47 protein-coding genes, 1 tRNA gene and 1 pseudogene (1 of these 49 running past the window's edge) are annotated in these 57,671 nt (G+C 68.6%); 18 read left to right on the plus strand and 31 right to left on the minus strand.

The window, feature by feature from the left end:
• Window positions 1-128: 128 nt before the first annotated feature.
• Window positions 129-761, minus strand: a complete 633-nt coding sequence (pdxH, locus tag AAEX60_RS01400; protein WP_342100584.1) for a pyridoxamine 5'-phosphate oxidase — start codon at window positions 759-761, stop codon at window positions 129-131.
• 213 nt (window positions 762-974) lie between these two features.
• Here pdxH and AAEX60_RS01405 point away from each other — a divergent pair, with 213 nt between their 5' ends.
• The 4 genes from AAEX60_RS01405 (at window position 975) to AAEX60_RS01420 (ending at window position 6,513) form a co-directional block, all read left to right on the plus strand.
• Complete coding sequence (locus tag AAEX60_RS01405; protein WP_342100585.1) at window positions 975-1,658, plus strand: GNAT family N-acetyltransferase; 684 nt, start codon at window positions 975-977, stop codon at window positions 1,656-1,658.
• Between the two features lie 107 nt (window positions 1,659-1,765).
• A complete protein-coding gene (locus AAEX60_RS01410) occupies window positions 1,766-4,492 on the plus strand; it encodes an MGH1-like glycoside hydrolase domain-containing protein (protein WP_342100586.1) in 2,727 nt (908 codons plus the stop codon).
• A 73-nt stretch (window positions 4,493-4,565) separates the two neighbouring features.
• Window positions 4,566-5,378: a hypothetical protein gene (locus AAEX60_RS01415; RefSeq protein WP_342100587.1), complete on the plus strand. Its 813-nt coding sequence runs from the start codon at window positions 4,566-4,568 to the stop codon at window positions 5,376-5,378.
• 85 nt (window positions 5,379-5,463) lie between these two features.
• Window positions 5,464-6,513, plus strand: coding sequence for an NAD(P)-dependent alcohol dehydrogenase (locus AAEX60_RS01420; RefSeq protein ID WP_342100588.1), 1,050 nt, complete (start codon window positions 5,464-5,466; stop codon window positions 6,511-6,513).
• Window positions 6,514-6,545: 32 nt separating this feature from the next.
• Here AAEX60_RS01420 and AAEX60_RS01425 read toward each other — a convergent pair whose 3' ends face one another.
• From AAEX60_RS01425 to AAEX60_RS01435, 3 genes are all read right to left on the minus strand, one after another.
• Window positions 6,546-6,938, minus strand: coding sequence for a VanZ family protein (locus tag AAEX60_RS01425; RefSeq protein WP_342100590.1), 393 nt, complete (start codon window positions 6,936-6,938; stop codon window positions 6,546-6,548).
• Window positions 6,939-6,987: 49 nt separating this feature from the next.
• Window positions 6,988-7,476, minus strand: coding sequence for a MarR family winged helix-turn-helix transcriptional regulator (locus AAEX60_RS01430; RefSeq protein ID WP_342100592.1), 489 nt, complete (start codon window positions 7,474-7,476; stop codon window positions 6,988-6,990).
• A gap of 140 nt (window positions 7,477-7,616) precedes the next feature.
• On the minus strand, window positions 7,617-8,513 hold the full coding sequence (locus tag AAEX60_RS01435) for a D-hexose-6-phosphate mutarotase (RefSeq protein WP_342100594.1): 897 nt from the start codon (window positions 8,511-8,513) through the stop codon (window positions 7,617-7,619).
• 286 nt (window positions 8,514-8,799) lie between these two features.
• Between AAEX60_RS01435 and AAEX60_RS01440 the strand changes: the two genes are divergently transcribed.
• On the plus strand, window positions 8,800-11,154 hold the full coding sequence (locus AAEX60_RS01440; RefSeq protein WP_342100596.1) for an excinuclease ABC subunit UvrA: 2,355 nt from the start codon (window positions 8,800-8,802) through the stop codon (window positions 11,152-11,154).
• On the opposite strand, the gene AAEX60_RS01445 is transcribed toward AAEX60_RS01440, so the two are convergent.
• Window positions 11,139-12,368 (minus strand): cytochrome P450, encoded by a 1,230-nt coding sequence (locus AAEX60_RS01445; protein ID WP_342100598.1) that lies wholly within the window; start codon window positions 12,366-12,368, stop codon window positions 11,139-11,141. The genes AAEX60_RS01440 and AAEX60_RS01445 overlap by 16 nt on opposite strands.
• Before the next feature lie 63 nt (window positions 12,369-12,431).
• On the opposite strand from AAEX60_RS01445, the gene AAEX60_RS01450 reads away from it, so the two are divergent.
• Window positions 12,432-13,304: a DNA-3-methyladenine glycosylase family protein gene (locus AAEX60_RS01450; protein ID WP_342100600.1), complete on the plus strand. Its 873-nt coding sequence runs from the start codon at window positions 12,432-12,434 to the stop codon at window positions 13,302-13,304.
• Window positions 13,305-13,349: 45 nt separating this feature from the next.
• Here AAEX60_RS01450 and AAEX60_RS01455 read toward each other — a convergent pair whose 3' ends face one another.
• Entirely contained in the window at window positions 13,350-13,841 is a 492-nt protein-coding gene (locus tag AAEX60_RS01455) for a DUF456 domain-containing protein (RefSeq protein ID WP_342100603.1), read from the minus strand.
• Window positions 13,842-14,052: 211 nt separating this feature from the next.
• Between AAEX60_RS01455 and AAEX60_RS01460 the strand changes: the two genes are divergently transcribed.
• Entirely contained in the window at window positions 14,053-14,853 is an 801-nt protein-coding gene (locus AAEX60_RS01460; protein ID WP_342100604.1) for a PIG-L deacetylase family protein, read from the plus strand.
• Between the two features lie 3 nt (window positions 14,854-14,856).
• On the opposite strand, the gene AAEX60_RS01465 is transcribed toward AAEX60_RS01460, so the two are convergent.
• Window positions 14,857-15,840, minus strand: a complete 984-nt coding sequence (locus tag AAEX60_RS01465; protein ID WP_342100605.1) for a ribose-phosphate diphosphokinase — start codon at window positions 15,838-15,840, stop codon at window positions 14,857-14,859.
• A 109-nt stretch (window positions 15,841-15,949) separates the two neighbouring features.
• On the opposite strand from AAEX60_RS01465, the gene AAEX60_RS01470 reads away from it, so the two are divergent.
• Window positions 15,950-16,345: a hypothetical protein gene (locus tag AAEX60_RS01470; RefSeq protein WP_342100607.1), complete on the plus strand. Its 396-nt coding sequence runs from the start codon at window positions 15,950-15,952 to the stop codon at window positions 16,343-16,345.
• 91 nt (window positions 16,346-16,436) lie between these two features.
• On the opposite strand, the gene AAEX60_RS01475 is transcribed toward AAEX60_RS01470, so the two are convergent.
• The 9 genes from AAEX60_RS01475 to AAEX60_RS01515 form a co-directional block, all read right to left on the minus strand.
• The gene (locus tag AAEX60_RS01475) at window positions 16,437-18,521 is read right to left on the minus strand and encodes a glycosyltransferase (protein WP_342100608.1); all 2,085 of its coding nucleotides are present in this window, start codon (window positions 18,519-18,521) and stop codon (window positions 16,437-16,439) included.
• 56 nt (window positions 18,522-18,577) lie between these two features.
• Entirely contained in the window at window positions 18,578-19,441 is an 864-nt protein-coding gene (locus tag AAEX60_RS01480; RefSeq protein WP_342100611.1) for a metallophosphoesterase, read from the minus strand.
• A 261-nt stretch (window positions 19,442-19,702) separates the two neighbouring features.
• Window positions 19,703-19,773: transfer RNA gene (locus AAEX60_RS01485), tRNA-Gly, on the minus strand.
• Window positions 19,774-19,887: 114 nt separating this feature from the next.
• Window positions 19,888-21,270, minus strand: coding sequence for a S8 family serine peptidase (locus AAEX60_RS01490; protein WP_342100613.1), 1,383 nt, complete (start codon window positions 21,268-21,270; stop codon window positions 19,888-19,890).
• Between the two features lie 200 nt (window positions 21,271-21,470).
• On the minus strand, window positions 21,471-23,882 hold the full coding sequence (locus AAEX60_RS01495) for a nitric-oxide reductase large subunit (RefSeq protein WP_342100615.1): 2,412 nt from the start codon (window positions 23,880-23,882) through the stop codon (window positions 21,471-21,473).
• A 167-nt stretch (window positions 23,883-24,049) separates the two neighbouring features.
• Window positions 24,050-24,310, minus strand: a complete 261-nt coding sequence (locus AAEX60_RS01500) for an HPr family phosphocarrier protein (protein WP_342091683.1) — start codon at window positions 24,308-24,310, stop codon at window positions 24,050-24,052.
• A 43-nt stretch (window positions 24,311-24,353) separates the two neighbouring features.
• Entirely contained in the window at window positions 24,354-26,462 is a 2,109-nt protein-coding gene (locus AAEX60_RS01505) for a PTS fructose transporter subunit IIABC (RefSeq protein ID WP_342100618.1), read from the minus strand.
• A 51-nt stretch (window positions 26,463-26,513) separates the two neighbouring features.
• Window positions 26,514-27,488: a 1-phosphofructokinase family hexose kinase gene (locus AAEX60_RS01510; RefSeq protein ID WP_342100619.1), complete on the minus strand. Its 975-nt coding sequence runs from the start codon at window positions 27,486-27,488 to the stop codon at window positions 26,514-26,516.
• Complete coding sequence (locus AAEX60_RS01515) at window positions 27,485-28,252, minus strand: DeoR/GlpR family DNA-binding transcription regulator (protein ID WP_342100620.1); 768 nt, start codon at window positions 28,250-28,252, stop codon at window positions 27,485-27,487. Before AAEX60_RS01515 ends, AAEX60_RS01510 begins: the two co-directional genes overlap by 4 nt.
• A 298-nt stretch (window positions 28,253-28,550) precedes the next feature.
• Between AAEX60_RS01515 and ptsP the strand changes: the two genes are divergently transcribed.
• Window positions 28,551-30,209, plus strand: a complete 1,659-nt coding sequence (gene ptsP / locus AAEX60_RS01520; protein WP_342100621.1) for a phosphoenolpyruvate--protein phosphotransferase — start codon at window positions 28,551-28,553, stop codon at window positions 30,207-30,209.
• Window positions 30,210-30,686: 477 nt separating this feature from the next.
• Here ptsP and AAEX60_RS01525 read toward each other — a convergent pair whose 3' ends face one another.
• The 4 genes from AAEX60_RS01525 to AAEX60_RS01540 form a co-directional block, all read right to left on the minus strand.
• Window positions 30,687-31,346: a GNAT family N-acetyltransferase gene (locus tag AAEX60_RS01525; RefSeq protein WP_342100622.1), complete on the minus strand. Its 660-nt coding sequence runs from the start codon at window positions 31,344-31,346 to the stop codon at window positions 30,687-30,689.
• 305 nt (window positions 31,347-31,651) lie between these two features.
• Window positions 31,652-32,239, minus strand: coding sequence for a universal stress protein (locus AAEX60_RS01530; RefSeq protein ID WP_342100623.1), 588 nt, complete (start codon window positions 32,237-32,239; stop codon window positions 31,652-31,654).
• Complete coding sequence (locus tag AAEX60_RS01535; protein ID WP_342100624.1) at window positions 32,239-33,618, minus strand: MFS transporter; 1,380 nt, start codon at window positions 33,616-33,618, stop codon at window positions 32,239-32,241. The genes AAEX60_RS01530 and AAEX60_RS01535 overlap by 1 nt, the downstream gene beginning before the upstream one ends.
• Window positions 33,615-33,740, minus strand: coding sequence for a hypothetical protein (locus AAEX60_RS01540; RefSeq protein WP_342100625.1), 126 nt, complete (start codon window positions 33,738-33,740; stop codon window positions 33,615-33,617). The genes AAEX60_RS01535 and AAEX60_RS01540 overlap by 4 nt, the downstream gene beginning before the upstream one ends.
• Between AAEX60_RS01540 and AAEX60_RS01545 the strand changes: the two genes are divergently transcribed.
• The 4 genes from AAEX60_RS01545 to AAEX60_RS01560 all read left to right on the plus strand — a co-directional run bounded on the left by AAEX60_RS01545 (window position 33,732) and on the right by AAEX60_RS01560 (window position 39,074).
• Window positions 33,732-36,095: an ArnT family glycosyltransferase gene (locus tag AAEX60_RS01545; protein WP_342100626.1), complete on the plus strand. Its 2,364-nt coding sequence runs from the start codon at window positions 33,732-33,734 to the stop codon at window positions 36,093-36,095. The two genes, AAEX60_RS01540 and AAEX60_RS01545, sit on opposite strands and share 9 nt — an antisense overlap.
• 138 nt (window positions 36,096-36,233) lie before the next feature.
• On the plus strand, window positions 36,234-36,434 hold the full coding sequence (locus tag AAEX60_RS01550; RefSeq protein ID WP_342100628.1) for a hypothetical protein: 201 nt from the start codon (window positions 36,234-36,236) through the stop codon (window positions 36,432-36,434).
• Window positions 36,435-36,845: 411 nt separating this feature from the next.
• A complete protein-coding gene (locus tag AAEX60_RS01555) occupies window positions 36,846-38,291 on the plus strand; it encodes a hypothetical protein (RefSeq protein ID WP_342100630.1) in 1,446 nt (481 codons plus the stop codon).
• 24 nt (window positions 38,292-38,315) lie between these two features.
• The gene (locus AAEX60_RS01560) at window positions 38,316-39,074 is read left to right on the plus strand and encodes a sulfite exporter TauE/SafE family protein (RefSeq protein ID WP_342100670.1); all 759 of its coding nucleotides are present in this window, start codon (window positions 38,316-38,318) and stop codon (window positions 39,072-39,074) included.
• A gap of 32 nt (window positions 39,075-39,106) precedes the next feature.
• Here AAEX60_RS01560 and AAEX60_RS01565 read toward each other — a convergent pair whose 3' ends face one another.
• Both AAEX60_RS01565 and AAEX60_RS01570 read right to left on the minus strand, forming a co-directional pair.
• Window positions 39,107-39,262: a hypothetical protein gene (locus AAEX60_RS01565; protein ID WP_342100631.1), complete on the minus strand. Its 156-nt coding sequence runs from the start codon at window positions 39,260-39,262 to the stop codon at window positions 39,107-39,109.
• Between the two features lie 367 nt (window positions 39,263-39,629).
• Window positions 39,630-39,797, minus strand: coding sequence for a hypothetical protein (locus AAEX60_RS01570; protein WP_342100633.1), 168 nt, complete (start codon window positions 39,795-39,797; stop codon window positions 39,630-39,632).
• Between the two features lie 535 nt (window positions 39,798-40,332).
• On the opposite strand from AAEX60_RS01570, the gene AAEX60_RS01575 reads away from it, so the two are divergent.
• Complete coding sequence (locus AAEX60_RS01575; RefSeq protein WP_342100635.1) at window positions 40,333-42,096, plus strand: DEAD/DEAH box helicase; 1,764 nt, start codon at window positions 40,333-40,335, stop codon at window positions 42,094-42,096.
• A 27-nt stretch (window positions 42,097-42,123) separates the two neighbouring features.
• Here AAEX60_RS01575 and AAEX60_RS01580 read toward each other — a convergent pair whose 3' ends face one another.
• A complete protein-coding gene (locus tag AAEX60_RS01580) occupies window positions 42,124-42,321 on the minus strand; it encodes a hypothetical protein (RefSeq protein ID WP_342100636.1) in 198 nt (65 codons plus the stop codon).
• Between the two features lie 947 nt (window positions 42,322-43,268).
• On the opposite strand from AAEX60_RS01580, the gene AAEX60_RS01585 reads away from it, so the two are divergent.
• Window positions 43,269-43,715, plus strand: coding sequence for an endonuclease domain-containing protein (locus AAEX60_RS01585; RefSeq protein WP_342100637.1), 447 nt, complete (start codon window positions 43,269-43,271; stop codon window positions 43,713-43,715).
• 176 nt (window positions 43,716-43,891) lie between these two features.
• Here the strand turns inward: AAEX60_RS01585 and AAEX60_RS01590 are convergent, their stop codons facing one another.
• From AAEX60_RS01590 to AAEX60_RS01625, 8 genes are all read right to left on the minus strand, one after another.
• On the minus strand, window positions 43,892-44,038 hold the full coding sequence (locus AAEX60_RS01590; protein WP_342100638.1) for a hypothetical protein: 147 nt from the start codon (window positions 44,036-44,038) through the stop codon (window positions 43,892-43,894).
• 306 nt (window positions 44,039-44,344) lie between these two features.
• The gene (locus tag AAEX60_RS01595; protein ID WP_342100639.1) at window positions 44,345-45,478 is read right to left on the minus strand and encodes a sodium ion-translocating decarboxylase subunit beta; all 1,134 of its coding nucleotides are present in this window, start codon (window positions 45,476-45,478) and stop codon (window positions 44,345-44,347) included.
• Entirely contained in the window at window positions 45,475-45,990 is a 516-nt protein-coding gene (locus tag AAEX60_RS01600; RefSeq protein ID WP_342100640.1) for a biotin/lipoyl-containing protein, read from the minus strand. Before AAEX60_RS01600 ends, AAEX60_RS01595 begins: the two co-directional genes overlap by 4 nt.
• A gap of 4 nt (window positions 45,991-45,994) precedes the next feature.
• Window positions 45,995-46,474: an OadG family protein gene (locus AAEX60_RS01605; RefSeq protein WP_342100642.1), complete on the minus strand. Its 480-nt coding sequence runs from the start codon at window positions 46,472-46,474 to the stop codon at window positions 45,995-45,997.
• Window positions 46,475-46,484: 10 nt separating this feature from the next.
• Window positions 46,485-48,077: an acyl-CoA carboxylase subunit beta gene (locus AAEX60_RS01610; protein ID WP_342100644.1), complete on the minus strand. Its 1,593-nt coding sequence runs from the start codon at window positions 48,075-48,077 to the stop codon at window positions 46,485-46,487.
• Window positions 48,078-48,182: 105 nt separating this feature from the next.
• A complete protein-coding gene (locus AAEX60_RS01615) occupies window positions 48,183-48,989 on the minus strand; it encodes a helix-turn-helix domain-containing protein (protein ID WP_342100645.1) in 807 nt (268 codons plus the stop codon).
• Between the two features lie 11 nt (window positions 48,990-49,000).
• Entirely contained in the window at window positions 49,001-52,402 is a 3,402-nt protein-coding gene (locus tag AAEX60_RS01620) for a hypothetical protein (RefSeq protein WP_342100647.1), read from the minus strand.
• 760 nt (window positions 52,403-53,162) lie between these two features.
• Entirely contained in the window at window positions 53,163-53,600 is a 438-nt protein-coding gene (locus AAEX60_RS01625) for a hypothetical protein (protein WP_342100650.1), read from the minus strand.
• 499 nt (window positions 53,601-54,099) lie between these two features.
• On the opposite strand from AAEX60_RS01625, the pseudogene glpA reads away from it, so the two are divergent.
• The 3 genes and pseudogenes from glpA to AAEX60_RS01640 all read left to right on the plus strand — a co-directional run.
• Window positions 54,100-55,650, plus strand: a pseudogene (glpA, locus tag AAEX60_RS01630) (anaerobic glycerol-3-phosphate dehydrogenase subunit GlpA); the annotation flags it as partial.
• 163 nt (window positions 55,651-55,813) lie between these two features.
• Window positions 55,814-57,073, plus strand: coding sequence for a glycerol-3-phosphate dehydrogenase subunit GlpB (gene glpB / locus AAEX60_RS01635; protein WP_342100652.1), 1,260 nt, complete (start codon window positions 55,814-55,816; stop codon window positions 57,071-57,073).
• Window positions 57,073-57,671, plus strand: partial view of an anaerobic glycerol-3-phosphate dehydrogenase subunit C gene (locus AAEX60_RS01640; RefSeq protein ID WP_342100653.1) — the 5' end (the start) only. The gene runs 709 nt beyond the window's last position; only the first 599 of its 1,308 coding nucleotides appear in the window; the start codon lies at window positions 57,073-57,075; its stop codon lies off the right edge, out of view. Before glpB ends, AAEX60_RS01640 begins: the two co-directional genes overlap by 1 nt.

The raw sequence follows: 57,671 nt of genomic DNA on the forward strand, positions 1-57,671 counted from the left end.
GCCTGGAACACCAAGCCTAAAACCACCCAGGTTTGGGAAAACCCCCCCCCCCCCCCCCCCCAAGACGTATCTGCTGCGAAGTGGATGTGCGGGGTGCGGCGGGAAATCGGGGCCCCGGGTGGCCCGGATCAGGGGGCCAACCGCTCCTTGTGCCACGTCCCGTCGGCCAGGGTGTAGCGCAGCCGGTCATGCAGCCGGGAGGTGCGGCCCTGCCAGAATTCCCAGACGTCCGGGGTGAGCCGGTAGCCGCCCCAGTGCTCTGGCCGTGGCGGATGGATTCCGTGCTTGGCGGAGACCTTGGCGGCATTGGTCACCAGCACCCCGCGGTTGCTGATCACCTGGCTCTGCGGTGAGGCCCAGGCGCCGATCCGGGAATCCACCGGGCGCTGGTGGAAGTACTCGTCGGACTCCTGGGCGCTGACCTTGACCACCGCGCCCTCGATCCGCACCACCCGGTCCAGCTGCGGCCAGTGGAACTGCAGCGCGGCCAGGGGATTGGCGGCCAGCTCCTGCCCCTTGCGGGAGGCGTAGTTGGTGAAGAAGACCAGGCCGTCCTCGTCGAAGCTCTTCAGCAGCACGATCCGGGTGGAGGGCCGCCCGTCGGGCCCGACGGTGGCAAGGGTCATCGCATTCGGGTCCAGATTGTCGGTTCCACGCGCGTCCTCGAACCACTGCTCGAACTGCCTGACCGGGTTGGGGGCGCTGGCAGCCTCGTCCAGCTCCGCGCCGCGGTAGTCCCGTCGCATCCCACGAATGTCCATGCCTGTGACTCTAGTGACCCCGCCACTGGGACGGTTGGCCAGTTCTGGGAATCGACCTCCGGAACCAACCCGGGGGAGCCGCATGTGCGCCGGGCCGGGTGGGGGCGCGAATTCTGGAGGTCATTTCCCAGAAGTGGACGGTTGGCCCGATCGAGTTGGCTCCGACGACGGCCGGTTCGGCCTGGTTGGAACCGGGCTGGATAGCGTGGAGCCATGCCCGCCGATGACCTGCAAGCCCGCGCCCGCCGCTGGTACCACGACCTGTTGCTGCCCACCTTTCCCCGCGACGAGCTGACCACGGAGGAGGACTTCCTGGCCGCGATCCGCGACGGGCGTCTGCTGGCCCACTCGGCGGGAGACGCGGACCATCCGGACGGCATCGTGCTGGCCGAACACGACGCCGAGTCACGGGTCCTGCTGCTCACCTGGCTCGCGGTGCGGCCCGGCTGCCGGGGCGGCGGGATCGGCCGCCGGCTGCTCACCGAGGCCATGGCCAGCTGGCAGGCGGAACTGTCCCCGGAACTGATCCTGGGTGAGGTGGAACACCCCGAGTCCATCCCGGCCTCGGCGGATCACGGCGACCCGGCCAGCCGGGTCCGCTTCTACCACTCGCTCGGAGCCCGGGCGCTGGACCTGCCGCATGTGCAGCCACCGCTGCGTCCCGGCGGGGCGACGCTGGAGAACCTGATGCTGGTGGCCTTTCTGGACCGGGGCAATCCTCCCGGTGCGACGGTGCCGGTGGAGCCGGTGCAGCAATTCCTGGCTGGCTATCTCCCGTCGCACCAGCCGCCCTACCACCGGATCCAGGCCGCGCTCCGGGCCGCCCAGCCGGCCGGAGCGGTCCGTACCATCGGCCTGGCCGAGGATGCCGGGCGGTTGCCCAACCGGCCAGCCTGACTGGGAGCCGTCCCCGCTGCGCCTGGCAGCCCGAGGTGACTTCCACCGAGCGCGAAAACCCACCCGACGGTCTTGGTCTGCGGCCCCGGGGCTGTTTGGCTGGTGTCATGCTCGAAGCCGTCGCAAAGACCGTTGAAGGCCGCAGACTTGCCCAATCGGGCAGCCCGGATTCCGCCTGGCGCCGGTGGGGTCCGTACCTGGCCTCCCGCCAGTGGGGCACGGTGCGGGAGGACTACTCCCATGACGGGGCCGCCTGGGCGGATTTCCCCTTCGACCAGGCCCACACGCGGGCCTTCCGCTGGGGCGAGGACGGGCTGGGCGGGGTCTGTGACCGCTACGGCTTCCTCAACCTGGCCGTCGCCCTGTGGAATGGCCGTGACGACCGCCTCAAGGAGCGGTTGTTCGGGCTGACCGGCCCGGAGGGCAATCACGGCGAGGACGTCAAGGAGTACTACTGGGCGTTGGATGCCACCCCGACGCACTCCTGGGCACAGTGGCTCTACCGCTACCCGCAGGCCGCCTTCCCCTACCAGCAGCTGCGCGACGCGAACCGCGAGCGCGGCTATGAGCAGGATGAGTACGAGCTGGCCGACACCGGGGTGCTGGAGCAGAACCGTTTCTTCGACGTCACCGTGACGCACGCGAAGGTGGACTCGGGGGACCTGTGCGTGGTCTATGAAGCCACCAACCACGGCCCGGATCCGGCCCCGCTGCACCTGGTGCCGCAGCTGTGGTTCCGCAACACCTGGGCGTGGGGTCGGGACCGTCGCCGCGCCTCCATGCAGCAGCGGCTGGTGCGCGACGACGCGGGCCACGTCCGGGTCACGGCCGAGCATGCCTGGCTGAACCGCTGCACCTTGGCTGCGGAGGGTGCGCCGCGGGTGCTGTGGTGCGACAACGAGACCGACGAGGTGGCGGCCTTCGGCGCCGAGGAGAACCGCTGCCCCCATCCGAAGAGCGCGGTCGACCGAGCGATCGTCCATGGCGACGAGTCATTGCTCAGCCCCGACCCGAATGGCACCAAGGTGGCCTTCGACTACCACTTCGAGCAGGTTCAGCCGGGCCAGACCGTCCGGGTCCGGCTGCGACTGTGCTCCGGTGAGGGGCCCGAACAGCCCTTCGACGAGTCCTTCCAGCGGGCCCTGGAGGAGCGTCGCGCCGAGGCCGACGAGTTCTATGCCGCGGTGATCCCACCGGAAACCAGCGAGGTGGACCGGTTGGTGGCCCGACGGGCCTTCGCCGGGCTGAACTGGGCCAAGCAGCTCTACCGCTACTCGGTGCGGGAGTGGCTGGAGGGTGATCCGGCCGGGCCGCAACCGCCCACCGAGCGTCGCGCCCCGGAACCCCAAGGCCGCAACACGTCGTGGACTCATCTGGATCTCGCCGACGTGATCTCCATGCCGGATGACTGGGAGTATCCCTGGTTCGCCTCCTGGGACCTGGCCTTCCATGCCGTCGCCCTGGCCCACATCGACCCGGCCTTCGCCAAGCAGCAGCTGCTGCTGATCTGCCGCGAGTGGTCCCAGCATCCCGACGGCCAGCTGCCCGCCTATGAGTGGAGTTTCAGTGATGTGAATCCGCCGGTGCACGCCTGGGCGGCGTGGCTGGTCTACCAGGCGGATGGCGCGAATGACGTCGACTTCCTGACCCGGATCATGACCAAGCTGCTGCTGAACTTCGGCTGGTGGGTCAACCGCAAGGACGAGGCCGGCAATGACCTCTTCGAGGGTGGCTTCCTGGGTATGGACAACATCTCGGTCTTCGACCGGTCCAGCGAGGTGCCCGACGGGTGGCGGCTGGAGCAGTCGGATGCCACCAGCTGGATCGCCTTCTTCTGTCTGCGGATGTTGCGGATCGCGGAGGAACTGGCGCTCACCTCGCCGGCCTGGGGAGACGTTGCAACCACCTTCCTGGAACGTTTCCTGTCCATCTCCCAGGCCGTCGAGAACTTCGGTGGTGAAGGCCAGAGCCTGTGGGATGAGGAGGACGGCTTCTTCTACGACATCCTGGTGGGCGAGGACGGCAGCGTGGACCCGGTCCGGGTGCGCTCCCTGGTGGGGCTGGTGCCGTTGCTGGCGGTCTCCAATACCCCGCGGGGGCTGGAGGGCAAGGTCCCCGATCTGGAGGACCGGCGGGCCTGGCTGGTGCGAAACCGTCCGGACCTCAGCCGCTACCTGCTCACCGAGGCCGGGGAGGAAGGCCGGGAGGGCCGGGGCAGCCTCAGTCTGGTGGACCTGGACCGCTACCCGCGCATCCTGCAGCGCCTGTTCGATCCCGAGGAATTCCTGTCCGACTACGGGATCCGTTCCCTCAGCGCGGCCTACCGTGGCGGGCGGCAACTGGACCTGATCGGACGGCAGATGCACATGCAGTATGTCTCCGGCTATTCGGCCGACGGAATGTTCGGCGGCAACTCCAACTGGCGCGGGCCAATTTGGTTCCCGCTCAATGTGCTCTTGGTGGATGCCCTGCGCACCCGTGCGGAGGGCGTCGGTGGGCAGCAGCAGGTGGAATTCCCCACCGGCTCGGGCCACCAGACCGGGCTGGCCGAGGCGGCCGATGCCATCGAGCAGCGGCTGCTGGATCTCTTCCGCCCCGGCGTCGACGGGCGTCGCCCCGGCGCGCAGCGGGACCAGCCGACGGGCGAGCTGTGGGACTGCCACCCGGTCTTCAGTGAGTTCTTCGACGGCGACGACGGCACCGGTCTGGGCGCCTCGCACCAGACCGGTTGGACGGCGATGGCGGCGCACATGATCTGCCGTCGGCCGGAGGGGCGGCAGCCCGCCGCCGAGCAGACCCCGGCCGAGAGCCCGCAGCCCGAACAGACCCACTGAATCCGTCACCGAATTTGGGTTGACCGCGCCGGGCTGGGAGAATTGTCCCTACACCTCATCTGGACGGAGACCCGTGAACCTGCGTATTCGGCGTGTCACGACGGCAGCGGCCGCGCTGGCCATGGCGGCTGGTGCCCTGACCCCGTCGCCAGCCGGCGCCAACCTGCAGGAGGCGCCGGGCGCCCCGGTGACCGGGATTCCGCAGCCGTGCGCTGCCCAGCACCCCTTTCCGGAAAAGGCCACCCGGGCCGAGGTGAAGCGGCAGCTGGCCGCCAATACCGGCATCACCCTGACCGGGGGTGCCTGGACCGAGGCCAAACATGCCCCGCTGGTGCGGATCGTCTGGGAGACCCTCGACGGGTTGAGCTGCACCGACTACCTGAAGACCATCACCAGCAACAACAAGGGCTTCACCCTGAACGCCGCCCCCACCCGGAGCTGGGCGTGGGGTGACTGGGGCCTGACCCGCCGCGGCGCCGTCACGCTGGACTTTGCCAAGTGGCAGGAGGCCTACCGGGCCGGGGATCGGGGCCGGTTGGTGCGGATCCTGGTACACGAGCTGGGCCACGCCTGGTCCCAGACGCCCCAGGCCGCGGCCACCTACCAGCGCTTCGCGGTGATGTACCGCAGCACCGGGAACTTCGGGCCCTATGCCTACAACCAGAACGAGAACTTCAGCGAGACCATCGGTTACTACGTGGCCCGGTGCGCCGCCGGGAATCCCTATCAGGACAAGAAGTTTGCCGGCTACTACGGGCTGGTGAAGCAGGGCGTGTTCGGTGGCCGGGAGTTTGGCCCGGCGCCCGGCAGCAGGCTGGACTGCTCGCTGGTCAAGCCGTCCACGACGGGAGTGCAGCGGGTGCTCAAGGAGAGCCTGGACCGCTGATCCCGGTGTCCCGGGAGGCTGCGGCGGCTTGACCGGCCGCGCAAGAATGGGCGTGCATCACTCCCATCCAGCAAGGAGCACCCCCATGCCCGACGTTCTGGCCTATGCCACGGATGACAAGAACTGCCAGTTCCACAAGACCACCATCACCCGCCGCGAGCCCGGCCCCACCGAGGTCTTCTTCGAGGTGAAGTACGCCGGCATCTGCCACTCCGACATCCACACCGCCCGCGAGGAGTGGGGCCCGGTCACCTTCCCGCTGGTCCCCGGCCATGAGCTGGCCGGCATCGTCACCCAGGTGGGCTCCGAGGTGACCAAGTTCCAGGTGGGCGACAAGGTGGGCGTCGGCTGCTTCGTCGACTCCTGCGGCGAGTGCGAGTACTGCCAGCAGGGCGCCGAGCAGTTCTGCACCTCCACCGAGAAGCCCGTCGTGATGACCTACGCGTCAGTCGGCCGCGACGGCCTGCCCACCGCTGGGGGCTACTCCCAGGGCATCACCGTGGAGCAGGACTACGTCTGCCGCATCCCGGACTCCATCCCCTTCGAGGCCGCGGCGCCGCTGCTGTGCGCCGGCATCACCACCTACTCCCCGCTGAAGCGCTGGGGCGCCGGCCCGGGCAAGAAGGTTGCCGTGGTGGGCATGGGTGGCCTGGGCCACATGGGCGTGCAGATCGCCGCCGCGATGGGCGCCGAGGTCAGCGTGATCAGCCAGACCATGAGCAAGGAGGCCGACGGCAAGAAGTTCGGCGCCACCCACTACTACGCCACCAGCGAGGAGGGCACGCTGAAGAGCCTGCGTGGCACCTTCGACCTGGTGCTGTCCACCATCAGCGCTGACTACGAAGTCGACGCCCTGCTCGGCACCCTCAAGGTGGGCGGGGCGCTGGTCAACGTCGGGGCCCCGGAGAATCCCGTCGACCTGGCCGTGTTCAGCCTGATCATTGGCAACAAGATCTTTGCCGGCTCCAACATCGGCGGCATCGCGGAGACCCAGGAGATGCTGGACTTCTGCGGCGAGCACGGCATCGCCCCGCAGGTGGAGCTGATCGGCGGGGAGGACATCACCGCGGCCTATGACAAGGTGGTCAACTCCCAGGTGCGCTACCGCTACGTGATCGACACCTCCACCTTCTGACCTGACCGATCCCGAAGCGACACGACGGGCTGTCACCCCTGCGGGTGGCGGCCCGTCGCGTGTCCTCGACGGGGGCCAAGGATCCGCGCGGCCAGCCAGGCGGCAAACAGGATCCCCGCCGAATCGGCGACGAGGTCCCGCGGGGAACCGCTACGGCCCGCAACCCAGCGCCACTGGATGAGCTCGCTGATCAGGGCGTGCGCCAGGCTGGCGGCCACCACCGGGCCACGGCGTGCGCCGGCCAGCAGGAAGAGCCCGGCCACTCCGCCGAACATGCAGAAGTGCACCACCTTGTCCGCCCCCGGGAAGGTCACGGGGGTCGGCGGGCGGGTGCTGTAGAGCAGCCACAGCTGCAGGGCAACACTGGTCAGGGCCAGCGCCAGCCAACCGACGCGCGGCAGGCCAAGCGGGCGGGAGCGGTTCACCCGTCGAAGGCTAGCCCAGAACCGAAGCCAGCCGCGGGCCGCCGACGGGTCAGGCGGCGCCCTGGCCCGCCCTCACCCGACGGGTGTTCTGGTCCAGGTTCTCGTTGATCTGGTTGAGCACCTGCAGGAGTCGGTTCATCTGGGCGTCGTCGATCTGGCTGCTCAGCGGGCTCAGGGAGGCGTACATCGGTTCGAAGAAGCGGTCGGCGGCCGCCAGGCCCCGCTCGGTGGAACGCAGCAGCACCCGGCGTCGGTCCTGTGGATCCACCTGGCGCATGACCTGGCCGGCCTGGGTGAGCCGCTCCACCAGGTAGGTCACCGCCCCGCTGCTCAGGTTCAGGGCGGTGGCGAGCTCGCCGGCGGTCAGGGTTCGGTTCTCCCGCTGGGCGCTGCGGATCAGCAGCAGGGCGCGAAAGTCGGTGAGGTAGATGCCCTGTTCCTCGGCGCAGGCATGGCTCAGGTGTTCACTGGCTGCGCACAACTGACGCAAATGCTCGCTCAGCTGGATGACTCGGGGCGACTGTTCTGAAGACTGCACGGAAACAGGCTAACCGTCTGTGTGATGAAAGACCGATTCGGGGATGTTACAAGACCCTTCAACTGTTCAGTGTCCAAACAAAGCCACGCGGGGATCGCGGGAAAAGCACGGCTACTGAGACGGTTGGCCGTGTCCCCAAATTAGGGGACAAGAATTGCCGTCGTCATCGTGTGACTTTCGCCCGCTTCCAGAGAAATCTCATTGGCTAGGCAGTTCACCGCCTCAATGCAGCACATCCGGCGCCATCCGTCGTCCTCGAAATCCGCCATCGTACCCGCCTTGGCAATCCAGGGATTCCACACCACGGTGTTTGCGGAATCGGCCTTCTGGATCTGGATCCGGCGCCCCAAAGAATGATCAACCAAGGTGAGCGTTTCGGCGCAGAAGTAGATCCGGTCGGTCTCGGTGGTGAATTCGATGGCGCCGTCCTGCACGGCCTCGCCGCCGTGGACCTTGTCCAGGAAGCGGGCCCCCGACAGGCCCTCCACGCTCACCCGGGAGATGTCCCCGAGGTTCAGGTAGGTGTGCAGCGCCTCCTCATAGCGCACCGGCTGGTTGCCGGCGGTGACGGTGAGGTTCAGGGTCAGGGTGCTGCCGAAGCCCACGGTGAGGCGGGCCACGGCGTCGGCCGGAATGCCGCCGTCGGGCGGGCACTGGCTGCCCGAGAGCTCGAAGGCCAGACGGGCCTCGCCGGCCTCGGTGACCTCGGCCGCCACCAGGCTCCACGGCAGGATCCGGGCGAAGCCATGGGCCGGCGTGCGGTTGCCCTCGGGCCCGGGGCCAAACCACGGCCAGCAGATCGGGATCCCGCCACGGATGGGCTTGTCGGCCTCGAAATCGGTGTCCTTGCTCATCCACAGCACGGGCTCCTGCCCGGCCGGGGTCCATTCGGTGACATGCGCCCCTTGGGAGTACACGGTGCCGGTGCACAGCGGGGTCTGGATCCGGTAGCCGTCCAGGCCGCCGGTGCGGATGGCCGTGATCTGCTCAGGGAGTTCCGGGCCGCTGGTCTTGGGGTCACTGCTCTGGTTGCTCATGCAGTGGAACCTAGCCCGCCATGGTCATCGGCAACAGGGTCGGGGGTCCAATTCTGGGAACCGACCGCCACAATCCCGGGGCTCGACGGGGAGCCGCGCGGGGCAGCGGGAGGGGGCGCAGTCTCGTGGTCGATTCCCAGAACTGGACGACGGACCCACCGGCCCCGCTGGCGGCGGGCGTTCGCGGATTGCCGGGGAAATTTGTCGGTGGGACCTGCTTCACTTGGTCCCGGGTGGATCTCCGGGTGTCCGGTGGCCACCGTCGAGCCTGCAGAGGGAGAGCCAGATGAACACGCCCGCCGACAGCCATGACCTGATCCGGGTGCAGGGCGCCCGGGAGAACAACCTCAAGGACGTCAGCGTCGAGCTGCCCAAGCGTCGGCTCACGGTCTTCACCGGGGTGTCCGGTTCCGGGAAGAGCTCTCTGGTCTTCGGCACCATCGCGTCGGAGAGCCAGCGGATGATCAATGAGACCTATTCGGCCTTCCTGCAGGGCTTCATGCCCACCCTGTCCCGGCCCGACGTCGACGTCCTGGACGGCCTGACCACGGCGATCATCGTGGACCAGGAGCCAATGGGGGCCAACCCGCGATCCACCGTTGGCACCGCCACCGATGTCAACGCCCAGCTGCGGATCCTGTTCAGCAAGCTGGCCCAGCCGCGGATCGGCGGCCCCAAGGCCTATGCCTTCAATGTCCCGTCGGTCTCCGGGGGCGGAGCGGTCACCACCACCAAGGGTGGCCGGGAGGTGAAGGAGCGCAAGACCTTCAGCATCACCGGCGGCATGTGTCCCCGGTGTGAGGGCACCGGGAAGGTGAGCGACTTCGCCCTGGACGAGTTGTACGACGCCAACCTGAGCCTGGCCGGCGGGGCGCTGAAGGTCCCGGGCTATTCGATGGACGGCTGGTACGGCCGGATCTTCGGGGGTTCGGGCTACTTCGACATGGACAAGCCGATCAAGGACTTCACCAAGCGGGAACTCGACGACCTGCTCCACCGGGAGGCCACCAAGATCAAGGTGGAGGGGATCAACCTCACCTATGAGGGGCTGATCCCGCGGATCCAGAAGTCCATGCTGAGCAAGGACGTGGAGGCGATGCAGCCGCACATCCGGGCCTTCGTGGAGCGGGCCATCGTCTTCCAGACCTGCCCCGAGTGCGAGGGCACCCGGCTGTCCGAGGGGGCGCGCACTTCCCGGATCGACGGCAAGTCCATCGCGGATGCCTGCCAGCTGCAGATCAGCGATCTGGCCGAATGGGTGGCCGGGCTGGACGAACCCACCGTCGCCCCGCTGTTGAAGGCGCTGCGGCACTCCCTGCAGGCCTTCGTGGAGATCGGGTTGGGGTACCTTTCGCTGGACCGGCCCACCGGCACGCTGTCCGGCGGCGAGGGGCAGCGGATCAAGATGATCCGGCACCTGGGATCGGCCCTGACGGATGTCACCTATGTCTTCGACGAGCCCAGCGTGGGCCTGCATCCGCACGACATCGCCCGGATGAACCAGCTGCTGATCCAGCTGCGGGACAAGGGCAACACCGTGCTGGTGGTGGAACACAAGCCGGAGATGATCCAGATTGCCGACCACGTGGTGGATCTGGGTCCCGGAGCCGGCAGCCACGGTGGCCAGATCTGCTTCGAGGGCGACGTCGACGGCCTGCGCGCCAGTGGCACCCTCACCGGCAGGCATCTGGATGACCGGGCCCGGCTCAAGGCCAGCGTCCGCACGGGGAAGAAGAAGCTGGAGATCCGCGGCGCCAGCCAGCACAACCTGCAGGACGTCGACGTGGACATTCCCACCGGCGTCCTGACCGTCGTGACCGGCGTGGCCGGCTCCGGCAAGAGCACCCTGATCCACGGCCACATCTGTGGCCGGGACGACGTGATCGCGGTGGACCAGGGCGCCATCAAGGGTTCCCGGCGCAGCAACCCGGCCACCTACACCGGCCTGCTGGAGCCGATCCGCAAGGCCTTCGCCAAGGCCAATGGGGTCAAGCCCGCCCTGTTCAGCCCCAATTCCGAGGGCGCCTGCCCTACCTGCAAGGGCGCGGGCGTGATCTTCACCGAACTGGGTTTCATGGAGACCATGTCCAGCATCTGCGAAGACTGCGAGGGGCGACGTTTCGAGGCCTCGGTGCTGGAGTACAGGCTGGGCGGCAAGGACATCGCGGAGGTGCTGCAGTTGTCCGTCGATGCCGCGCTGGAGCACTTCGGCCACGGTGAGGCCAAGATCCCGGCCGCGGTCAAGATCCTGAAGAACCTGTCCGACGTCGGCTTGGGTTACCTCACCCTGGGCCAACCGCTGACCACCCTGTCCGGCGGCGAACGCCAGCGGCTCAAGCTTGCCACCCACATGGCCGGCAAGGGCTCCATCTACGTGCTGGACGAGCCCACCACGGGCCTGCACCTGGCCGACGTGGAACAGCTGCTGGGGCTGCTGGACCAGCTGGTGGACTCCGGCAAGACGGTGATCGTGATCGAGCACCACCAGGCGGTGATGGCGCACGCGGACTGGATCATCGACCTGGGTCCCGGTGCCGGTCACGACGGCGGCCGGGTGGTCTTCGAGGGCACCCCGGCGGATCTGGTGGCCGACGCCACGACGTTGACCGGCCAGTACCTCAAGGACTACGTCGCCGGCTGATCCAACTTCAGCCGGATGTTGCGCACCTCGTACCCCTTGATCAGCTCGTCCCAGCCGATCACCGGCGTGGTCGCCAACCGCACCGGCAGGGCCAGCAGCCGCTGCAGCAGCACGTCGGCCTCCTGGATGGCCAGTGCATTGCCGGGGCACTTGTGCCCGCCGTCGCCGAAACTGATCACCTCGTCACCCACCTTGGGCGGCAGCGTCCGCCCCGGGCACAGCTGCAGCCCGTCGTCGCCCACCACGGCGGGGTCGGCATTGGCGCTGCGGAGGTAGAGGTCCACCAGCGCGCCGGCGGGGATGGTGCGCTCTTCGCCGTCGACGGTGATCTCCAGCGGCTCGACGGTGCGCCGGTAGAGGTGTCCGACGATCGGCTCCAGCCGCAGGATCTCGTGCAGGATCTGGATTCGTTCGGGCTTGTCGGCGGCCAGGTAGCGGGCGCGCAGCTGGTCATTCTCCAGCAGGTGCCAGGTGGCCATCCCGATGTACTCCCGGGTGGTGACCATCCCGGCGGCGGCATAGGTGACGCATTCGATCAGGATCTCGGTGTCCGAATAGCCCTCGTCCAGCAGGTGGCTGATCACGTCGTCCCGGCGTTCGGCGCGACGCGCCTTGATGGCGGGGCGGACGTCCTTGAGGTGGAAGGACACCATCGGCAGTTGGCCCTTGGCGCTCATCGCCAGGGCACCGAGCCGGCCGCGCACCGTGACCTTCTGGTCCTTCTCCCCGGTGGGCGCCACGGGCGGCGTCGCGAAGAAGCGCTCCAGCCGATGGGCCATCGTGTCCACGTCGGAATTGGTCAGCCCGACCACCTGGGCGGCCACCACCACGGAATAGCGCAGGGTGAGCTGGGCCAGGTCGACGCTTCCGGCGGCGCGGAACTCGTCCAGCAGTTCCTCGGCGTAGCGTTCCATCAGCCCCTGGTAGTTCTGGTCCACCGTCTTGGGCGCGAAGTAGCGGGCGATCGCGGCGCGCTGCTTGCGGTGCTCGGTGCCGTCGTTGAACAGGATCGGCTTGCGCAGCGTCTTCATCACCACGGCCTCGGAATTGAAGCCGGCCTGGGTGGTCTCCCGGCTGCGCAGCACCTGCCGGGCCACCGCCATGTCGCGGATGTGCCAGACGCCGTCCACCACCTCGACGGCGCGGTCGGTGGCCTCGCCCGGGTAGGCGGTCTTGCGGGCGCTGTGGCTGACTGGGCATTCGGACGTGGTCATGGAAGTCCCTTCGCTGCGGCTGTCTCCATCATCGCGGATGGCCAGCGCTGGCACGATGGTCGGGTGGACTCTTCAGCGGCGACGTCATCCGGCCTGCTGCGCGGCAACGGGCCTTGTGACCCGCAGGCCGCGCTGGGCCTGCTGCTCGCCCACACGATTCCGGGCGCGGAGGTCACCGGGCAGCACGGGCAGCGACGGCTGCTTCGGCTGGGCGGGGATCCGGTGCCGGTGCGGGTGCAGCCGATGGCCGACGGGGTGGTGCTGACCGCGCCGCACCACCGGTTCGCGCAGGCCGAGCCGGTGGTGCGGCGGTGGTTCGACCTGGACGCGGACCAGGGCGTGCGCAATGCCCGCTTCGTAGCCGACCCGGTTCTGGGGCCGCTGGTCCGCCGTCGGCCGGGGCTACGGGTGACCGGCCACCCCGACCCCTTCGAGGCGCTGTTGTGCACCGTCGTCGGGCAGCAGATCTCCCTGGCCGCGGCCCGGACGGTGACCGGCCGGCTGGTGGCCGGTTTCGGCGAGCCCGGCCCCGACGGGCTGACGGCCTTCCCCACCGCCAAGACCCTGGCGGCCTGCACACCGGATCAGCTGCGGGAGGCGTGCGGCTTCATGGCCTCCCGGGCGCGGACGGTGCTGGCGGTCAGCCGCGCCGTGGCGGATGGGCTGGACCTCACCCCCGGCCGGGATCCCCAGGGCCTGGCCCGGACCCGTCGGGACCTGCTGGCCCTGCCCGGGATCGGGCCGTGGACGGTCGACTTCCTGTCCCTGCGGGCACTGGGGGATCCCGACGCCTTCCCGGCCGGTGATCTGGTGCTGAAGAAGGCGCTGGATGTCACGACGGATGCCGCCGCCCGCACCGCGGCGGAGCACTGGCGCCCGCACCGCGCCTTCGCCGCGATGCACCTGTGGACCGAGAAGGCCTATCTGGCGTCCTGACGCCGGGCGACCTGGCGGGCGATCTGCTCCTCCTCGTCGTTCTCCTCAGAGCAGGCCGCTGATCACGCTGGCGCCCAGCACCGCGGTGGCCGTCATGGCGCAGCTGAGCTCCACCAGCATCCCGGTGCCGATCGCCTTGATCGCAGTGATGCTGGTGGACAGCGCCTGGCCGACATCGCGCACCCGCACCAGCTCGGCGCACAGCAGCCCGACGACGAAGCCGATCGGCAGCCCCAGCGCCGGCAGCACGAAGGCGCCCACCAGCCCACAGGCCAGGCCGACGAAGACCGGCCACTGCGGGATCTCCCGCCGGTCCAGGTCCCGCTTGGTGAGCAGCGCGGAGGAGGCCATCCCGATCACCAACAGCACCGCGGCGATTCCGAAGGCGATCCAACCCCAGGACGAGTTGCCCCAGATGGCCCAGACCAAGGCACCGAGCCCGACGGTCAGCGAGCCGGGCAGGGCGGGGACGATGATCCCGCACAGCCCGATCAGGGCGAGCAGGGCCACGGCGACGGCAATCAGGGCAGGGGTCATGGCATCCAGAGTAGGGAAGACGGGCGGCCGGACCCGCATCGGAGGTGGCGCGGCCAGTTGGTCGCGTGCCCAATTCTGGAAATCGACCGCTGGATTTCGCCCGGCCGGGCGCTCCCCGCGGGTCCCGGCCCGACGGCCGGAATCTGGAGGTCGTTTTCCAGAAATGTAGGTAATTGATGGATCAACAGCTTTCCGTGGGATCATGGAATGCATGAGCACGATCGTCTTCCTGCACGCCCATCCCGACGACGAGGCCTCCGGCACCGCCGGATCAATGGCCCGGGCCACCCAACAGGGTGACCGCGTCGTCCTGGTCTATGCCACCAATGGCGACCACGGGGAGGTCCCGGATGACCTGGCGCCGGGGGAGAGCATCGTCGACCGCCGACGCAAGGAGGCCGCCGCCTCCGCAGCTGTGCTGGGCACCGCCCGGGTGGAGTGGCTCGGCTACTCCGATTCCGGGATGACCGGCTGGGAGATGAACGACGAGCCGGGTTCCTTCCACGGCGCCGACCTGGACGAGGCGGCCGGCCGGCTGGCGCGGATCCTCGACGAGGAGGACGCCGACGTACTGGTGGGCTATGACTGGCACGGCAACTACGGCCACCCCGACCACGTCAAGGTGCACCCCGTCGCCTATCGCGCGGCTGCGCTGGCCACACGTCGCCCCCGGGTGCTGGAGGTGACCATCAACCGCGACGAGGTGGTCCGGCTGACGGCGCGGGCCAGGGAACAGGGGATCGACGCGCCCTTCGACCCCACCGGCCCCGCCGACGACGGCAATCCGATGGGCACCCCGGAGAAGGAGATCCACTGGAGCGTGGACGTCAGCCAGCAGGTGATGCTCAAGCGCGAGGCGCTGCTCTGCCACGCCTCCCAGGTCACCGACGTCGGCATGCTGACCAGCTTCGACGACGTCGCCTTCGCCGCCATGTTCGGCCGGGAGTACTACCGGGAGCACGGCAACCCGAACGGGATGGTGGAGGGCTGGCCCTTCACCCCGCTCGGCTGATCCTCAGAACAACCCGTCGCGGGGCGGCGGCGGGGCGTACTGCGGGTCCACCCCACGAAAGAGCTTGCTGACGCTCTTGCCGTCGTGGGTGCGCCTGATCGCCTCGGCGAACAGGCCCGCGACGCTGCGCACCTCCAGGTGGGTCCAGTCGGGGTGGTCCTGCGGGACCGTGTTGGTGGTGACCACCTCGGTGATCATGTGGTGCCCCTGCAGCCGCTCGACGGCCTTGCCGCTGAACAGTCCGTGCGTGGTGCAGATCGACGCCTGCTGGCAGCCGAACTCCTCCAGCTTGTCCAGCAGCTCGATGATCGAGCCACCGGTGGCCACCTCGTCGTCGATCACGATGGCCTTCTTGCCCACCACGTCGCCGACGATCGAGTCGATCACCACCTTGTCGTCCGCCACCCGCTTCTTGGAGCCGACGGCCATCGGCACGCCCAGCAGCCGGGAAAAGTTGGCGGCCTCCTTGGCATTGCCGAAGTCGGGGGAGACCACCACCCAGTCGGACAGGTCCTTGCCCTGGTAGTGCTCGGCCAGCACGCCGATGGCGGTCAGTTGGTCCACCGGCATGGAGAAGAAGCCCTGCACCTGCGGGGAGTGCAGGCTCATGGTGAGCACTCGGGTGGCGCCGGCGGTCTTCAGCATGTCGGCCACCAGGCGGCCGCCCATGGATATCCGGCTGGCGTCCTTCTTGTCGCTGCGCGCATAGGCGTAGTGCGGCATCACGGCGGTGATGTACTCGGCGGAGGCGCCGCGGGCCGCGTCGATCATGAGTAGCAGCTCCATCAGGTTCTCCTGCGTCGGGGGAACCAACGGCTGGACGATGTAGACGTCGCGACGACGGCAGTTGGCCAGCAGCTGGGCCTGGATGCAGTCATTGCTGAAGCGCTTGATGTCCACCCCGCTCATTGTTACCCCGAGGTTCTGGCAGATCTCCTGGGTCAACTGCCGATGGGCCGTTCCGGAGAAGATGACGATGTCCTTCACGAGGTGCCTTCCGCGCGTGGTGGTGGAAACCAGACTAGCGGCGCGCACCATTGCGCCGTTGCTCGGGCGCTGAACTGGCCTCCGGCGGAAATCCCGTAGGCTCGGGGCCATGGCAACCACCCTCACCCCCGCGCTTTCCCGACTCAAGACCACTGCCCTGGTGATCATCGGCTCCGTCCTGGTGCAGCTGGCCCTTGGTGTCCTGATGCTGACCGGCACGAATTCCGTGGCAATCGCCAAGGCACACAGCGGCTTCGGCTACCTGACCCTGCTGGCCAGCATCGTCGCCGCCTTCCTCGCCTTCCAGGCCAGCAAGGCCGACGCCACCGCCAAGGGCCTGTTCTTCCACGCCCTGAGCCTGCCCGTGCTGGCCTTCCTGCAGACCGGTCTGGGCGAGATGATCGGCGGCAGCGACGGCCTGAAGTGGCTGCACGTCGCGCTCGGCCTGGCCTTCACCGGTGCCGCGGCCAGCTTGTACACCCTGCTGGACAAGCGTTCCCGCTGATCCGACGCTCGGCACGGGGTCCCCGGCGGACTCGGCCATCGTTCCCGGCCCCCGGTTCTGGACGGAACCGGGGGCCGGGCTGTGTGCACGTTCAGTTGCCGGCCAGCCCGACGGCGGTCACGATCGCCTCCCGCTGCCCCCCGGAATGCACCACCTCGGTGCCATTGGCCTGCACGGTCAGCTGGCTGGCATGGTGCCGCAGGGCCGCCGCGACGACGGGCAGGGTCTCGGGCAGGTCGAACCACTCGACGACGCCCCCGGTTTCCGAGCCTGTCTCCTCCCCGCTCCCCGAGTCTGTCGCGGGGTTTGTTGCTGGGCGCTCCTGCCGAACCTCCGCGAACCGTACCCCGGCCCGGGCCGCGGCCTCCGCGGCCACCTGGTGCATTCGGACGTGATCGGGGTGGCCATAGCCGCCGTTGGCGTCATAGCTGACCACCAGATCGGGCCGCCAGACATCGATCACCGCCAGCAGGTCCTCGGCGGCCTCTCCGGCGGCGGCGAAGGTGAAACTGCGCTCGTCGCTGGCATCGGCGGGGCCGGCCAGCCCGGGGCGGATCCATTCCATCCCGGAATCCCGGTAGACGCGGGTGGGCAGGCCTTCGGCCCGGGCGGGGGCGGTGCCCAGCCAGGCATGCTGCTCGACGCCCAGCTCACGCAGCGCCCCGGCCAGTTCCTCGACGCGATGCGCCTCCAGCTCCGGCGTCCCGGCCAGCTCGGAGAGCGGCCCGGGCACCACCTCACCCATCTCACCGCGGGTCGCGGTGACCAGGTCGCAGGCGATTCCGCGCCCGGTCAGGTGCACGATCAGCGCCCCGGTGGACAGGGTCTCGTCGTCGGGGTGCGCATGGCAGAAGAGCACCCGTCGCACCCCGGCGAGCACCCCACGGTGGCGGGGCTGGTTGGTCACCATGTCCTGGTCCCCGGGCGCCGGGGCTGCCACTCCCAGCCCGGCGTAGTGCTCCTCCAGCTGCTGGGCGACGGCATCCCAGCCGAAGCGCAGGGCGCGCTCCCGGCCGGCCCGGCCCAGGGCACACAACCGCTCCGGGTCGCGCAGCAGCTCGGTCAGCACCGATGTCCAGGCCTGAGCGGAACGCTCGGGGACCAGCACGCCCGTCTCGCCGTCGGCCACCGCCTCCCGCAGGCCCCCGGAATCGGCCGACACCACCGCCACCCCGCAGGCCTGGGCCTCCAGCGCGATCAGGCCGAAGGTCTCGCTGAACGACGGCACCAGCACCGCCCGGGCACCGCGGACCAGCCGGGCCAGGTCCTCACGCGACTGGGAGCCCAGCCAGCAGGTCTGGTGGGCGATCCCCAGATCCTGCGAGAGGTCGATCAGCTCGTCGCGGTAGTCCGCGAAGTCCTGGCTGGCCTCGCCGGCGATCACCAGGGTGGGCCGGATCTCCTCGGGAATGCCGGCCACGGCCACCAGCGCCAGGTCCGGTGCCTTGAGCGGCTGCAGCCGGGCCGCGAACAGCAGGTAGCCGTTGGGATTGGCCTGGACGCACACCGGGCCGAACTGCGGTGGCTCGTCCGGGTTGTTGAGCTCCGGGTGCCACTGCCGGCAGTGGCCGTCCAAGGGGTGGAAGAGACCGACGTCGACGCCGGGATGCACCACGACGACGCGCGACGGGTCGGCCCCGCAGCGCTCGATGATGGTGCGCGCCTCGTACCGGCTGACCGCGATCACCAGGTCCGATTCGGTGGCGATGAGGCGTTCCCCGGCATTGCGGCCGGGCGATTCGGGCGGCTCGCCCTCACTCAGCGGGTCTCCGGGAAGGGCCGCGACGGAGTGGAAACTCTGCACATGGGGCACGCCCCACTGCTTGGCCACCGGCAGCGCCGCCACCCCGCTCATCCAGTGCTGGGAGTGCACCACGTCGTAGGGCTGCAGCCGCGCGAGGGCGTCGGAGAAGTCACCGATCCACTCCTCCTGGGCGCTCTTGGCCAGCGGCTCGGTGGGGCCGGCGGTCAGCTGGCGCACCGTCACGCCGGGCTGGATTTCCACCACATCGGGCAGCTCGGGGTTGTCCCGACGGGTGACCAACTCCACCTGGTGGCCGCGTTCAGCCAGCGCGCGGGCCTGGTGCACCTCCACCACATTCATCCCGCCCGCATCCTTGGAGCCGGGCGAATCGAGCGGTGAGGTGTGCAGCGAGATGAAGCCGATCCGTGCCATGCAGGGAACCTAGCAGGCGCCACCGACAAGAAATCGGCCGCCCACTCACCGCGAGCTCATTGCCCTGGGGGCGCGACGGTGATCAACGTGATCTGGGACTGGTCCAGCAGCCGCACGGGCACGGTCTGCCCCACCCCGGAATCGATGTACAGCCAGCTGCGGCCCACGTCGTAGAGTCCCTTGTCCCACTCCGGGAAGTACGGCTGACCAGGGGCGACGATGGCTCCGGCCCAGGGCAGCCGAATCTGCCCGCCATGGGTGTGCCCGCAGATCGCCAGGTCCGCGGTGGATGTGGCCAGCACCTTGTGGATCTCCGGCGCGTGGGTGAGGACCAGTTGGTAGGCGTCCGGCCGGGCGCCGGCGATGGCCTTCGCGAGGTTCCCACGACGGGTGTAGTAGTCGTCGGTTCCGATCAGGTCCAGGCGGCCCCACTCCCCGTCGAGGGAGACATGTCGGTCAGCCAGGATCTGGACGCCGTGGCTCTCCAGCATCTTCTCCAGCCCGGGGAGGTTGCCCTGCCAGTGGTCATGGTTGCCCGGCACGGCATACATCGGGATCCCCAGCGCGGCGAGCTTGCCGAACCAGACGTCCAACCGGCCGAAGTCCCGGGTCTCGGTGTTGACGAAGTCCCCGGTCAGGGCAATCAGGTCGGGCTGTTGCTCGGCCACCATCTCGATCAGGTCGTCGCGCTGGCTGGTGTACTCCAGGTCATGCAGGTCCGTGATCTGCATGACCTTCAGCGGACGGCCGGTGATCTTGGCCGAGGTGAGCTCCAGCCGCGCCAGCTTGGTGTGGGTCACCTCGTACCAGCTCAGCCCCGCCAACAGGGCCACCAGCACCAGGCCGGTGATCAGCAGCCGCAGGCTCCAGCGAAGGACCCGACGGAGGCCGGACGGCTTGGGGCGGGGCGCTCTTCTCACGTCGTCCAGCCTAGGGTGGCCGGGCTCGACGGCCATCGGACGAGGGTTGTGGTGTGGGTGGACCCGTGGGGCAACCAAGCGGAGCGACTGGTCCGCCTGCGGTGCCCGCCTGCGGGTCCTCGGGACAACGAAGCGTGGCGCGCAAACCCGCCCCTCGGCGGCCGAGATCCTCCGGCGCCAGCTGCTGGTTTCGTGCGCCGGGGTATGCGCCCCCGGGCATGCAGAAGGGCCCCGGCCGTTGGCCGGGGCCCTTCATCGCGGAGCGGGCGCCGGGAATTGCACCAAGCTCTCCCACCAGGAAGGTGGGTGTTCTGCTACTGAACTACACCCGCAAGAGGATCAACCATAGCGTCTGGCCGTGGGCGTGGGCCAATCGAGGCCCGTCGGCCGGGCTCGGGGAATGGGGGACGGGCTCGGAGAACGTGGGCAGGACCGGGCTCGCGGGATCAGCGGATCGCCTTGACCGCGGCGTAGGTGTCCAGCTGGCCGGATCCGGTGCAGGTGTTGTTCCGGGAGGTGCCGCGGCAGTCGGAGCCGACGGTGTGCAGCGGGACCGCCCTGGTGGTCTTGCGCAGGGTGGCCACCAGCGTCGCCCGGCTGGCGGACGGCTTGCGGGACTTCATCAGGGCCAGGGTGCCGGCCACCTGCGGGGCGGCCTGGGAGGTTCCGGTGCGCTTCTCGAACCGACGCCCGGTGGCGTCGGAGAGCACATTCTCGCCGGGGGCGGCGATGTCCACCATCCGTCGGCCATAGCTGGAGAAGGCACTCAGCCGGCCCTTGTTGGTGACCGACGCCACGTGCACCACCGACGGGTTCTCGGCCAGCGGGTCGTGGCACCGTTCGGCGCGCTGCCAGCTGACGTCCATCCCGGCATTGCCGGCCGACGAGACATTGACCACGCCGCGGCCCGACGCGTAGTTGATGGCCCGGGTGACCGAGGTCAGGGCGGGTCCGCCGATCCCCAGCTCGCCACACCACAGGTCGAACAGGTTGAGCGAGGTGTTGGTCACGGCCAGCTGCCGGGTGCCGGCCCACATGAAGCCACAGACCAGGTATTCGGGGAAGCTCTCGCCGGCGGAGTTGACCACCTTGACCGAGGCCACCTTCACATTGGGGGCGATCCCGGTGACGCCGTAGCCATTGCGGGCGGCGGCGATGGTGCCGGCCACATGCGTGCCATGGGAGTCGTTGCCCCGCCAGGCACCGACGGCGCCATTCGGCCGACCACCCGCGGTGCAGTCGACGGAGTCGGCGCGGGAGAAGTTGGCGGCCAGGTCCGGGTGACGGTCGTCGACGCCGGTGTCCAGCACCCCCACCACCACGGAGCGGGAACCCAGGGTCAGCTGCTGGGCGGCGGTGGCGCGCACCACGCCCAGGTGGGCCTGGCGCTTGGCCATCGGGTCGGTCCTGCCGGTGTTCTGGGCCGTGGCAGCCGCGGTGACGGTGCGCTTGGTGGCGGCGACCTTGACCGGCCGGCCCAGCACGGCGCCCTCGCGGGCGGGCTCCATCCGGGCGTCGGCGGCGGAGAGCACGGCGGAGCTGCGCAGCCGGTTGAGGCCGGCAATGTAATTGGGCTTGCTGGAGCGAACGACGATCACTCCGATCTGCGGCCAGCTCTGCACCACCTTGCCACCGGCCCGGATCGCTGCGGCCTGGGCGGCGGCGGTCTGCTTGGGGGTGCGGGCATTGACCAGGTAGGACCGGGTGGCCCCCGCGGCCTCGGCGCTCTGCTGCCCCAGGCCCAGACCCAACAACCCGCCGCACGTCAGGACCATGGCGAGTGCGGTGGCGAGGGTCCGACGCAGACCCTGGGTGGTGGAGCTGAGCATTGCACTTCCTTTGGGAGTGAGATCGTCGATGATCGGCGAAGACGTCTCCATCCAACCCCGCGCCAGGGTGTGCTCCGCGCCAGATCAGGTGTTAATTGAAGAAGGGTTCACTGAGACATCCTCAGAGTCCCCGGGAATGCCGCAGGGGTGGGCCTGGCGGCCCACCCCTGCGGGTGAATTCCCTGCCCAGCAGGTGTATTTCAGACCAGCTGGTCCTCGTTCCCGGACTGGACCTCCACTCGCCCGGGGCGGTGGATCGGCTCGTGGCTGCGGTAGGAGTGGCCGGTCAGCAGCCCCACCATGAACAGGCCGATGGACAGCGCCCCCAGGGCGAACAGGATGTCGCCGGGGGTGCGCATCCAGCGCAGCACGGTCAGCGTCGGGGTGTAGAGGAAGTCCGCGCTGCGGGCCCACCAGGTGCCCACCGAGATGCTGGCCCAGGCCTGCGCCAGGCCCAGCGGCAGCAGGCTGAGCAGGCTCATCGCCAGCAGGCCGCCATTCATCAGCCAGAAGCCCCACTTGATCCAGCGCTCATTCCACTCCCGGCCCGGCATCAGGCTGCGCACGCAGAACAGCATCAGGCCGATGCCCAGCATGCCGTAGACGCCGAACAGGGCGGTGTGGGCGTGCAGCGGGGTGAGGTTCAGGCCCTGCACGTAGAACAGGGAGATCGGCGGGTTGATCAGGAAGCCGAAGACGCCGGCGCCCAGCATGTTCCAGAAGGAGACGGAGACGAAGAAGTAGATGGCCCACTTGTAGCCCGCCACCCATTCGCTCACCTTGAGGATCCGCAGGTTGCGGATGGCCTCGAAGCCGATCAGCGCCAGCGGAACCACCTCGAGCGCGCTGAAGGCGGCGGACAGCGCCATCACCACGTCGTCGGAACCGGAGAAGTAGAGGTGGTGTCCGGTGCCGATGATGCCGCCGAACAGGAAGATCGTCGTCGACGAGATGGTGGCCGTCGCCGCGACGGCGGGACGCACCAGCCGCAGCCGGCTGAACAGGAAGGCGATCACCACGGTGGCGAAGACCTCGAAGAAGCCCTCCACCCACAGGTGCACCACCCACCAGCGCCAGTACTCGGTGATCGACAGGTGGGTGTCGTGGCCCATCCCGAAGGCGGCGCCGAAGAAGGAGGCGATCGCCAGGCAGCTCATCAGCAGCATGGCGACCAGGGTGCGCTGGGAGCCCGACTGCAGCGGAGCCTCGTCGGTGGGCTCCACCCGGCCCTGCTGCTTGGCGCGACCGATCGCCGGCCACATGCCGCGGGCCATCAGGAAGAACCACAGGAAGAGGCCGATGAACAGCCCGATCTGCCAGACCCGGGCCAGATCCAGGTATTCCATGCCGGTGGTGCCCAGCCACCAGCTCAGCTTGGTGCCGTAGCCCATCGAGCCGCGCACCGACAGCCACTGGCCGGCCATCGAACCCAGCACCACCAGGATCAGGGCGTAGAACAGCACGTTGACCCCCAGCTTCTGCAGCTTGGGCTCGCGGCCGCCGACGGCGGGGGCGACGTAGAGGCCGGTCGCCAGCCAGGCGGTGGCGATCCACAGGATGCCCAGCTGGGTGTGCCAGGTGCGCGCCACGGTGTAGGGCAGGATCTGGTCGATCGGGATGCCGTACAGGGCGCCGCCCTCGACGCCGTAGTGGGCGGTGATGATGCCCATGGCGATCTGCAGCACGAACAGCCCACCGACCACGAAGAAGTACTTCAGCGTGGCCTTCTGCGACGGGGTTGCCTGGTAGCCCAGCAGCGGGTCATTGGCTGGGGCCTCGTCGGTGACCTCGTCCTCGTCGTGCATGTTGTGGTACCAGACCATGCCCGCGATGCCGCCCAGCAGCAGGATGAAGCTGACGATGCTCCACAGGATGTTGGTGGTGGTGGGGACATTGTCGATCAGCGGCTCGTGCGGCCAGTTGGCGGTGTAGGACTCGCTGCCGTCGGGCCGGTCGGTGGAGGCCGCCCAGCTGGACCACCAGAAGAAGGCATTCATCTTCTTCAGGGCCTCGGGATCCTTCACGGCTCCCTTGGCGATGGCATATGGCTCGTGGCCATTGGTGAAGATGTCCGCGTAGTGCGCGGAGTTCGCCTTGAAGGCGGCCTCGCGGCCCGGCGCCAGGGTGATGGTTCCGGTGCGCTCGTCATAGGTATTGGTGCGCATCGCCTGCTTGAGCCGGGCCTGCAGGGCGGCCTGCTGCTCCGTGCCCAGCGAGGCGTAGTCCTTGGCGCCGTCGGCCTTGGCGTAGGCGTCCAGCAGGAAGGTGGACTCGCGGTGCAGCCAGTCTGCCGTCCAGTCCGGCGCGACGTAGGCGCCATGCCCCCAGACCGAGCCGACCTGCTGGCCGCCGATGGACTGCCAGACCCGCTGGCCGTCCATGATCTCGCCCTCGCTGATCAGCTCGGTGCCGTCGGCGGCCACCACGCTGGTGGGGATCGGTGGCTTGGAGTGGTCGATCCGCATGCCCATGTAGAGCAGCACGACGAAGGAGCCCAGGACGACGGTGGCCAGGGCGATCCACCAGCGGCGATCCCGGCTGGACATCCGGTGACCGGCGGTGCGCGGGACGGGTTGGGCGCCTCCCGGCGGCGCACTTTCCTTGAGTGACAAGTCATTCCCCTTTAGTACGGAAGATTCCGTGCTAATAGTGACACATCCCGACGCGATGCGTGGCGAGGGGGTGGGGGAGAGGGTGGCCATGGAAGGCAAAGAGGGCCGGACACATCGGGTGTCCGGCCCTCTTCATGCTTCCCGTCAGCGACGAGAGGCGGGGATGCTCACTCGGCGTCGAGGTCCTTCTCGACCAGCGCGGCGATGGCCTCGACGGCAGCCTCGTCGTCGCTCTCGACGGTGACCTGCGCGCCCTTCTCGGCACCAAGGGTCATGATCAGCAGCGGGGAGCTGGCGTCAACGCCCTCCTCGCCGTCGACCGACAGGGTGATCTCGTCGTCGTACTCGCCGGCGGCTTCGGCGATGATCGCGGCGGGACGGGCGTGCAGGCCGACGCTGGAGCCGACGGTAACGGTCTTGCTAGCCATGGTGGGTTCCTTTCAGCAGTGACTGGGTCAATTGTGACTGATCTCAGGCGGAGACGGCAGCCGGGGCCACAACTTTGTCCTTCTTCGTGGACTTCAGCAGCACCACGAGGGCGGCCGAGACCAGCGATCCGATCAGGATCGAGAGCACGAAGCCCCAGAACTTGTCGATTGCGAAGAAGACGAAGAAGCCACCGTGCGGGGCCTTCGAGGCCACCCCGAGTGCCATCGTCATCGCACCGGTGATGGCGCCGCCCGCCATGGTGGCCGGGATGATTCGCAGCGGGTCGGCCGCGGCAAACGGGATGGCGCCCTCGCTGATGAAGGAGGAGCCGAGCAGCCAGCACGCGGTGCCGTTCTCCTGCTCAACCTTGGTGAACAGCTTGGGGCGCACCGCGGTGGCAATGGCCAGGGCGATCGGCGGCACCATACCAGCGGCCATGACGGCGGCCATGATCTTCATCGACGGGGTGGGGGTGGCGGCGACGGCCAGGTTGGTGGTGGCGAACAGGTAGGCGGTCTTGTTCACCGGGCCACCCAGGTCGAAACACATCATCAGGCCGAGCACGATGCCCAACACGATGGCCGAGGAGCCGTTCATCCCCTTGAGGGCCTCGTCCATGGCGTCCATCAGGGCCGAGATCGGGCTGGCCAGGAAGAGGTACAGCAGGCCGCCGGCCACCAGGGAGGCCAGCAGCGGGATGATCACGACGGGCATCAGGCCGCGCAGCCAGCGGGGCACCTTCCAGCCGCCGATCCAGGCGGCGACGGCACCGGCGATCAGGCCGCCAACCAGGGCGCCCAGGAAGCCGGCGCCGGTCGCACCCGCGACGGCACCCGCGACGAAGCCGGGGACGATGCCGGGACGGTCGGCCATCGCGAAGGCGATGTAGCCGGCCAGCGCGGGCAGCAGGAAGCCGAAGGCCAGCGCGCCCAGCTTCCACAGCATCGCGCCCAGGTAGAGCAGCAGGCCATTGTGCGGCAGGCTGTTCACCTGGTCGGGCTTGAACAGGGCGACGCCGTCCTTGCTGGCATTGGCCACCTCGGCGTAGCTGGGAAGGTTGGTGATGGAGAAGTTCTCCAGGATGTGGTCCCCGACGAAGGGGATCTGGTAGCCGCCCAGCAGGAAGCCCAGGGCGATCAGCAGGCCGCCGGCTGCGACGAAGGGCACCATGTAGCTCACGCCGGTCATCAGCGCCTGCTGGATCCGCTTGCCCCAGCCGAGCTGGCTCTTGGCGCCGCCGGCTCCGGAGGCCGCGGCGGAGGCCGCGTCACCCTTCACCCGCGGGGCATTGGGATCCTTGGCGGCAGCCAGGGCCTCCTGGATCATCTTCTTCGGCTCGTTGATGGCCCGCTTCACGCCGGACTCGATCACCGGCAACCCGGCGAACCGCTCCCGGCCCTTGACGCCCACGTCGGTGGCGAAGATCACGGCGGTGGCGGACTTGATCTGGTCGGCGGTGACCGGATCGGTGGCGGTGGAGCCCTGCGGCTCGGTGACGATCTCGACGCCCATCTCCTCACCGGCGCCGGTGAGGTAGTCGGCGGCCATGTAGGTGTGCGCGATGCCGGTGGGGCAGGCGGTGATCGCGATGATCGACGGCTTGCCACCGTCGCTGCCGGACGTGGTGGAAGCGGCAGTCCCGACCGCCGTGGAACCGGCGGCAGCGGCAGCGGCGGGAGCAGCGTCCTGCGTGGCCTCGGGCTCCACCACGCCCCGGACCAGGGTGACGATCTCGTCGGGGGTGCGGGCCTCGCGCAGCGCGGTCAGGAAGTCCTTCTTCACCAGCGCGCGGGCGAGCTTGGTGAGCAACTTCATGTGGTCCGCGCCACCGGATTCGGCGGCGGCGATCAGGAAGACCAGGTCGGCCGGGCCGCCCTTGTCGCCGAAGTCGACCGGAGTGCTCAGCCGGGCGAAGCCCAGTGAGGCGGTGTTCACCGCGGCGGAGCGGCAGTGCGGGATGGCGAAGCCGCCGGGCATCCCGGTGGGGGACTTGCCCTCGCGCTCCAGCGCGTCGGCGGCCAGGCCGTCGGCCTCGGCGCGCCCGGTGGCGGCGACGATCCCGGCCAGGCCGCGGATCACGTCGTCCTTGGTGGCGCCCAGATCCGTGTCCAGGGCCACCAGGCCCGGTTCGATCAGTGATGGTGTTGACATGTGCAACCTTCCAGGGTTGGTACTGCGGTGGGTGCTGCTGCGTTCTGGGGGTCAGCCGACGGGGGTGACGGTGACCTGCTCGGGCAGGGTCTGCTCGGGCGACGGGAGCTGGGAGCCCGGCAGGGCCGCGGCCCCGGAGCCGTAGGCGACGGCCCGGCGCAGGCGTTCGGGGGCGTCCAGGCCCTCCACGTCGGCCAGCAGGTAACCGGCCAGCGAGGAGTCGCCGGCACCCACGGTGGAAGCGACGTCGATCCGCGGCGGCGTGGCGTGCCAGGCGCCGTCGGCGGTGACCAGCAGGGCGCCGGAGCCACCCAGGGTGACCAGCACCTGGCCAATCCCCTGCGCGGTGAGCCGGTGGGCCGCTTCCAGCACCGGAGCCCAGTTGCCCTTGGCCGCCTCCGCCTCCAGCGCCAGTCCGTCGGTGTCGCACAGCTGGCCCAGCTCCTCGGAATTGGGCTTGACCAGGTCGGGAGCGGTCGTCGGCAGGGCGGCCGCCAGGGCCTGCAGCGGGGCGTCGGAGGTGTCGACGGCCACCTTGACGCCCAGCTCGTGCAGCTGGTTGACCAGGTGGACGTAGGCATTGGTCGGGGTGCCGGGCGGCAAAGAACCGGACAGCACGGCCCAGGTGGCCACCCCGCCATTGGCGGTGCGGGCGGCGCCCACCACGGTGTTGCGCAGGGTGACCAGCAGTTCCTCGCCCAGGGCTGGGCCCGGCTCGTTGAACTTGCTGGTGGTGCCGTCGGCCTCCACCAGGGTCAGGTTGGAGCGCGCGGGCGAGCCGATCGGCACATTACGGTAGGCCACGCCCAGGGAGTCCAGGCCCAGCAGCAGCGGGTCGCCGTCGTCGGCGGGCAGCACGGCTACCACGTCCTGACCGGCCAGGTGGATGGCGCGGGCGACGTTGACGCCCTTGCCGCCGGGTTCGCTGGTGGCCGGCCCCAGGCGGTTCACCCCACCCCGGGTGACGACGCCTTCCACCTGGGCGGTGCGGTCCAGGCTGGGATTGGCGGTGAAGGTGATGATCATGCGACGACGACCTCGATTCCTCGTTCGGTGCAGCGTTCCCGCTGCAGATCGGAGACGGCATCCGTGACGATCACGTCGATGTCGTCGAGTGTGGCAAAACTGGTGGCGGTCTCGGCGCCGAACTTGCGGCTGTCCGCCAGCACCACCACCCGGCGTCCGCAGTGGACCATGTGTTCCTTCACGATGGCTTCCTCGGAATCCGGGGTGGACAGGCCGTGGGCGGCGCTGATCCCATTGGTGCCCACGAAGCAGACGTCCACCCGCAGCTTGTTCAGCCAGGCGACGGTGTTGCCGCCGACGCAGGCCTGGGTGACGCCGCGCACGTGGCCGCCGAGCAATTGCACGTCGACGCTGGTGCGGGCGCTCAGGGTGGCGGCGATCGGCAGGGAATTGGTGAAGACCGTGAGCTTGCTGCTGGCCGGGATCAGGGCCGCCAGCCGGTTGGTGGTGGTGCCGGCGTCCAGCAGGATGGAGCTGTAGGGCTGCGTGGGCAGCAGTTCGAGGGCCTTGAGGGCGATCCGCTCCTTCTGTTCCGCGGCGCTGTTCTCCCGGTCCACGACGGCGAGGTCGCCCAGCGGCAGGAATTCCGAGGGCATCGCGCCCCCGTGTACCCGGTGCAGCACGCCCTGGCGATCCAGCACCTCCAGATCCCGACGGATGGTCTCCGGCGTGACGTTGAACTGCTCCGCGGCGCTGCTGACCTGCACCCGCCCCTGGCTACGGGCGAGCTGGACGATCAGCTGACGTCGCTCCTCGGCGTACATGCGGTGGGAACCTCCTGGGCGCCTCCGTTGGCGCAATCTGGTGCCGAAACAAACATGAAACCTTGTTGGAACATGTCTGATTATGTTGAATCGTATGGCTTGGGAGTCGCTGGCGCAAGGCTTTTTGAACCTTCCTGCTGTGACATTTCTCCCGCGGCTGATTTCGCTGGGACCCCCTCGAAAGCGTCACAGAGGTGGTCTAGGGTGTTGGCACACCTGCGTGGAAGCAGATGGTGCCCCGATGCTGGCGGCCGTCGACGGCCGCGGCGTGAGGCCAGACTTGGAAGGGTTTTTCCCAATGAACAGTGCATCCGAAATCAGCGGCACCGGCGTTGTCCCGGGCGTCGCCTACGCGCCGGCGATCTGGACCGCTCCTCGCCCGCAGCTGCCCGAACACAGCCCCAATCTTCCCGAGGAAGGCCGCGAAGCCGAGGCCGGACGCTTCCAGGCCGCGGCCGCCGCCGTGAGCAGCCGCCTCTCCCAGCGTGCGTCGCATGCCACCGGCGTCGCCGCCAATGTGCTGGAGGCCAACGCCTCCATGGCCAGCGACAAGGGCTGGCACAAGGCCATCATCAAGAAGATCAAGACCGGCATCCCCGCCCACCTGGCCGTGGCCCGCACCACGGACGAGTTCGTGATCATGTTCGAGAAGATCGGCGGCTTGATGGCCGAACGCACCACCGACCTCAAGGACATCCGGGACCGGGTGATCGCCGAGCTGCTGGGCAAGCCCGAGCCGGGTGTTCCCACCCCGGAGGTGCCCTCGATCCTGCTGGCCGATGACCTGGCGCCCGCCGACACCGCCGGCCTGGACCCCACCCTGGTGATCGGTCTGGTCACCGAGCTGGGCGGCCCCACCAGCCACACCGCCATCATCAGCCGCCAGCTGGGCATCCCGTGCATCGTCGCGGTCTCCGCCCTGCAGGGCATCGCCGCCGGCACGCCGCTGCTGATCGACGGCGCCGCCGGCACCGTCAGGACCGGCGTCGACCCGGCCGAGGCCGAGGGTCTGGTGCAGGCCGACCACGAGCGTCGCGAGGCCATCCGCAGTTGGCGCGGTCCCGCCCAGCTGGCCGACGGAACCCCCGTCGACGTGCTGGCCAATGTCCAGGATGGTGCCGGCGCCGGGCGCGCCGCCGCGAGCGAGGCCGCCGGCATCGGCCTGTTCCGCACCGAGCTGTGCTTCCTCAGCGCGGAGAACGAGCCCGGCATCCAGGAGCAGGCCAAGATCTACCGCGAGGTGATCGGTGCCTTCCCCGGCAAGAAGGTCGTCGTGCGCACCCTCGACGCCGGCTCCGACAAGCCGCTGAAGTTCGCCAACTTCGACGATGAGGAGAACCCGGCGATGGGCGTGCGCGGCGTCCGGATTGCCGAGGACCAGCCCGAGCTGCTCACCAACCAGCTGGATGCCATCAAGGCCGCCAGCGACGGCAAGCCCACCTGGGTGATGGCTCCCATGATCGCCACCATCGACGAGGCGAAGGACTTTGCCGCGATGTGCCGGGAACGCGGCCTCAAGCCCGGCATCATGGTGGAGGTGCCCGCCGTCGCCGTCCAGGCCGAGAAGTTCCTGGAGCACGTCGAGTTCATGAGCATCGGCACCAATGACCTGACCCAGTACACGATGGCCGCCGACCGGATGAGCCCCAAGCTGGCCAAGCTCACCGACCCCTGGCAGCCCGCCGTGCTGGCCATGATCGGGATGACCGCCGCGGCCGGCCAGAAGCTCGACAAGCCGGTGGGCGTCTGCGGTGAGGCCGCCGCCGATCCCTACCTTGCCTGCGTGCTGGTGGGCCTGGGCGTCACCTCGCTGTCGATGGCCGTCGCCGCCATCCCGGCCGTCGGCGCCCAGCTGGCCAAGGTCACCCCGGAGCAGTGCAAGGCCGCCGCCGAGGCCGTGCTCGGTGCCAAGGACACGGCCGAGGCCCGAGCGCTCGCCCGCGAGGCGCTCAGCTGACACACGGGAGCTCCGCCCCGTGTCCCCCGGTCGGGACTTCGTCCCGATCCCAGCTTCAGATGGAGCCCGGCCATCCACTTCGGTGGGTGGTCGGGTTCTTTCTGTTCTGGAGTCGCTTCGCTCCTTGCTCTCTGTTCCGCCCGGGCGCACCGGCTCCTTCGTCGCTTGCCCGGCCATCGGGGGCGCTGCGCCCCCCGAGCCCCCAGCGGTGGTTCCGTTCGTCGCTGGGCTGTGGTTTGGCTGGTGTTGGGTAAGGGGTGGGAGTCTCTTCGCTCCGTGCTCTCTGTTCCGCCCGGGCGCACCGGCTCCTTCGTCGCCTGCCCGGGCGGGCTTCCCGCTCGTTCCTCGCGCTCGTAGCGGCGCCTCGACAGGCTCGGGGACCATGGTGGCGTGACGTGGGCAGTGGCCCAAGCACGGTGGCCGAGCTTGTCGAGGCCCTTGTCAGGCTCGGGGACTGTGGTGGCGTGCGGTGGCCTGTCAGAGCTCCAGGCGGAAGGCGAGCAGCTGGACGTCGGGGCGGGGAGACCAGTCCAGCTCCGGCGCCCGGACAAAGCCCAGCGAGCGGTAGAGGGCATGGGCCGTGGTCATCCACGGCGAGGAGGAGATCACAATGGCGGCCAGCCCGTCGGCGCGCGCCCGGGAGACGGCGGCCTCCACCAGCAACCGGCCGGCGCCGGAACCCTGGGCGGCCGGATCGACGGCGAGCATCCGGAACTCGCCCTCACCCGGCCCGGCGAGCTCCCGCAGCGGCGACCCCTCCGGGCACCAGGTCAGCGTGCCCACCACCCGGTCCTGATCCAGCACCACCCAGACCTCCGCCTGCCGGTCCCGGGAGGCGACATCCCGCAGCACGTCCAGGTAGGGGTCGTCGTGCCGCAACTCCCCGCCGTCCAGATAGGCGTGTACGGCCACCCGGCCCGTGGCCTGGTACTCATCGGCGGAAGCGCGCTGCACGGTCAGACCCCGGCTGGCCACCCGTTCGCCCGGGCGCACCAGCACGATCCGGCCCGACTCCAGATCCAGCGGCTGTGGCCCACGGCCCGCTCGCTTGGCCTGCACCACGTTGACCTTCTGGAACTCCTTCTCCTCGCGCAGGTAGCGGGCGCCGTTGTTGAAGGTCTCGAAGAACTCGGTCATGGCGTGCCTCCCTGGACGCTGGTGGGCCCAGCCTAGACCCAGCCCGACGAGTGGGTCGATGGACCAATTCTGAGAAATGACCTCTGGATTTCGACCTCCAGAGGAGACCGCGCGGGGACGGCTGGATCCCGGAGAATCTCGTGGTCGATTTCCAGAATTGGACGGTTGAGCAGCAATACCCCTCGACAGGCTCGGGGACCGGGGCGGGTGATGGTGTGGGCTCGGGAGATCGTGGCGGAGGGCAAGAAGGAGCCCGGCCACCCACCGGAGTGGATGGCCGGGCCTCGAGCTCGGACAGGGTGGGGCTATTCGCCCGACGGGGTGTCGGCCTCGCCCCAGTCCACCGGGACCTCCTCCGGCACCGGGGGAGCGTCCGGGTTGTCCTCCGGCACCACCAGCTCGGTGACCGGCATGGAGGGGCGCACGATCAGCACCTCGCAGGTTGCGCGCTTGACCACGTCGGTGGCCACCGTGCCCAGCAGTCGGTCGGCGATGGAGACGTCCTGGATGGCGCCCACCACGATCAGGTCGGCCTGGTGCTGACCGGCAATCTGCAGCAGGGCGGAACCCGGTTCCCCGTCCACCAGCAGCGCCGCCTTCACCCGGGCGCCGTAGCTCCGGGCGATCGCCACCCCGTCCTGCACCGCCTTCGTCGCGGCCTGCCGGCCGTGCACCTGCCCCAGGCTGGAGGGGTCATTGCCCAAAGAGTTCACATTCTTCGCCTCGGCGCGACGCGAGATGCTGGACCACGCGCACACGATGATCAGGTCCGCGTCCTCACGCAGCGCCAGCCAGGCCGCGCGGGCCACCGTGGGGCCGGCCAGGGCCGACCCGTCGGTGCCCACCACGATCGTCTGGTAGTCGTTCATCTGCATCTGGTTGGTCTGGCTCATCAGTGGGCTCCCATCGGGACGGCGGTTGTGAGGTCATCGACGTCCTTGACGATCGGCGGCTCCTTGATGAACAGCATCACGACGCCGGCGATCGCCAGGAGGATCGCTGCGAAGGTGATCGCATTGACCGGGTTGTCACCCAGCAGGTGCTTGTAGACCCAGCCGAAGGTCAGCGTCTGGATCAGCATGGGGATCACGATCATCATGTTGACGATGCCCATGTAGACGCCGTAGCGGGTGGACGGGATCATCCGCACCACCATGATGTACGGCACGCCCATGATCGAGGCCCAGGCGATGCCCAGACCGACGATGGCCACCATCTCAAGCCAGCGATTGTTCATGTGCGGGAAGATCAGCAACCCGGCCGTCGCACACCACAGACAGATGGCGTGCACCCACTTGGCGCCCAGCTTCTTGGCCAGCGCCACCAGGCTGAAGGCGATGCAGAAGGTGACGATGTTGTAGGTGGCATTCACCTTGCCGGTCTGCGCCACGGCCTCCTGGTAGAGCGCCGACTTGGTGTCCGTCGTGCCGTAGAGCACCTTGGCGATGCACAGGCTGATGAACTGCCAGTAGCAGTTCATGGCGTACCACTGGAAGAAGTAGACCAACGCCAGCACCTTCATCGCGGTGGGCATGTCGACGATCGCGTCGCCGATCTCGCGGAGGAAGGCGCCGGCGCCGCCGCTGCTCTTCTTCTCCTTGAGCGCGGCCAGTTCGGCGTCGGAGGGAACATTCTCCGGCGTCGAGATGACCGAGACGAGGACGGTCACCAGTGAACAGACCGAGCCCAGCATGAAGGCGCCGAAGGCCCACTTGGGGATGCCGACGCCGGTGCCCAGGCCGAAGATGGCCTGGAAGAGGCTGATCGACAGGTTGGCCAGGGTGATGCCCAGGCCGGTGAAGAAGCTCTGCGCCAGGAAGCCCTTGCCCAGCTGCGACGGGGGCAGCTTGTCGGCGATGAAGGCGCGGTAGGGCTCCATCGCGGTGTTGTTGCTGGCGTCCAGCAGCCACAGCAGCAGCGCGGCCATCCACACCGCCCAGACGAAGGGGAAGAGGAACAGACAGACGGCGCAGCCGATGGCGCCGATCAGGAAGAAGGGACGGCGGCGGCCGCGGAAGAAGCCCTTCTCAATCCAGGTCCGGTCGCTCAGCGCGCCGATCAGCGGCTGGATGAACAGGCCCGTGATCGGGCCAGCCAGGTTGAGCAGCGGCAGCTCGTCGGGGCTGGCGCCCAACATGGAGTAGATCGGGTTGATCGCGGTCTGCTGCATGCCGAACGAGTACTGGATGCCGAAGAAGCCCAGGTTCATCAGCAGGATCTGCTTCATGTCCATCAGCGGCTTCTGCCGCACGGTGGTGACCGTCGTGCTCATCGGGCACCTCCGTCCACGGGCGTCGCATTGGCCTGCAGCCACTGGTTGAAGCGCTCCATCTCCAGTTCCCAGCCCTCGGTGTGCAGGTCGGACTGCGCCGGGTCATAGGGCCCTTGGATCACCCGCACCAGGGTGCCCTTCCTGCCCATCTTGGTGAACTCGACGCGCAGTTCCAGCGGCTGGTCGGCACCGAGGCGGGAACCGGTGCCCACACGGCATCCGGGACACCCGCCGAACGGGGCCGGCTGGCCCGCTTCCTGCTCGGTTCCCGCCGGGACCCGGCCTGGGCCCGGCCGGCGCTGTGGGCCCTGCTGGCCCTGTCCGCCGTCGTCTACCTGTGGAACCTGACCATCAGCGGCTATGCGAATGACTTCTACGCCGCCGCGGTGAAGTCCGGCACCCAGAGCTGGACGGCCTGGCTCTTCGGCTCGTTGGATTCCGCGAATGCCATCACCGTGGACAAGCCCCCGGCCTCGCTGTGGGTGATGGGCCTGTCCGCCCGGATCTTCGGCTTCTCCTCCTTCTCCCTGCTGCTGCCGCAGGCCCTGATGGGCGTCGGGACGGTGGCGACGGTGGCCGCCGCGGTCCGCCGCTGGCACGGTCACCTGGCCGGGCTGGTTGCTGGCGCCCTGGTGCTGGCCACCCCCGTCGCCGCACTGATGTTCCACTTCGACAATCCCGACGCGATGCTCACCCTGCTGATGAGCCTGGCCGGCTACCTCGTCGTGCGCGCGCTGGATTCGTCGACGGTGGCCGATGCCGGCTCCACGGTGTCCGAGCGCGGGGCCACGCTGGCTGAGCCCGCCGAAGCCACCTCCCGCACGAGCCACGCCGCCCTGGGTTGGATGATCGCCGCCGGCGCCGCGATCGGCTTCGCCTTCCTCACCAAGATGCTGCAGGGCCTGCTGGTGCTGCCCGGCTTCGTGCTGGCCTACTTCCTTGCCTCGCGCCACAACCTGAAGACCCGGACTGGCCACCTGCTGGCCGCGCTGGTCTCCATGATCGTCTCCGCGGGTTGGTTCATAGCCCTGGTCTCGCTGTGGCCGGCGGCCAAGCGCGCCTACATCGGCGGCTCCACCAACAACACCCTGTGGGAGCTGGCGCTGGGCTACAACGGCCTGGGACGCATCGTCGGCGGCTCCGGCAATGGCGGCGGCGGAGGCGGTGGGGGTGGCTTCGGCGGCACCGCGGGGATCTTCCGGATGTTCAACAGCCAGTTCGGCACCGAGATCAGTTGGTTCCTGCCCGCCGCGCTGATCCTGCTGGTGGCCGGCCTGGTGGCCCGCGGCCGCGCCCCCCGCACCGACCGGGCCCGCACCTCGCTGGTGATCTGGGGCGGCTGGCTGCTCTCCACCGCGCTGGTGCTGAGCTTCATGGAGGGCACCGTGCACTCCTACTACGCCGTCGCCCTGACCCCCGGGATCGCCGCCACCATCGCGGTGGCCGGCCTGGAGGTCTTCCGCAAGGGGCGTCGCGACGGGGTCCTGGGCGTCGCCTGGCGAACCGTGCTGGGCCTGGCCGTCGCGGTCACCGCGGGCTGGGGCTCCCACCTGCTGGCCCTGAACGCGTCGGGCTGGCACTCCTGGGTCCGCTATGTCGCCCTGGTGGGCGGGATCGCCGGGGCGATGGCCTATGTGGCACTCGGCGTCGCCAAGGACAATGCGACGCTGAAGAAGCTGGCTGTCGGCGCCCTGCTGGTGGGTTCGCTGAGCGCGGCCGCCCCGTCGGTGGCCTGGACCGTCGGCACCGTGAACGTCGCCCACACCGGATCGATGCCGGCCTCCGGTCCCGCCGTCGCGGGTGGCCAGATGGGCATGGGTGGCGGCGGTCAGATGGGCGGCACCCCGCCCACCGGCACCGATGGCGCCCAGTCCGGCAGCACCCAGTCCGGCACCAGCAGCACCAGCCAGTCCGGGACGAGCCAGCAGGGCACCACCCCCACTGGTAACCCGCCGGCCGCCCCCAGTGGCACCAGCCAGTCGGGCGCTGCCCAGTCCGGGACTGCCCAGTCGGGGACCACCCAGTCCGGAACCACCGCCGGCACGGGCACCACCTCGGGTACCGGCGCCAGCACCGGGACCACCCAGCAGGCCCGGAACGACGGCGCCCGGGCCGGCGGGCCTGGCGGGTCGGCGTCGGCCAATTCCGAGCTGGTGGCCCTGCTGAACCAAACCAGCTCCAAGTGGTCGGCCGCCGTGATCGGTGACCAGACCGCGGCCGGCTACATCCTGAACTCGGACACGGCGGTGATGTCGATCGGCGGCTGGAGCGGCACCGACAACAACGTCACCCTGGAGCAGTTCAAGGCCTACGTCGCCAACGCAGACATCACCTACTTCATCTCCGGCGGCGGGATGGTTGGTGGCCCCGGCGGCAAGTCCGGTCCGGCCTCCGAGATCAGTGAGTGGGTGGCGGCCAATTTCACGTCGACCACGGTGGGCGGCGCCACCGTCTACCACCTGACCAGCGCCAGCTGATCCGGACACCGTTCCACGTGGAACGACGCCAGGTACGCGCCCCCGGCTCCGGCCGGGGGCGCCTCTGAGTCCGGGAAACCAAGCGGGCTTGGGTATCCGGCTTGGAGATTCTTTGACCCGGGGTGCACCATGTGAACCATGGCGGCACGATTCCTTGAGGCAAATACCTGTCAGGACGCCTGCGGCATCCTCAAGACCAAGGATGAGGTCGAGGGCGCCCCGGTCTACCGTTGCCCCGGCTGCGATTCTCGCTGGATCGAGCTCGACGAGCGCACGGGGGAGAAGAATCACCCCAAGACCAAGAAGTCGGCGCTGGACAAGCTGCTGCACCGCCGCTGACCAGCCACCCCGCGCCACAGTGGAGGCTCCCCAACACCCCGGGACTTCCCTCGAACCCTTCCCCCCTCGTCCTGGCCGGGACTCACCGTCGCAGGTTCGCAACCCCCGTCCTTGCCGTGGCTCTCCGCGGCAGGTTCGGGGTCGGCCCGGGCGCGGTCACCCCGGAAGGCCGCGAGCACCGCACCCTGAGTCAGCGGGCTGAAGGCTCGCGGAGAATTGCGGTCATCCGTCCACTTCTGGAAAGTGACCACCGGATCCGTCGGCAGCGGGCCTCTCCCGCCAGAAGCGCGGGGCCGGGCCGGTTCCAGAGGTCGATTCCCAGAACCACCCGCCGACGCGTGCCGGGTGGAGCTGGCGGGCCCACGTGAGAGTGGCGCCGGACGGAGCTTCAAGCCGCGTAGGCTTTGGGGCATGCGTGCCCAGAATCCCGGACCCCTGCAGCGGATCGCGCTGCTCGGTTCCGCTGGGCTCCTGATGGTGTCGGGGTGCACCTCCGTCACCCGGCCGGGCGCTCCCGAGGCGGAGAGCACCCCTCCCTCCAGTCAGCCGACCGTGAGCAGGTCCCCGGGGGAGGCCTCACCGTCGGAAACGGTGGTGAACCAGCCCACCGAGGCGGCGCTGGTGTGGAGCAGCACCCAGTCACGCCCGGCCAGCGACGTGGTGAATGTGATGGGGCACGCCATCGTGGTGGCCAGCGTCAACAAGCACCTGGAGGTCCAGGAGCTGGACTTGGTCACCGGGTCGGTGACCTGGGCCCACCGGGTGAGCTCCTCGATGGTCCCGCCCGAGGTGGCGATGCCGGTGACCGTGCTGAAGGAACGCTACGTCGCCATCCTGGAACCCCTGCGCGGCCCCGGCCAGCGCTCCCGGATGCGGTTGCTGGACATCCAGCAGCGCGGCAAGGCCGTGGCCGATTCCGACGTCTTCCAGTTCACCAGCTTCCCCGAGGTCTGCCAGGATGACCGCAATGCCGTCTGCGCCAAGGCGCTGACCGGGGTCAAGCCCGTCGAGGTGCGGCTGGATGCCAACGGCACCAGGTCTTCCCACCCCCTGCCGGACGCCGGCGACAGCTATGAGGACCTGGGCCGCTACGGCCTGGTCCGCTTCCTGGAACCCAAGAGCCGCAAGGCCGCGATCGGGGTGGAACGCAAGGGCAAGCTGATCTGGCACCGGCTGGAGGCCGACATGTTCGGCAAGCTCTCGCCCAGCGCCGGCTGGACCTTCAACGCCGCCGGGCCGGTGATCTACGGCACGGCCCGGCTGCCGCGCGCCACGGTGGCCCAGCCGATGCCCCAGCGGCGGCTGACCCTGGGCTTCGAGGCGGCCACCGGCAAGACCCGGTGGAGCCTGCCGGGGGCCGACATGGGCTGCAATTCCCGCACCGACGTCACCCTCGTCTGCGAGTGGAAGGCCGGGACGGTCCGCCACAACGGCGAGGTGGTGGGCGGCCGGATGGTGGTCTCCCGGATCGACCCCGAGACCGGACGTCGGCTGTGGACCAGCCGACCCTTCCAGCTGGCCGGCAAGGATGCCGGGGCGCTGGGCACCAGCGGCACCGGCGTCGTGGTGACCGAGCCCACCGGACGCACCTTCCTGGACGCGGCCACCGGTGAGGCCCGCCCCGCCCTGCCCAGCGATGTCACCTGGCGACGGGTGACGATCCAGGTGGACAGCATCGACGGACAATTCCAGGGCAGCGCGAAGGTCGGCACCCGGGCAGCGGTGGTCAACCGCAATGAGCCGGCCACCGAACCCGAGCACTTCTACCAGCCGCTGCCGGACCAGACCGGGGCCAGCTTCGGCAACCTGCGGGTGCTCAGCCTGGCCGGCCGGGTGATCGCCCTGCGGGTGGGCTGAGGAGGCCGGACGCCGGTGGAGCTGATGGCATGGTGGACCCTTCCGTTCGGCCTGCTGGTGGGTCTGGTGATGGGCAGCCTCGGTGGCGGTGGGGCCATCCTCACCGTCCCGTTGCTGGTCTACCTGCTGCACCAGAGCCCGCACGCCGCCGCGGAGGGCTCACTGGTCATCATCGCCATCTCATCGCTGATCGGGCTGTGGCCGCATGCCCGGGCCGGCCGGGTGCGGTGGCTCGACGGCCTGGTCTTCGGCGCCCTGGGGATCGTCGGCTCGATGGTCGGCTCCGCGGCTGCAGCCCGGATCCCCGGGGAACTCCTGCTCAGCCTGTTCAGCGCCCTGCTGCTGGTGGTGGCCGGAGTGATGTTGCGCTCCCGGCGACGGGGGCGGCCCGACGGCAGCGGGGTGGCCCGGCCCTTCTGGCAACTGCTGCTGACCGCCACCGGGGTGGGCCTGCTGACCGGCTTCTTCGGGGTGGGCGGTGGTTTCGCCGTCGTGCCGGCCCTGATCCTGGTGCTGGGCTTCGGGGTGCGGGAGGCGATTGCCACCTCCCTGCTGGTGATTGCCATCAACTGCCTGACCGCCCTGGCCTCCCGGCTGGCGATCGGGGTGCACCTGGACTGGGCGGTGATCCTGCCCTTCGCACTGGGGGCGTCGGCGGGCAGTCTGGGCGGTGCCCGGATTGCCCGCCGGGCGGACCCGGCGGCCCTGCAGCTGGCCTTCGCCTGGCTGTTGGTGCTGCTGTCCGTGGTGATCGGGGCCCAGAACATCCCGCGGCTGTTCTGAGTGAGGGCTCGCTCGCCGGGCGGTTAGGCGCCTCAGCAGGCGATCTGCAATGGCGCGGTGACCTCGTCGTCCGTGGCGGAGAGAATCACGTCGGCCATCTGGGTGGGGGCCGGGCTGTCGGCCAGCCAGAGCATGCCGGCCAGCAGCCAGAGGCTGACCAGTGCGGCGACGAGAGCAAGCGGGGTCATGGGCGCTCCTGTTCGGGGGTTCCAGCGGTGATCCCCCGAACACCGCACCTCATCGTCGAGGCGGGGAAACTCTAGCGGGTCGATCCCGCGGATGGACACCGGGTCTGGGAATTTTGCGAGCCAACCCGGGCCGGACACGACAGGACCCGGCCACCCCGAGACGGGGGCCGGGCCTGCGCCGTGACGATTCCGTGTCACGAAGCGGTGTCTGGGGAAAGACTGATCAGTCATGTCCCGGCTGTGGCGTGCCGGACTGTCTGCCGGCCCCAGCTCTTGCGCAGTAGGTCCAGCGGGCGTCCGCGCGTCACCGACGCCGCAACCGCCGCGGCTACTGCGCGGCGGCCTGAGGCGGCTCCACGGGATCTCTTCAAGCAGCCTGAGCGGCCTGCTGCTCCTGGTACTCCTGCCGGGTGATCGGCTCGCTGCGGTCGGCCAGGACGGCGTCGATGCTGGGCCGGGCGGTCTTGCTGTCGGCCACCCACAGGAAGCCGGCAACGGCCCACAGCGCGACGACTGCGACGATCAGAGCGATCATGTTGGAGTCCTTCCGAAAAGGGTCTGGAGCAAAGGATCATCTGCTTCCGGCCCCCGCCGGGAAGTCTTGTCTCCGATGGCCCCGCGACCCCCGAAGTTTTCTTGCAGCGGTCCCCACCGCCGTGATCAATGCTGTCATCCAGCCCGTGTGGATGCAATGGGACGAGGGTCCAACTCGGGAGATCTTCAGCTAGTAATCCCACTGTGACTAGGTGATTAGATGTTGTTCGGTTGACTTGTACGTAGGTCCTACTAGGGGTTATGTGACCCATGTCACAGCCCTTGGACCGGTGGGTGGTGTTCCTCGCCCGTGCTTGGGGAAGTGTGGGGTATGGGCCCACGGAAGCCAGATCTGCGCGCACTCCGGCGCGCGGCCGTCGGCACCAGGTGGTCCGGGCGCTCGATGGCAGGATTCGCTTTGATCTGGCTGATGACGAGTAAGGCCAGCGCCTCGGGTTCGGGTAACCTCGGTCTCCCATGTCACTGCCCCGCCGCGGCTCGGCCGCACCGTCAGCCCGGGGGAGGGGTGCAGCGCAATGAGTACCTCGGCCTTCGAACACAACATTTCGCCGGCCTGGCCCGGGCGCGCCCCATGGGGCACCGCCCGCAGCCTGCGCGCCTGGCAGCAGGAGGCGCTTGACCTCTACCTGCGTGACGAGCCCCGGGACTTCCTGGCCGTCGCCACCCCCGGCGCCGGGAAGACCACCTTCGCGCTGCGGGTGGCGGCCGAGCTGCTGCACCGCCGGATCGTGGCCCGCATCATCGTCGTCGCCCCCACCGAACACCTCAAGGTGCAATGGGCTGAGGCGGCCAGCAAGGTGGGGATCAACATCGACCCGGGCCTGGGAGGTTCCAAGCGCGGCCGCTCCAAGGAGTTCGACGGGATCGCGGTGACCTATGCCGGTGTCGCCGCCCGGGTGCACCACTACCGGGCCCGCATCGAGAACTTCAAGACCCTGGTGATCCTGGACGAGGTGCACCACGCCGGCGACGCCCTGAGCTGGGGCGACGCCATCCAGGAGGCCTTCCTGCCGGCCACCCGTCGGCTGGCGCTGACCGGTACCCCGTTCCGCTCCGACGAGTCCCCGATTCCCTTTGTCAACTACGAGGAGCTGCCGTCGGGGGCCAAGCAGTCCCGGGCCGACTACACCTACGGCTACGCCGAGGCGCTGCGGGACAATGTGGTGCGTCCGGTGATCTTCATGGCCTACGGCGGGCCGATGCGCTGGCGGACCAAGGCCGGTGAGGTGTTGGCCGCCAATCTGGGCGAGGCGCTCACCAAGGATCTCACCGCCCATGCCTGGCGCACCGCATTGGACCCCAAGGGCGAGTGGATGCAGTCGGTGCTCAAGGCCGCCGACATCCGGCTCAGTGAGGTGCGGCGGCATGTGCCCGACGCCGGCGGCCTGGTGATTGCCACCAACCAGACCCAGGCAAGGGCCTATGCCAAGATCCTGCACCACGTGACCGGGCAGAAGCCCACCGTCGTGCTCTCCGACGAGGAAGGGGCCTCCAAGCGGATCGAGGCCTTCAGTGCCTCCGAGGACCGCTGGCTGGTGGCGGTCCGGATGGTCTCCGAGGGCGTCGACGTCCCCCGGTTGGCCGTCGGGGTCTACGCGACGGCCACCTCCACCCCGCTGTTCTTCGCCCAAGCCGTTGGGCGCTTCGTGCGCACCCGTCGCCGCGGGGAGGTGGCCACCGTCTTCCTGCCCACCGTCCCGGTGATCCTGAGCCACGCCGCGCTGTTGGAGCAGCAGCGCGACCACGTGCTGGGCGGCAAGAAGAAGTCCGACGAGGACGACCTTTTCGCCCAGGAGGACCTCCTGGTGGAACAGGCCAACCAGGACGCCAAGGCCTCCGATGACCTGCTGGGGGAGTGGGAGGCGCTGGAGAGCGTCGCCCAGTTCGACCACGTGATGTTCGACTCCCAGCAGTTCGGGCTGAATGCCGAGCCCAACTCCCAGGAGGAGCAGGACTACCTGGGCCTGCCCGGGCTGCTGGAGCCCGAGCAGGTGACCGACCTGCTGCGGGAACGCCAGCGCCGCCAGCTCAAGCGGCAGGAACGGCGGGACAAGAAGGAACACGTCGCTCCGGAGATCAGCCTGCACCGTGCGCTGGAGACCAAGCGCAAGGAGCTGAACTCGCTGGTCAGCCAGTACGCCCGCTCCCGCGGCATCCCCCACTCCCACATCCATGCCGAGCTCCGACGCCAGGCCGGTGGCCCGCCGCTGTCCCGGGCGTCGACGGACCAGGTGGACTCCCGGATTCGCCTGATCCGCAAGTGGCACACCGGCAAGTAGCGACGGGCCCTCGCGGCGCCGCCGACATCACGGCTTCGGGAAACCCTTGGTCAGGGTGGGCGGGTCATAGCTCTCGACGAGGGTGCCGGCCACACCGCCGGTGGGTGCCAGCTGCTGCTGCCGGTACTCGACCAGATCGAGTGTGGTGCCGTCCAGCCGTAGGGTGACGGTGAGCCCCTTCTCTCCCCCGGCCTTGCCACACGTGGGTGAGTGTGATGGTGCCATTCTTCGAGGACTGGGTGGTTCCAGGTGCCGCGGCGGCCGCCGCGATGAGGGCCCTGCGCATGGTCCCGCTTGCGCCAGGCGACGGCGAAGGTCTCCGCCACCACGTCCTCCGCCAACTGCGGCCCCACGTGACGCAGACAGTAGGCCATCAGTCGGTCTGCGGTCTCGCCGTGGATGACCGCGAAGCAGCCGCGTCTGTGGTGTTCACATCAGGTAGTGCCCGCACAGGCCTCAGCGTTACCCAGTCCGCGACCGGCGCCATGCCCGGGATCAAGGCGCCCGCGGGCCTTCCGAGCCGCGTCACTGCTGGTTTGCGCCACAAACCACATCCTGAGTGGGACCCGGTGCATCTATGGCTCTGGCACGGAACGAGGATGCAGTTTGTGGCGCAGACCGGTGGCCAGTCGCGGGGCAGGACCCTCGGGGCGGCCTGCAGTCACGCAGCGCCCCCGGGTCTGAGAAGTTGTCCACAGGCGGAGTTGTCCACAGGCAGCCCGATGGCGTGACACAGAAAGGGCCCAGATTTCAACACTCTGGGTATGGAGAATCTCGCGAGCCCCCACGGGGGCATCTGGACAACGAAGGATCTGCTGGCCGCTGGCTGGGGTCAAACCGAGGTGAGGCATGCACTGACCGCCGGGAAACTGACCCGGCTCCGCAAGGGCTGGTATGCGGATGGCGGCGCGGACGAAGAGACGAAGCGCGCCGTCAGGCTCGGGGGTGTGGTGAGCTGCGTCTCCGTGCTCAAGCGGGAAGGGGTTTGGGTGCCTGCCTCATCGGATCTCCACCTGCGCTTCTCTCGACACTATTCGGACCGTTCGCTTCCTTCCGGTGTCGTTCGGTGCCGCCCCCTGCACGGGCCGGAGCGGGCACCGGTGGCGGCGGTTGATGATCTGGGCTTCGCCGTACGAGCCGCGTGGTACTGCCTGAGCTCGGAGGATTTCGTGGTGGCAGCCGATTCCCTGGTGAACCTCAAGAAGATGACGAAGGGTGACATCTCCTGCGCGCTGGGGCGGGGCGATCGTTTCGAGCGCGTGTTGGCCCTGTGCGCCTGGGCCGAATCCGGCACGGAGAGCCTGACCCGGCTGCGCCTCCAGCGGCACGGGGTGCTGCTCCAGACCCAGGTGCAGATTGGCCAGATTGGGCGGGTGGACCTGCTGGTGGGGGAACGGCTGATCATCGAGGTGGACAGTAGGGCGCACCACACCGGGGAGGAGAATTATCGCAAGGATCGGGAGCGGGATCTGCAGTTGCGCGCCCTGGGGTACATCGTGGTTCGGCTCACCTATGAACAGGTGATGTATCGCTGGGATGAGGTGGAACCGCTGATCCTGGCCATGATCCGGCGGGGCGACCAGTGGTGGGCCTCGCGCCGAAGGCGGTTGGTCGCCTGATCCCAGATTGTCTGTGCCACAAACCACATCCTGAGTGGGGCTCGGTGCACCTATGACGCTGGCCCGGAATCAGAATGCAGTTTGTGGCGCAAACCGGGTGTCCCTCGCACTCACTGACCCAGGGGGCAATGAGAAGTGCCCCGGCCGCAGGGCCGGGGCACGTCAGGGGGTCAGGGTCAGCGCTGCTGGATGATCGGCGCGACGGGGGAGGACTGGTTGGCCAGGACGGGCTCGGCAAAGAGCGCCGCCACCGCAATCAGCACCACGGCGGCGAGGCGTTTGCGCAATCGCTGCTCCTGGGCAGGGTCGGAGCCAATCTTCATGTACCCGACAGTACGGTGACCAACTTGTACGCACAACGGGTTGGGCGCCCCGGAAGGCCAAGATGATCCTGAGATTCCTTCATGAAATTTAGGATTCAAGGCCATTCTGGGGGTGCCCAATGTGCTCGAGAGAACAGCTGATCCCAGCCCGTGCGCAGTACGCCCAGTACCGCCACACGTGCTGGGATCACCAGCTCAGCCCGCCCGGGGAACCGCTGATCTACACCGGTTCCGTGGAATCAGCATTGCCCGTCACTCCCCGGAGTCAGGGCCCGTCGGTCCCCAAGCGGGCCGCGCCGTGCCTTGTCAGACCGTGCCCATCAGGGCCAGCAGCACGCCGCCGGCCACCACCGAGGCCACCTGCCCGGCGGCATTGGCACCCATGGCGTGCATCAGGATGAAGTTCTCGAAGTCCTCCTTCGAGGCCTCCTTCTGCACGACCCGCGCGGCCATCGGGAAGGCTGAGATGCCGGCGGCACCGATCAGCGGGTTGAACTTCCCACCGGACAGCAGATTCATCAGCTTGCCGAACATCACGCCGGCCGCGGTGTCCAGGCAGAAGGCCAGCAGGCCCAGCACCAGGATCATCAGCGTCGACCACTTCAGGAAGGACGTGCCCACCATCGTGGAACCAATCGCCAGACCCAGGAAGAGGGTCACGGTGTTGGCGATCTCATTGGAGGAGGCGCCCACCAGGCGCTCCACCACACCGGACTCGCGCATCAGGTTGCCGAACATCAGCATGCCGATCAGCGGCGTGGCGAAGGGCACCAGGATGCCGACGATCACGGTCACGATGATCGGGAAGAGCACCCGGGTGCGCTTGCTGATCTCGCGCTGCGAGTACGGCATCCGGATGCTGCGTTCCTTCTTGGTGGTCAGCAGCCGCATGATCGGCGGCATGATGATCGGCACCAGGGACATGTAGGAATACGCGGCTACCGTGATTGGTGCCAACAACTGGGGTGCCAGCTGCCGGCTGACATAGATCGACGTCGGGCCGTCGATGGCGCCGATGATGCCGATCGAGGCCGACTCATTGCGGCTGAAGCCCAGCAAGGCGGCCAGGATCAGGGTCAGGAAGATGCCGAACTGGCCGGCCGCGCCCAGCAACACCATCTTCGGGTTCTCCAACAGTGGCCCGAAGTCGGTCATCGCCCCGATCCCGATGAAGATCAGCAGCGGAAACAACTCGTTGTCCACGCCGGCGTGGCGCAGCACGGTCAGCATTCCCTCGTCGCCCACCAGCGGGGAGAGCGGCAGGTTGGTCAGCAGGCAGCCCGCGCCGATCGGCAACAGCAGCAGCGGTTCGTACTCCTTGACCACCGCCAGCCCGATCAGCACGCAGCCCACGACGAGCATCACCACCGACTGCCAGGTGACATTCGTGATGCCCCGCAGCAGCAGGTCGATGGTGGACTCCATCAGAACGACGTTCATTCGAACACCACCAACGGGTCACCGAACTTCACCTGCGCGCCCACCTCGGCCAGCACCTGCGCGACGACGCCGTCCTTGGTGGCCTTGAGCTCGTTCTTCATCTTCATGGCCTCGAGCACCAACAGCGGGTCGCCGCGCTTGACGCTCTGGCCCGGCTGGGCGCTGACGGAGAGCACGACGCCCGGCATCGGCGCCGTCATCGAGGAGGCGGCACCCGGGGTGGTGCTGGCCGCCGCCGGGGTGGCGACGGGTTCCGCGACCGGCCGCGGCGTGGGCGCGGGGGCCGTTGCCTGGCTGGCGGGGAGCACGTCGTGGGCGTCGACGGACTGCACGACATTCTGCCGGCCCACCTCCACCTGGGGCGTGATCATGGCCTGGGCCAGGCCCTGGTGGTCCCGCAGGCGGACGTCGACCCCGTGGCCGGCGATCTGCACCCGGAAGGTGTTGGCGGTGACCTCCTCGACGTCGACCTCGTGGTCGGATCCGTTGATCGAAAGGGTGTAGCGACGCATCGGGCTATCTCCTGTTCCAGGACATGTTCTGCTGACCACGTCCCACCGCGACCCAGCGGCTGGTGTGGATCTGACTGCCGGGCGCATGGGTGCGCATGGCGGGGGCGGCCTGCTGGCGTCGCACCTCGGCGTGGGTGATCACCGCGAGGGCGACGGCCGTGGCCTGGTCAACGGTCAGACCGTCGGTGAGGATCTCCACCGACGACGCGGGGACCTCGACAGGCTCGGCCAGCGTGGAGGTGGCGGGCTCGGCCACCGTGGTGTCGGAAGGCTCGGCCATCGTTGCGGGCGGGGCCTCGACAGGCTCGGCCGCCGTGGAGCCAGACTGGGCCGCCGGGGCAGGGTCGGGCTCAACCGCCTTCGGGGCGTCGGGGCGGTCCAACCGGCCGATCAGGGTGAGCACCCCCATCAGCATGGCGAGCAGGGCGAAGACCACGCCCATGCCCACCAGGGTCATCTCCAGGCCCCATCCAAGATTGTTCATCGTCGGCCTCCTAGACCGGGAACAGGCCGTGCTTCTTGGGGATGTTGGTCTGCACCTTGGTGCGCAACACCTCCAGGGCACGGATCAGCCGGGGGCGGGTCTCGCAGGGCTCGATCACCTCGTCGATCTGCCCGACGTCGGCGGCCCGGTAGGGGTTGAAGAACTTCTCCCGGTACTCGTCGACGAAGCGCTTCTCCTCCGCGGCCGGGTCCTCGGCCTGCTGGATCTGGCGTCGGTTCAGCAGCCGGGCGGCACCCTCCGGCCCCATCACCGCGATCTGCGCGCTGGGCCAGGCGAAGGCCACGTCATTGCCCATCTGCTTGGAGCTCAGCGCCACATAGGAGCCGCCGATCGCCTTGCGGGTGACGACGCTCATCTTGGGCACGGTGGCCTGGCAGTAGGAGTAGATCACCTTGGCGCCGTGCCGGATCACGCCGGCGTACTCCTGCTGCACGCCAGGCAGGTAGCCGGGGCAGTCGACGAAGGTGATGATCGGGATGTTGAACATGTCACAGATCCGGATGTGCCGGCTGATCTTGTCCGACGAGTCGATGTCCAGGCAGCCGCTCATCACCATCGGCTGGTTGGCGATGATCCCGACGGAATGGCCATCGAGCCGGGCGAAGGCGCACAGCGCATTGCCCGCCCACTGCTCGTGCACCTCCATCACCGAACCCGCGTCGAAGACGCTGTCCAGCACGTCGCGCATGTCATAGGCGGTGGTGTCGTCGGCCGGCACCAGGTTGTTCAGCGCCTCGTCCATCCGGTCCGGGGAGTCATAGGCGACGATCGCCGGGGCGTCCTCGGTGTTGTTCTGCGGCAGGTAGCTGAGCAGCCGCTTGACCGTCTCGATCGCCTGCTGCTCATTGCCGGCATTGAACTGCGCGACGCCGGAGCGGCCGTTGTGCACATAGGCCCCGCCCAGGTCTTCCGCGCTGACGTCCTCACCGGTGACCGCCTTGATGATCTCCGGCCCGGTGAGGAACATGTTGGAGGTGGTCTCCACCATCACGGTGAAGTCGGTCAGCGCGGGGGAGTAGACCGCGCCGCCCGCGCACGGTCCCAGGATCAGGCTGATCTGGGGGATCACGCCGGAGGCGGCCACATTGCGGTAGAAGACCTCGCCGTAGGCGGCCAGGGAGCGCACGCCCTCCTGCACCCGGGCGCCGCCGGAGTCGTTCAGCCCGATCAGCGGGATGCCCGATTCCAGCGCCAGGTCCTGGATCCGGCTGATCTTCTGCGCCTGCACCTCGCTGAAGGAGCCGCCCAGCACGGTGAAGTCCTGGGCGAAGACGGCCACCCGTCGGCCATTGATCTTGCCGAAGCCGGTGATCACGCCGTCGCCGGGGAAACGATGGTTGGCCATCCCGAAGTCGGTGGTGTTGTGGGTGGCCAGGGCGCCGAGCTCCTGGAAGGAGGCCTCGTCCAGCAGGATCGAGAGCCGCTCCCGGGCGGTCATCTTGCCCTTGGCGTGCTGCGCATCGATCCGCTTCTGGCCGCCGCCCAGCAGGGCTTGTTCGCGCATCTCACGCAGTGCGGTGAGCCCGGGGTTCTGCGGCTCGCCGGAGCCCTCGTCGGGCTGGTTCTGGAGTGCTTGCGTCATTGCCTCTCCTCGTTGAGTTGGCAACCACCCTATGCGTTGGCCGCCTGCTCCGGGGAGGGTGGGGTCAGGTCTCCGGGACGATCCCGCCGGCCGCGACGCAGCGGGTCACCAGGACCAGCCGATGCCGTAGATCCGGTGCAGCTGCGGCCGGGTGAGGCGCAAGGAATAGCTGCCGCGGGCCATCGGCTCCAGCTCGTCACAGCCCTGGCCATCACCCGGGATGCACGGCGGGTCATCCAGCGGGCCGAAGTGCCAGACCCGGCTGGGTTGCCGGCTGCCCCAGAAGTTGAGCGTGATCCGGGCCTGCTGGGTGGGGGTGGTGAAGGTGGACTGGGCGGTGCACCCCGGGTCTGCCCCGTTCACCCAGGAACGCAGCGCAAACTCGTGCTCCTCACCGGTTGCCAGGCTGCGATCGAACCGGAAGCGGGTCAGGAAGCGGCTGGCCTCGTCTCCCAGCCGGTGCTCGCTGTGCTCGATCCAGCCGCCGAACAGTGGCTCCATCTCCAGCCCGAAGGCCGAGCGGTCGCTGGTGATCTGCAGGTCATAGCCGTCGACGCCGTCCACGGTGGCCCGGATCCGGCGGGTCAGCAGGATCTCCTCCGGCGACGAGTGCTCCCGGAAGGTGTAGCTGTAGGTGGCCTCCAGCACGTCGAAGGGCACCAGCTCGACGGTGTGCTGGGCGCAGATCGTGGGGTCCGGGTGGCACCGGGCCAGGTCCTCGGTCCACTCCGGCAGGCAGCGCTGCAACGTCGCCCACAGCCGGGCCGACGGCCGTTCCCGGCCCGCCTCCACATTGGCCAGGGTGGAGCGCGCAATGACATGCTCCAGCGCTGCCACCAGATCCACCTGGCGCATGCCGGAATCCTTGCGACGCCGCTTGAGCGCCTCCCCGAAGCTCTCCACCCGTGACATCGTGCCAGAGATCACCCGAAATTGACCTGACGTCCCAAGGTTCCGTTCAGTGCCTCAAGGTATCCGGGGGACTGCACCCCGGCCAGCGACTGCTGGAGCCGCTCCAACCGCTCGTTGAGGCCCAGCCGCCGCACCGGGCTGGCATTGCCCTCGTTCTTCACGAAGGGAGCCAGATCAGCGACGCCATGCTTGAGCAGCGCGATGTCGGCGGACTGCTTGGCCGCCAGCCGCTGGGCATACCAGCCCGAATCCAGAATGGCCTGCCGGGTGAACAGGGCGCGGAAGTCCGGGCTGTCCAGGGTCCAGCCCTTGGCGGAGGTGCCGTGCGCCATGATCTCCAGCAGGGCCCGCAGCGGCGGGATGGCCAGATCAACTGTGCCGTCGGTGAAGTAGGTCTGGGCCACCCGCTGGTGGGTGGTGACAATCACGTCGACGCTTTCGGCGAAGACCGCCGGATCCTGCAGTTCGGGGCGCAGCATCTCCGGAGTGAAGACCACGTCGGGATGCAGGAAGATCCGGCCGAAGTACTGGGTGGCGAACAACTCGTTCATCCGGTAGCCCAGCCGGCTGGCCTGCACCGTGCGGCCGTCGTGCTCGAAGTCCGCGATCTTCTCCAGGTAGCCGCCCTGGATCAGGGTGGCGGCCTTGCGCTCCTCGGGCCACATCCGGCTGAAGATCTCCGGCACCAGCAGGGAGATGTCGTGGTCCACCCGCACCTTCGGGCCGATCACGCCGGCCGAGCTCAGCCAGCCGTCGGTCTCGGTCAGGGCGAAGCTGAGCAGCGCGGCGTTCAGGTCGATGATCGACGGCAACGCGTTGAATGGCGCCTTGGTCATGGCGCCCTCGGAGCCGGCGCCCGTGGTGGAGGGGGACTTGCCGGTCATGGAGCTGATGAACTCCATGAACAACTCCGGCAGTTCCATGTAGTGCAGCGGGTTGTAGGCGCACAACGGCGGCACCCCGGTCTCGGCGGCATTGTTGCGTCGTCCGGCGGCCACCACGTCAACCGGCATTCGGACCGGCTGGTTGGTGGGGGCCTTGCGCACCAGGTGGGCGGCCAGGTCCGCGGCCGCGGTGGCCTCCGGATTGGTCAGGTCGGGGCGCTTCTGCAGGTAGCGGGGATTCTTGGAGCGCTTGCCCTCACCCACGATCCGGGGTTCGGAGGAGACGGCCAGGAAGAGCGGGTGCTCGTCGTCGGCGCCCTCGGCAAAGCGGATGATCCGCTCCCGCATCGGCTCGGTGAACGTGCTCAGGCCCGGGGCGTCGGCCACCATCTGCCGGGCCTCGTCCCGGGTCAGCGGGTGGAAGTTGGAGATGAACGAGTCATCCCCGGCCATGTCCTTCTCCGTCTGCTTGTCATAGCCGCGGTGGATGGCGTCGTCGGGCCGCTGGAAGAGCAGCTGCTCACAGTTCTTCACGTACTTGGCCGACGGGCTCTCGGCGTCGACGTCGGAGGGGACCACCACGGAGGCCGTGATGTCGTCCTCGGTCTGCACCTTCGCCGCGGGGGAGAAGTCCGGGCGCAGGCTGAACAACCGCCAGCTCCCGTCGGCCTCGAAGCCCACCCGCAACATGTTGACCATGATCTTCTCGCCATCCAGCCGCAGCGAATTGCCCTTGCGGCCGTTGGTGATGCCGACGGTGAAGTGGCTGCGCCAGTCATCGCCCCATTCGGGCTTGTAGTAGCGCTTCACGGTGAAGACCAGCTCGCTGACATGCGGCGGAATGGTGCCCAGCCACTCGTTGTACTCGTCGGTGAACTCGGCCCGCGGGGTGAGCAGTTTGATCACCGAGCCCAGTGAGCGGCTCTCGGCCAGCAACGGGCGCACGTCGTGCGCCTCTGGATCCCGGAAGCGGTCGGAGTAGTCGTGCTCCAGCAGCTCCTGCACCAGGTCCATGTCCTGGTCGATGTCCGCGGTGTAGGCGCTGCCGAAGACGAAGGCGTCCAACAGGCTCTTGCTGATCTCACTCTTGCCGCCGCCGGAGACCGTCGCGGGCTTGTGCAGCTGCGACGAGTGCGGAGAGGTGCCGATCAGGTGCCACTGGGTGGGGTCCGCGTCGCGCGGCTTGGCGTGCACCCGGTAGCCATTGGGCGCCAGGTAGGTCTTGCCGGCCAACAGCTGGATGGAGCCCTGGGAACCGTCCTGGTTGGTCCAGCTGATCTTCTGCTCCCGCATGGAGTAGGACGCCTTGCCGGGCACCACCACCAGGTTCGGCTGCTCCCTGTCGGTGGCGTGTCCCTCGGGCTGCTGCTCGAAGCGCTCCGGATTGCGGGCCACCACGTCCGCGACGGTGTACTCGTCGGGGGTGTAGGTATCGGTCCATTCCTGGCCCAGGTTGTAGGCGGGGAAGGCCAGGGCACCACCGGAATGCTCCTCCTCCGCCAGGCCGAAGAGGTTGGCGGAATAGGAGATCTGGGTCTTGACCTCCTTCTTGCAGTAGCCGAAGTAGTTGTCCGCGATCACGGTGACGATCACGCCGCGCTCGTCGCGGGCGCAGGCCTTGAAGGCCTGGCCCCCGTTGTAGAGCTCGTCCTCGCTCTCCCAGCACATCCCGTCGCGCTTCTGCCGCTCGGTGGCGTCGTCGACGTGCGGCAGGCCGAGCGACTTCTTGGTGACCTTGGTCAGGTGCGGAGCCAGGATCACTGCACCGGTGGTGCCGGTCCACCCCTCGGGGTCCAGACTGGCGTCGTTCTCCGGCAGGTGGGGGTCCCCCGCATTGCCGAAGATCCCCTCGACGAAGTCGAGGTTGGCCACCAGCCCGCCGGGCACGATGAAGCGGACCTCCATGGTGCGCTCCCGGCTGAAGCCCGGGACGGCGGGCAGCACGAGAGGCCGCATCAGCAGGGAGACGAAGCAACCCGCCTGGTCGTCCTGATTGGCGGCATACGGCAGCCGCATGTCCTGTTCGGGCGGCTGGAAGGCCAGCTCCAGCAGCCTGCCGAAGACCTCGGTGGGCACGGCGAGCTTGTCGTCCTGGATGGGCAGCCCACCCTCGGCGATGTGGAACACACCGGCGGTGGTGCGGCGGTCATTGGCCGGGTTGTGCAACACGCCATTGGCCAGCCGGTAGGAGCTGAGCAGTTCGGAATGGAACTCGTCACCGTCCTGCGGCAGGCTCAGCGCCCGGGCCAGTCCGGGGGTGTCCAGCACCAGGGTGCGGTGCGGCAGCTCAGGCTTGGTGCCGGTGCCGCTCAGGTAGTCGTCCAGGAAATTCTGGATTCGCAGGTCGGCGGCGCACAGCCGCTCGCCCAGGCGACGGGAGAGCTCGCGCTGGCGAGCGATGATCGGGGCGACCAGCTCGCCCTCGGCGTCTGGTTCTGTGCCCGGCTGCTTGGCCAGGGGGAGGCCCAGCAGGGCCAGGCGCAGGTTGATCGCGGCGTCGGGGGATGCGGACAGTCCGGTGGTTGCCATGTCTCCATTCAAGCCTTCGGCTCTGACAAAGCAAGGGGCGGGGTGGACCTGGGGATTGTGAGTCCACCAACTGTCACGGTTGGCGAGGCCCCTAGGTGCGAAGCTGCGCGAGTGGGTGCGCTCCCGGTCCGCCGAGGCAGCTGCCCTGAGGGAAGCCGCGAGGCCTGCTACTCGGTCGTGGGACCGACGCCCAAGCGTACCGAGGTGCGGGAAACCGTCACATCCCCATCGCAGAATCGGGACACCACTGACAGTAGAGGAATCAGCGACAAGCCCGGCCTCAAGAAAAATCTCGGCTACCCACGGTGGTCGAGATCTCGGAGTCCTGGCACTGACTACGGCGTGGGGACTGAGTAGCCGGGCACGCCTTGGGTCTCGGTCAAGCACTCTTCCTTTGAGTTGATCGCATCCCGATCGATCGGCGAGTTGCCCAGCCAATGGTACGTGAAGCCGTCAGATTCTTGGATCGCGACGACCGAACCGCCAGCCTGATCGCTGCGTTCCAACCAAAGGGTGACGCATGGCCGCCAAGCGCCGTACACATGAGGAGACCCGGTGACACCCTTGCCTGCAAGGTCTTGGGTGATCTGCCGTGTCGCTCGATTTTCTTCCCAAGTCTGGAGGGGTGAGCCCACCCACAAATAGGTTATGAGCGTCATCGGTAGTAGAAGCGCCAAGGCTGTCAGGATGGCAAGTGTGACGGTTGGGGTTCTGCTTGTCTGGTGGGGGCTATTTCGTCGCATCATCAGGGGCATTCCTGTCAGCGCCTTCTGGCGCAGTACTTCCCTGCTTTGACGCCGCTGTAGATCGTTTCATCGATGTAGGTGATCAGCTCGCCAATCCGAGAAACGTTTGGATATCGCTTGATTCCCGTGGTGGCAATTTGCTTTCCAGTAAGATTGTTGCGCATGTCACAGCGGACATCCTCCTTGTTCTTTTCGCCGGACTCGTGCGCTTGCAACCACGCATCGGGATTCTTTAACGAGAGGTACAGCCAAGCCGACCAGTATTGGTGTCGGAGGGCTTGACGCCGATCGTCGCGGTCATTGGATCTTGGAGCGGGGGGCTTTCCTGCGGCTACGATCGATTTTGATCGGGGTGTGTTCTGGAAGATGAACTCGGCATTGTAGGTGATCTCTGCCCAAGTTAGGCACAGCTTTATGATCTGTCTGCAGAGTTGCTTCTCGGCGTCTTTCACGGCTCCGAGTTTCTTGTAGATTTGCTCCGCTGTTTCCGAGTCATCTGAACGTGAAGCGCCTTCGTTGGGGGAAAGAGTCAGGCCGTCTCTTGTGCTGACCATATTCAGAATGACGCCGTCTCCATCGGGGTCCTGGTTGATGGGAATGTCACGAGAGGGCGCGGCCGTTGCTGGGGGGCAAACAGGATTGCTGCGCTCATGGCGGCGAGCGACACTTTAGAAAGGAAGTGATGGCTAGGATGCACGTGGGCTCCAATGTTGGGGGCTCTGGGATGCTATTCCCCGAAGGGGGTCGGTGGCGATCGTCATGGTTCGGAGGGCTGACCTTGCACGAATGTCCGAGTGTCGTGAACGATCGTGCAAACCGGGGTCAAGTCGGTGCACGTCGGGGGCGGATCGGGCCTGGGGCTCGAAAACCGTCGGAGGCGGTCCCTAGGCTGGCAGCACGGTGAGGGGTCCGCATGGGAGCGGGTCGGCCGGCGTACGACGGGAGCACTCCATGAGGACGATGCAGGCGGATGTGGTTGTGGTGGGTGGCGGTGCCACCGGTGCGGGCGTCGTGCGGGATGTGGCGATGCGGGGTTACACCGCGGTGTTGGTGGACCGGGCCGACCTGGGCCAGGGAACCACCGGGCGCTACCACGGGCTGCTGCATTCCGGCGGCCGTTATGTGGTCTCCGACCCTCGCTCCGCAACGGAATGCGCGGAGGAGAACGAGATCATCACCAGGATCCACGCGGATGCGGTGGAGGCCACCGGCGGCCTGTTCGTCGTTACCCCCGAGGACACCGAGGAGCACGCCGACAAGTTCCAGGCCGCGGCCGATGCCACCAAGGTGCCCTGTGAGGAGATCAGCATCGCCGAGGCGCTGAAGCGCGAGCCGCGGCTCAACCCCGGCATCAAGCGCGCCTTCGCCGTGCAGGATGGCACGGTCGACGGCTGGCAGATGGTCTGGGGTGCCGCCAGGAGCGCGATGGACCACGGTGCCCGGGTGCTGCCCTACCACTCGGTGACCCGGATCACCCGCGACGGGGACCAGGTCACGGGCGTGATCTGCACCGACATGAAGACCAACGAACAGGTCACCATCGACACCCGCTTCGTGATCAACGCTGGCGGTCCGTGGGCTGGTCAGATTGCCGGTATGGCCGACTGTCCCGGCGTCGATGTGGTGCCGGGCCGCGGCATCATGATCGCGATGAACCACCGGCTGGTGAACCAGGTGGTCAACCGCTGCATCTACCCCGCTGACGGCGACATCCTGGTGCCGGTGCACACGGTGTGCATCATCGGCACCACCGATGTGAAGGTGGATGACCCGGACAAGCTGGCCATTCCCCGCGACGAGGTGCAGCAGATGCTCGACTCGGGCGAGGCACTGGTGCCCGGCTTCCGCCGGGCCCGCGCGGTGCACGCCTGGTCCGGCGCCCGTCCGCTGGTCAAGGATTCCCGGGTGGCGCTCACCGACACCCGGCACATGAGCCGTGGCATGAGCATCATCGACCACGAGGCCCGTGACGGCGTCAAGGGCCTGCTGACGATGAGCGGCGGCAAGCTCACCACGTACCGCCTGATGGCCAAGAACATCGTCGACGTGATGTGTGAGCAGCTGGGCGACGAGCGCCCCTGTACCACCGAGACCGAACCGGTGCCCGGCAGCGAATCCGGCAAGAACTACCTGGTCACCCATCGCCTCGAAGAGCGGGAGAAGGACCGTCTGGAGGACCAGATCATCTGCGAGTGCGAGCTGATGAGCCGCGGTCAGCTGACCGAGCTGATGGACGAGCACCCGGCCGCCACCTTCGACGATCTGCGCCGGCAGCTGCGGTTGGGCATGGGGCCTTGTCAGGGCGGTTTCTGCTCCACCCGCGCCGCCGGGATCGCGCTGGAGACCGGGCATTGCGATGTCGACCGGGCCACCGAACAGTTGCGGCTCTTCCTGAAGAACCGGTGGGTGGGCCTGTGGCCGATCCTCTACGGGGACCAGGTGCGCCAGACCGCCCTGGACAACTGGATCTTCAAGGGAACGCTGGACATCGAGCACCTGCCACCCGCGGGCAGCGGGCCGCTGATCCCGGGCGAGGGCCCGGACCAGTTCGCCGTGCCGCACACCCAACCGGCCCCGGAGGACCAGCCGGAGGACCAGGACACCATCGAGGGCTCGGCGCACGACGCCGGGGCCGCCCCCGTCGAGCCGAAGCGAGGCATGTGAGATGAGCGACGTCATCGTGATCGGAGCCGGTCTGGCCGGGCTGACCGCGGCCCTGAAGCTGCGGCAGGCGGGCAGGTCCGTCACCCTGCTGAACAAGGGGATCGGCGGCCTGCAGCTGGGCCAGGGGACCATCGACATCCTGGGCTATGGCCCACAGCGGATCGAGCACCCCGTCCAGGCGCTGGAGGCCTTCGTCGCCGAGCACCCCGAGCACCCCTACGCGACGGTGGAACGCCAGGACATCGAGCAGGGCGTCCGGCTGCTGCTGGACACCCTGGGCCCCGACCAGCTGGACGGGGACATGCACCGCAACGGGCTCTACCCCACGGCCGTGGGCGCGATGCGCCCCACCGCCCTGGTGCCGCCGTCGATGGCCGCCGGGCAGTGCGTGGCCGGCAAGAAGTTCCTGATCGTCGGCATCCGGGAGCTGAAGGACTTCTACCCGCAGCTGGTGGCGGAGAACCTGGCCCGGACCGAGCTGCCCGGCGGTGGCCGGCTGGATGCCCGGGCGGACCACGTCAGCTTCGAGCCGCGCGCCGGTGAGGTGGATGCCAGCGGGCTGACCATCGCCCGGGCGCTGGACGATCCGGCGGCCCGGCGGCGTTTCGTCGCGGAGTTGAAGCCGCTGGTGGCCGACGGCGAGAGCCTCGGCCTGCCGGCCGTGCTGGGCGCCAATGACGTGAACGCCTGGCGCGACATCCAGGAGCAGTTGGGCGTCCCGGTTTTCGAGATCCCGCTGCCCCCGCCGTCGGTTCCCGGCTGGCGGCAGAACGACGCCCTGCTGCAGGCCGTCAAGGAGGCCCGGGTCCGGGTGGTCAATGGCACCAAGGTGCTCCGGGCGCGCGTCGAGGACGGCGTGATCAGGGGAGTCACCATCAAGGGCACCGGACACGAGCAGGAGTACACCGCGGAGCACTTCGTGCTGGCGGCCGGTGGCTTCGAGTCCGGCGCGCTCACCCTGGACAGCCACAACCAGCTGCACGAGACCATCTTCGGGCTGCCGGTGCGCGGCGGGAGGATCGAGGACATGGTGCACGGCGACTACTGGGGCGGTGACCAGCCGCTGTTCAAGGCCGGGCTGGCCGTTGACGAGTCGATGCGGGTGGTCGGCGACGACGACACGGTCGTGTACCCCAACCTCTACGCCTGCGGCGGCATCCTGGCGGGTGCCCAACGGTGGACCGAGAAGTCGGGCGAGGGAATCGCCCTGGGCAGCGCAATGCGAGCCAGCAACGCCATCCTGGCGGAGGGGAAGAACTGATGACCGAGCAAGAGCAGGTTGCGCCGGTGAACCAGCGGGAGGCCGCCAAGGCCGCGCTGGACCACGCGCTGGATGAACTGACCCGTGCGACGCTGGACCACTGCGTCAAGTGCACCATCTGTGAAACGGCCTGCCCGGTGGCCCGGGTGACGCCGCTGTTCAGCGGACCCAAGTTCGTCGGGCCGCAGGCCGAGCGTTTCCGCAACGGTGAATCGGTGGATCATTCGCTGGACTACTGCTCCAGTTGCGGCATCTGCACCCTGAGCTGCCCGCAGGGGGTGCAGATCGCCGAGCTGAACTCGCAGGCGCGTGCGGTCATGAAGAAGGACCACATGCCGGTGCGGGACCGGTTGATCACCCAGACCACGCTCGAGGGCATGGTGATGAGCCCGCTGGCCCCCGTCGCCAATGCAGCCCTGGGGATGAAGCCGGTGCGCACGGTGATCGAGAAGGTCGTCGGGGTCCACCGCGACGCCCCGATGCCCCAGGCGCACTTCGAGACCCTGCGGATGTGGTTGAAGAAGCGGCCGGCGCGCACCACCCCCGCCCCCCGTGGCCCGGTGGTCTTCTTCACCGGCTGCGCCGGCGGCTACTTCGA

It is taken from the genome of Luteococcus sp. H101 (genome assembly GCF_038433155.1).
Taxonomy (GTDB): Bacteria; Actinomycetota; Actinomycetes; order Propionibacteriales; family Propionibacteriaceae; genus Luteococcus.

Excerpts from the sequence above, each read along its gene's own strand:
- pdxH (WP_342100584.1), bottom strand. The coding sequence starts at position 761 with ATGGACATTCGTGGGATGCGACGGGACTACCGCGGCGCGGAGCTGGAC.
- AAEX60_RS01405 (WP_342100585.1), top strand. The coding sequence starts at position 975 with ATGCCCGCCGATGACCTGCAAGCCCGCGCCCGCCGCTGGTACCACGAC.
- AAEX60_RS01410 (WP_342100586.1), top strand. The coding sequence starts at position 1,766 with ATGCTCGAAGCCGTCGCAAAGACCGTTGAAGGCCGCAGACTTGCCCAA.
- AAEX60_RS01420 (WP_342100588.1), top strand. The coding sequence starts at position 5,464 with ATGCCCGACGTTCTGGCCTATGCCACGGATGACAAGAACTGCCAGTTC.
- AAEX60_RS01435 (WP_342100594.1), bottom strand. The coding sequence starts at position 8,513 with ATGAGCAACCAGAGCAGTGACCCCAAGACCAGCGGCCCGGAACTCCCT.
- AAEX60_RS01440 (WP_342100596.1), top strand. The coding sequence starts at position 8,800 with ATGAACACGCCCGCCGACAGCCATGACCTGATCCGGGTGCAGGGCGCC.
- AAEX60_RS01445 (WP_342100598.1), bottom strand. The coding sequence starts at position 12,368 with ATGACCACGTCCGAATGCCCAGTCAGCCACAGCGCCCGCAAGACCGCC.
- AAEX60_RS01455 (WP_342100603.1), bottom strand. The coding sequence starts at position 13,841 with ATGACCCCTGCCCTGATTGCCGTCGCCGTGGCCCTGCTCGCCCTGATC.
- AAEX60_RS01460 (WP_342100604.1), top strand. The coding sequence starts at position 14,053 with ATGAGCACGATCGTCTTCCTGCACGCCCATCCCGACGACGAGGCCTCC.
- AAEX60_RS01470 (WP_342100607.1), top strand. The coding sequence starts at position 15,950 with ATGGCAACCACCCTCACCCCCGCGCTTTCCCGACTCAAGACCACTGCC.
- AAEX60_RS01475 (WP_342100608.1), bottom strand. The coding sequence starts at position 18,521 with ATGGCACGGATCGGCTTCATCTCGCTGCACACCTCACCGCTCGATTCG.
- AAEX60_RS01490 (WP_342100613.1), bottom strand. The coding sequence starts at position 21,270 with ATGCTCAGCTCCACCACCCAGGGTCTGCGTCGGACCCTCGCCACCGCA.
- AAEX60_RS01500 (WP_342091683.1), bottom strand. The coding sequence starts at position 24,310 with ATGGCTAGCAAGACCGTTACCGTCGGCTCCAGCGTCGGCCTGCACGCC.
- AAEX60_RS01505 (WP_342100618.1), bottom strand. The coding sequence starts at position 26,462 with ATGTCAACACCATCACTGATCGAACCGGGCCTGGTGGCCCTGGACACG.
- AAEX60_RS01510 (WP_342100619.1), bottom strand. The coding sequence starts at position 27,488 with ATGATCATCACCTTCACCGCCAATCCCAGCCTGGACCGCACCGCCCAG.
- AAEX60_RS01515 (WP_342100620.1), bottom strand. The coding sequence starts at position 28,252 with ATGTACGCCGAGGAGCGACGTCAGCTGATCGTCCAGCTCGCCCGTAGC.
- ptsP (WP_342100621.1), top strand. The coding sequence starts at position 28,551 with ATGAACAGTGCATCCGAAATCAGCGGCACCGGCGTTGTCCCGGGCGTC.
- AAEX60_RS01525 (WP_342100622.1), bottom strand. The coding sequence starts at position 31,346 with ATGACCGAGTTCTTCGAGACCTTCAACAACGGCGCCCGCTACCTGCGC.
- AAEX60_RS01530 (WP_342100623.1), bottom strand. The coding sequence starts at position 32,239 with ATGAGCCAGACCAACCAGATGCAGATGAACGACTACCAGACGATCGTG.
- AAEX60_RS01535 (WP_342100624.1), bottom strand. The coding sequence starts at position 33,618 with ATGAGCACGACGGTCACCACCGTGCGGCAGAAGCCGCTGATGGACATG.
- AAEX60_RS01550 (WP_342100628.1), top strand. The coding sequence starts at position 36,234 with ATGGCGGCACGATTCCTTGAGGCAAATACCTGTCAGGACGCCTGCGGC.
- AAEX60_RS01555 (WP_342100630.1), top strand. The coding sequence starts at position 36,846 with ATGCGTGCCCAGAATCCCGGACCCCTGCAGCGGATCGCGCTGCTCGGT.
- AAEX60_RS01560 (WP_342100670.1), top strand. The coding sequence starts at position 38,316 with ATGGCATGGTGGACCCTTCCGTTCGGCCTGCTGGTGGGTCTGGTGATG.
- AAEX60_RS01565 (WP_342100631.1), bottom strand. The coding sequence starts at position 39,262 with ATGACCCCGCTTGCTCTCGTCGCCGCACTGGTCAGCCTCTGGCTGCTG.
- AAEX60_RS01570 (WP_342100633.1), bottom strand. The coding sequence starts at position 39,797 with ATGATCGCTCTGATCGTCGCAGTCGTCGCGCTGTGGGCCGTTGCCGGC.
- AAEX60_RS01575 (WP_342100635.1), top strand. The coding sequence starts at position 40,333 with ATGAGTACCTCGGCCTTCGAACACAACATTTCGCCGGCCTGGCCCGGG.
- AAEX60_RS01580 (WP_342100636.1), bottom strand. The coding sequence starts at position 42,321 with ATGGCACCATCACACTCACCCACGTGTGGCAAGGCCGGGGGAGAGAAG.
- AAEX60_RS01590 (WP_342100638.1), bottom strand. The coding sequence starts at position 44,038 with ATGAAGATTGGCTCCGACCCTGCCCAGGAGCAGCGATTGCGCAAACGC.
- AAEX60_RS01595 (WP_342100639.1), bottom strand. The coding sequence starts at position 45,478 with ATGAACGTCGTTCTGATGGAGTCCACCATCGACCTGCTGCTGCGGGGC.
- AAEX60_RS01600 (WP_342100640.1), bottom strand. The coding sequence starts at position 45,990 with ATGCGTCGCTACACCCTTTCGATCAACGGATCCGACCACGAGGTCGAC.
- AAEX60_RS01605 (WP_342100642.1), bottom strand. The coding sequence starts at position 46,474 with ATGAACAATCTTGGATGGGGCCTGGAGATGACCCTGGTGGGCATGGGC.
- AAEX60_RS01610 (WP_342100644.1), bottom strand. The coding sequence starts at position 48,077 with ATGACGCAAGCACTCCAGAACCAGCCCGACGAGGGCTCCGGCGAGCCG.
- AAEX60_RS01615 (WP_342100645.1), bottom strand. The coding sequence starts at position 48,989 with ATGTCACGGGTGGAGAGCTTCGGGGAGGCGCTCAAGCGGCGTCGCAAG.
- AAEX60_RS01620 (WP_342100647.1), bottom strand. The coding sequence starts at position 52,402 with ATGGCAACCACCGGACTGTCCGCATCCCCCGACGCCGCGATCAACCTG.
- glpB (WP_342100652.1), top strand. The coding sequence starts at position 55,814 with ATGAGCGACGTCATCGTGATCGGAGCCGGTCTGGCCGGGCTGACCGCG.